At 65.4% G+C, this 57,082-nt stretch carries 52 protein-coding genes, 2 tRNA genes and 2 pseudogenes (1 of these 56 cut by a window edge); 37 read left to right on the top strand and 19 right to left on the bottom strand.

From position 1 onward, the window contains the following. From carB to LK996_RS09415, 9 genes are all read left to right on the top strand, one after another. A protein-coding gene (gene carB, locus LK996_RS09455; protein ID WP_230526939.1) for a carbamoyl-phosphate synthase large subunit crosses the window boundary here: on the top strand, positions 1 to 450 show its final stretch. It extends 2,796 nt beyond the left edge of the window; the window shows 450 of its 3,246 coding nt (coding positions 2,797-3,246); its start codon lies off the left edge, out of view; the stop codon is at positions 448 to 450. A gap of 14 nt (positions 451 to 464) precedes the next feature. Then, positions 465 to 929 (top strand): transcription elongation factor GreA, encoded by a 465-nt coding sequence (greA, locus tag LK996_RS09450; RefSeq protein ID WP_230527511.1) that lies wholly within the window; start codon positions 465 to 467, stop codon positions 927 to 929. A gap of 7 nt (positions 930 to 936) precedes the next feature. Further along, entirely contained in the window at positions 937 to 1,878 is a 942-nt protein-coding gene (locus LK996_RS09445) for a phosphoglycerate mutase (RefSeq protein WP_230526938.1), read from the top strand. Continuing rightward, positions 1,875 to 3,593: a single-stranded-DNA-specific exonuclease RecJ gene (gene recJ / locus LK996_RS09440; protein ID WP_230526937.1), complete on the top strand. Its 1,719-nt coding sequence runs from the start codon at positions 1,875 to 1,877 to the stop codon at positions 3,591 to 3,593. Before LK996_RS09445 ends, recJ begins: the two co-directional genes overlap by 4 nt. 88 nt (positions 3,594 to 3,681) lie before the next feature. Beyond that, a protein-coding gene (gene prfB, locus LK996_RS09435) for a peptide chain release factor 2 (RefSeq protein WP_230526936.1) occupies positions 3,682 to 4,810 on the top strand; the annotation gives its coding sequence in 2 pieces (ribosomal slippage) (positions 3,682 to 3,756 and positions 3,758 to 4,810; 1,128 coding nt in all). Between the two features lie 48 nt (positions 4,811 to 4,858). Next, positions 4,859 to 6,379, top strand: a complete 1,521-nt coding sequence (gene lysS / locus LK996_RS09430) for a lysine--tRNA ligase (RefSeq protein WP_230526935.1) — start codon at positions 4,859 to 4,861, stop codon at positions 6,377 to 6,379. A 50-nt stretch (positions 6,380 to 6,429) separates the two neighbouring features. Beyond that, on the top strand, positions 6,430 to 6,801 hold the full coding sequence (locus LK996_RS09425; RefSeq protein ID WP_230526934.1) for a PilZ domain-containing protein: 372 nt from the start codon (positions 6,430 to 6,432) through the stop codon (positions 6,799 to 6,801). A gap of 114 nt (positions 6,802 to 6,915) precedes the next feature. Then, positions 6,916 to 7,992, top strand: a complete 1,077-nt coding sequence (gene rpfG, locus LK996_RS09420; protein ID WP_230526933.1) for a cyclic di-GMP phosphodiesterase response regulator RpfG — start codon at positions 6,916 to 6,918, stop codon at positions 7,990 to 7,992. Continuing rightward, entirely contained in the window at positions 7,989 to 10,172 is a 2,184-nt protein-coding gene (locus tag LK996_RS09415) for an ATP-binding protein (protein WP_230527509.1), read from the top strand. The genes rpfG and LK996_RS09415 overlap by 4 nt, the downstream gene beginning before the upstream one ends. A gap of 36 nt (positions 10,173 to 10,208) precedes the next feature. Here LK996_RS09415 and LK996_RS09410 read toward each other — a convergent pair whose 3' ends face one another. Further along, entirely contained in the window at positions 10,209 to 11,081 is an 873-nt protein-coding gene (locus LK996_RS09410) for a crotonase/enoyl-CoA hydratase family protein (RefSeq protein WP_230526932.1), read from the bottom strand. A gap of 217 nt (positions 11,082 to 11,298) precedes the next feature. After that, complete coding sequence (locus LK996_RS09405) at positions 11,299 to 12,981, bottom strand: long-chain fatty acid--CoA ligase (RefSeq protein ID WP_230526931.1); 1,683 nt, start codon at positions 12,979 to 12,981, stop codon at positions 11,299 to 11,301. Between the two features lie 134 nt (positions 12,982 to 13,115). Between LK996_RS09405 and LK996_RS09400 the strand changes: the two genes are divergently transcribed. Then, the gene (locus LK996_RS09400; RefSeq protein ID WP_230526930.1) at positions 13,116 to 13,541 is read left to right on the top strand and encodes a nuclear transport factor 2 family protein; all 426 of its coding nucleotides are present in this window, start codon (positions 13,116 to 13,118) and stop codon (positions 13,539 to 13,541) included. A gap of 172 nt (positions 13,542 to 13,713) precedes the next feature. Here LK996_RS09400 and acnA read toward each other — a convergent pair whose 3' ends face one another. The 5 genes from acnA to LK996_RS09375 form a co-directional block, all read right to left on the bottom strand. After that, entirely contained in the window at positions 13,714 to 16,464 is a 2,751-nt protein-coding gene (gene acnA, locus LK996_RS09395; RefSeq protein WP_230526929.1) for an aconitate hydratase AcnA, read from the bottom strand. A gap of 135 nt (positions 16,465 to 16,599) precedes the next feature. Continuing rightward, entirely contained in the window at positions 16,600 to 17,241 is a 642-nt protein-coding gene (gene hflD / locus LK996_RS09390) for a high frequency lysogenization protein HflD (protein ID WP_230526928.1), read from the bottom strand. Further along, positions 17,238 to 18,374, bottom strand: a complete 1,137-nt coding sequence (mnmA, locus tag LK996_RS09385) for a tRNA 2-thiouridine(34) synthase MnmA (protein WP_230526927.1) — start codon at positions 18,372 to 18,374, stop codon at positions 17,238 to 17,240. Before mnmA ends, hflD begins: the two co-directional genes overlap by 4 nt. A gap of 8 nt (positions 18,375 to 18,382) precedes the next feature. Further along, positions 18,383 to 18,844 (bottom strand): NUDIX hydrolase, encoded by a 462-nt coding sequence (locus LK996_RS09380; protein ID WP_230526926.1) that lies wholly within the window; start codon positions 18,842 to 18,844, stop codon positions 18,383 to 18,385. 1 nt (position 18,845) lies between these two features. Next, entirely contained in the window at positions 18,846 to 19,319 is a 474-nt protein-coding gene (locus LK996_RS09375) for a hypothetical protein (RefSeq protein WP_230526925.1), read from the bottom strand. A gap of 106 nt (positions 19,320 to 19,425) precedes the next feature. On the opposite strand from LK996_RS09375, the gene clpS reads away from it, so the two are divergent. Together clpS and clpA are read left to right on the top strand one after the other, a co-directional pair. Next, positions 19,426 to 19,746, top strand: coding sequence for an ATP-dependent Clp protease adapter ClpS (gene clpS, locus LK996_RS09370; protein ID WP_036168938.1), 321 nt, complete (start codon positions 19,426 to 19,428; stop codon positions 19,744 to 19,746). A 116-nt stretch (positions 19,747 to 19,862) separates the two neighbouring features. Continuing rightward, complete coding sequence (gene clpA / locus LK996_RS09365; RefSeq protein WP_230526924.1) at positions 19,863 to 22,133, top strand: ATP-dependent Clp protease ATP-binding subunit ClpA; 2,271 nt, start codon at positions 19,863 to 19,865, stop codon at positions 22,131 to 22,133. Positions 22,134 to 22,215: 82 nt separating this feature from the next. Here the strand turns inward: clpA and infA are convergent, their stop codons facing one another. The 4 genes from infA to trxB all read right to left on the bottom strand — a co-directional run bounded on the left by infA (position 22,216) and on the right by trxB (position 25,384). Beyond that, complete coding sequence (gene infA, locus LK996_RS09360; protein ID WP_036168934.1) at positions 22,216 to 22,434, bottom strand: translation initiation factor IF-1; 219 nt, start codon at positions 22,432 to 22,434, stop codon at positions 22,216 to 22,218. 104 nt (positions 22,435 to 22,538) lie between these two features. Continuing rightward, a complete protein-coding gene (gene aat / locus LK996_RS09355; protein ID WP_230526923.1) occupies positions 22,539 to 23,270 on the bottom strand; it encodes a leucyl/phenylalanyl-tRNA--protein transferase in 732 nt (243 codons plus the stop codon). Beyond that, positions 23,267 to 24,424, bottom strand: coding sequence for a GNAT family N-acetyltransferase (locus LK996_RS09350; protein WP_230526922.1), 1,158 nt, complete (start codon positions 24,422 to 24,424; stop codon positions 23,267 to 23,269). Before LK996_RS09350 ends, aat begins: the two co-directional genes overlap by 4 nt. A gap of 6 nt (positions 24,425 to 24,430) precedes the next feature. After that, positions 24,431 to 25,384 carry a thioredoxin-disulfide reductase gene (gene trxB, locus LK996_RS09345; RefSeq protein ID WP_230526921.1) on the bottom strand — a complete coding sequence of 318 codons (954 nt, stop codon included), beginning with the start codon at positions 25,382 to 25,384 and terminating at the stop codon, positions 24,431 to 24,433. A gap of 131 nt (positions 25,385 to 25,515) precedes the next feature. On the opposite strand from trxB, the gene LK996_RS09340 reads away from it, so the two are divergent. From LK996_RS09340 to LK996_RS09280, 13 genes are all read left to right on the top strand, one after another. Then, positions 25,516 to 26,583, top strand: coding sequence for an alanine dehydrogenase (locus LK996_RS09340; RefSeq protein WP_230526920.1), 1,068 nt, complete (start codon positions 25,516 to 25,518; stop codon positions 26,581 to 26,583). Between the two features lie 64 nt (positions 26,584 to 26,647). Then, positions 26,648 to 28,987, top strand: coding sequence for a DNA translocase FtsK (locus tag LK996_RS09335; RefSeq protein WP_425493757.1), 2,340 nt, complete (start codon positions 26,648 to 26,650; stop codon positions 28,985 to 28,987). 101 nt (positions 28,988 to 29,088) lie between these two features. Then, positions 29,089 to 29,709: an outer membrane lipoprotein periplasmic chaperone LolA gene (gene lolA / locus LK996_RS09330; protein WP_230526918.1), complete on the top strand. Its 621-nt coding sequence runs from the start codon at positions 29,089 to 29,091 to the stop codon at positions 29,707 to 29,709. Positions 29,710 to 29,816: 107 nt separating this feature from the next. Then, entirely contained in the window at positions 29,817 to 31,097 is a 1,281-nt protein-coding gene (locus tag LK996_RS09325) for a replication-associated recombination protein A (protein WP_230527494.1), read from the top strand. Continuing rightward, positions 31,097 to 32,278 (top strand): MFS transporter, encoded by a 1,182-nt coding sequence (locus LK996_RS09320; RefSeq protein WP_230526917.1) that lies wholly within the window; start codon positions 31,097 to 31,099, stop codon positions 32,276 to 32,278. Before LK996_RS09325 ends, LK996_RS09320 begins: the two co-directional genes overlap by 1 nt. Further along, the gene (gene crcB / locus LK996_RS09315) at positions 32,275 to 32,673 is read left to right on the top strand and encodes a fluoride efflux transporter CrcB (RefSeq protein WP_343225869.1); all 399 of its coding nucleotides are present in this window, start codon (positions 32,275 to 32,277) and stop codon (positions 32,671 to 32,673) included. Before LK996_RS09320 ends, crcB begins: the two co-directional genes overlap by 4 nt. A gap of 76 nt (positions 32,674 to 32,749) precedes the next feature. Then, entirely contained in the window at positions 32,750 to 33,313 is a 564-nt protein-coding gene (locus tag LK996_RS09310) for a type 1 periplasmic-binding domain-containing protein (RefSeq protein WP_230526916.1), read from the top strand. 93 nt (positions 33,314 to 33,406) lie between these two features. After that, positions 33,407 to 33,482 (top strand) — tRNA-Ala (locus tag LK996_RS09305). Between the two features lie 27 nt (positions 33,483 to 33,509). Further along, positions 33,510 to 33,585 (top strand) — tRNA-Glu (locus LK996_RS09300). 138 nt (positions 33,586 to 33,723) lie between these two features. Next, positions 33,724 to 34,275 carry a hypothetical protein gene (locus LK996_RS09295; RefSeq protein WP_230526915.1) on the top strand — a complete coding sequence of 184 codons (552 nt, stop codon included), beginning with the start codon at positions 33,724 to 33,726 and terminating at the stop codon, positions 34,273 to 34,275. A gap of 119 nt (positions 34,276 to 34,394) precedes the next feature. Then, the gene (locus tag LK996_RS09290; RefSeq protein ID WP_230526914.1) at positions 34,395 to 34,664 is read left to right on the top strand and encodes a MerR family transcriptional regulator; all 270 of its coding nucleotides are present in this window, start codon (positions 34,395 to 34,397) and stop codon (positions 34,662 to 34,664) included. 2 nt (positions 34,665 to 34,666) lie between these two features. Continuing rightward, positions 34,667 to 35,338, top strand: a complete 672-nt coding sequence (locus LK996_RS09285) for a hypothetical protein (RefSeq protein ID WP_230526913.1) — start codon at positions 34,667 to 34,669, stop codon at positions 35,336 to 35,338. Between the two features lie 467 nt (positions 35,339 to 35,805). Beyond that, entirely contained in the window at positions 35,806 to 36,189 is a 384-nt protein-coding gene (locus tag LK996_RS09280) for a hypothetical protein (RefSeq protein ID WP_230526912.1), read from the top strand. Between the two features lie 699 nt (positions 36,190 to 36,888). Here the strand turns inward: LK996_RS09280 and LK996_RS09275 are convergent. Together LK996_RS09275 and LK996_RS09270 are read right to left on the bottom strand one after the other, a co-directional pair. Further along, positions 36,889 to 37,890, bottom strand: a complete 1,002-nt coding sequence (locus LK996_RS09275) for a nucleotidyltransferase family protein (protein ID WP_230526911.1) — start codon at positions 37,888 to 37,890, stop codon at positions 36,889 to 36,891. Next, positions 37,887 to 38,921, bottom strand: a complete 1,035-nt coding sequence (locus tag LK996_RS09270) for a DUF262 domain-containing protein (RefSeq protein ID WP_230526910.1) — start codon at positions 38,919 to 38,921, stop codon at positions 37,887 to 37,889. The genes LK996_RS09275 and LK996_RS09270 overlap by 4 nt, the downstream gene beginning before the upstream one ends. A 729-nt stretch (positions 38,922 to 39,650) precedes the next feature. Between LK996_RS09270 and LK996_RS09265 the strand changes: the two genes are divergently transcribed. Continuing rightward, on the top strand, positions 39,651 to 41,486 hold the full coding sequence (locus LK996_RS09265; RefSeq protein WP_230526909.1) for a hypothetical protein: 1,836 nt from the start codon (positions 39,651 to 39,653) through the stop codon (positions 41,484 to 41,486). 28 nt (positions 41,487 to 41,514) lie between these two features. Here the strand turns inward: LK996_RS09265 and LK996_RS09260 are convergent, their stop codons facing one another. Beyond that, positions 41,515 to 42,849, bottom strand: a complete 1,335-nt coding sequence (locus tag LK996_RS09260; protein WP_230526908.1) for a tyrosine-type recombinase/integrase — start codon at positions 42,847 to 42,849, stop codon at positions 41,515 to 41,517. A 354-nt stretch (positions 42,850 to 43,203) separates the two neighbouring features. On the opposite strand from LK996_RS09260, the gene LK996_RS09255 reads away from it, so the two are divergent. Continuing rightward, positions 43,204 to 43,845, top strand: a complete 642-nt coding sequence (locus tag LK996_RS09255) for a glutathione S-transferase family protein (RefSeq protein WP_230526907.1) — start codon at positions 43,204 to 43,206, stop codon at positions 43,843 to 43,845. A gap of 4 nt (positions 43,846 to 43,849) precedes the next feature. Here the strand turns inward: LK996_RS09255 and LK996_RS16685 are convergent, their stop codons facing one another. The 3 genes and pseudogenes from LK996_RS16685 to LK996_RS09245 form a co-directional block, all read right to left on the bottom strand. Beyond that, on the bottom strand, positions 43,850 to 44,698 hold the full coding sequence (locus LK996_RS16685) for an SLC13 family permease (RefSeq protein ID WP_343225880.1): 849 nt from the start codon (positions 44,696 to 44,698) through the stop codon (positions 43,850 to 43,852). 411 nt (positions 44,699 to 45,109) lie between these two features. Next, positions 45,110 to 45,679: pseudogene (locus tag LK996_RS16680) on the bottom strand (SLC13 family permease); the annotation flags it as partial. Positions 45,680 to 45,818: 139 nt separating this feature from the next. Next, entirely contained in the window at positions 45,819 to 46,187 is a 369-nt protein-coding gene (locus tag LK996_RS09245) for a DUF1129 domain-containing protein (RefSeq protein WP_230526905.1), read from the bottom strand. Positions 46,188 to 46,362: 175 nt separating this feature from the next. Between LK996_RS09245 and LK996_RS09240 the strand changes: the two genes are divergently transcribed. Then, positions 46,363 to 47,736 carry a metal-dependent hydrolase family protein gene (locus tag LK996_RS09240; RefSeq protein WP_230526904.1) on the top strand — a complete coding sequence of 458 codons (1,374 nt, stop codon included), beginning with the start codon at positions 46,363 to 46,365 and terminating at the stop codon, positions 47,734 to 47,736. Positions 47,737 to 47,754: 18 nt separating this feature from the next. Here the strand turns inward: LK996_RS09240 and LK996_RS16760 are convergent, their stop codons facing one another. Both LK996_RS16760 and LK996_RS09235 read right to left on the bottom strand, forming a co-directional pair. Then, positions 47,755 to 47,889, bottom strand: coding sequence for a CDGSH iron-sulfur domain-containing protein (locus LK996_RS16760; RefSeq protein WP_425493756.1), 135 nt, complete (start codon positions 47,887 to 47,889; stop codon positions 47,755 to 47,757). A 128-nt stretch (positions 47,890 to 48,017) separates the two neighbouring features. Then, positions 48,018 to 49,808 (bottom strand): annotated as a pseudogene (locus LK996_RS09235) (ferritin-like domain-containing protein); the annotation flags it as partial. Between the two features lie 100 nt (positions 49,809 to 49,908). Between LK996_RS09235 and LK996_RS09230 the strand changes: the two are divergent. The 9 genes from LK996_RS09230 to LK996_RS09190 all read left to right on the top strand — a co-directional run bounded on the left by LK996_RS09230 (position 49,909) and on the right by LK996_RS09190 (position 56,964). Further along, positions 49,909 to 50,772: a VOC family protein gene (locus LK996_RS09230; RefSeq protein ID WP_230526902.1), complete on the top strand. Its 864-nt coding sequence runs from the start codon at positions 49,909 to 49,911 to the stop codon at positions 50,770 to 50,772. A gap of 606 nt (positions 50,773 to 51,378) precedes the next feature. Further along, entirely contained in the window at positions 51,379 to 51,666 is a 288-nt protein-coding gene (locus LK996_RS09225) for a hypothetical protein (RefSeq protein WP_230526901.1), read from the top strand. Positions 51,667 to 51,876: 210 nt separating this feature from the next. Then, positions 51,877 to 53,016: a replication initiation factor domain-containing protein gene (locus tag LK996_RS09220; protein ID WP_230526900.1), complete on the top strand. Its 1,140-nt coding sequence runs from the start codon at positions 51,877 to 51,879 to the stop codon at positions 53,014 to 53,016. Next, complete coding sequence (locus tag LK996_RS09215) at positions 52,985 to 53,320, top strand: single-stranded DNA-binding protein (protein WP_230526899.1); 336 nt, start codon at positions 52,985 to 52,987, stop codon at positions 53,318 to 53,320. The genes LK996_RS09220 and LK996_RS09215 overlap by 32 nt, the downstream gene beginning before the upstream one ends. Positions 53,321 to 53,323: 3 nt before the next feature. Then, positions 53,324 to 53,542, top strand: a complete 219-nt coding sequence (locus tag LK996_RS09210; RefSeq protein ID WP_230526898.1) for a hypothetical protein — start codon at positions 53,324 to 53,326, stop codon at positions 53,540 to 53,542. Positions 53,543 to 53,588: 46 nt separating this feature from the next. Beyond that, entirely contained in the window at positions 53,589 to 53,840 is a 252-nt protein-coding gene (locus LK996_RS09205) for a major capsid protein (protein ID WP_230526897.1), read from the top strand. 132 nt (positions 53,841 to 53,972) lie between these two features. Further along, positions 53,973 to 55,478 carry a hypothetical protein gene (locus LK996_RS09200; RefSeq protein WP_230526896.1) on the top strand — a complete coding sequence of 502 codons (1,506 nt, stop codon included), beginning with the start codon at positions 53,973 to 53,975 and terminating at the stop codon, positions 55,476 to 55,478. Then, a complete protein-coding gene (locus LK996_RS09195) occupies positions 55,478 to 55,804 on the top strand; it encodes a DUF2523 family protein (protein WP_230526895.1) in 327 nt (108 codons plus the stop codon). Before LK996_RS09200 ends, LK996_RS09195 begins: the two co-directional genes overlap by 1 nt. After that, positions 55,804 to 56,964, top strand: coding sequence for a zonular occludens toxin domain-containing protein (locus LK996_RS09190; protein WP_230526894.1), 1,161 nt, complete (start codon positions 55,804 to 55,806; stop codon positions 56,962 to 56,964). Before LK996_RS09195 ends, LK996_RS09190 begins: the two co-directional genes overlap by 1 nt. Positions 56,965 to 57,082 lie beyond the last annotated feature (118 nt).

The raw sequence follows: 57,082 nt of genomic DNA, 5'->3' as shown, positions 1-57,082 counted from the left end.
GCGTTCGCGCGTGCGCAGGAAGCCGGTGGCGTGAAGGCGCCGCCGGTCGGCAAGGCCTTCGTGTCGGTGCGCGATCCGGACAAGAAGCGCGTGCTGCCGGTGGCGCAGGATCTCGTGCGTCGCGGTTATTCGCTCGTCGCCACCGGCGGCACGGCGGATTTCCTGCGCGAGAACGGACTTGCGTGCGATCGCATCAACAAGGTGATCGAAGGCCGGCCGCACATCGTCGACCTGATCAAGAACGGCGAGATCGTGTATATCGTCAACACGACCGAGGGCAAGCAGGCGATCTCCGACTCGTTCTCGATCCGGCGCGAAGCCTTGCAGCAGCGCGTCACGTACTCGACCACCATCGCGGGCGCCCGCGCACTGCTCAACTCGCTCGACCATCGCGGCAAGGGCGAAGTGAACGCGCTGCAGGCGCTCCACCAGGAATTGACGAAGGCATGAGCAACAGGGCACCGATGACGGCGAAGGGCGCGCAGCGCCTGCGTGCCGAACTCGAAGAACTCAAGTCGGTGAAGCGGCCGGCGGTGATCCACGCGATCGCCGAGGCCCGCGCGCACGGCGACCTAAAGGAAAACGCGGAGTACCACGCCGCGCGCGAACAGCAGGGCTTCATCGAAGGCCGCATCAAGCAGCTCGAAGGCGAGCTGTCGCACGCGCAGGTGATCGACGTCGCTTCGCTCAACGCCGGTCCGCGCATCGTGTTCGGCGCGACGGTGGAGCTGGCCGACGCCGACAGCGGCGAAGAAAAGCAGTACCAGATCGTCGGCGACCTCGAAGCCGACATCAAGCTGGGGATGATCGCGATCTCCTCGCCGGTGGCGCGCGCGCTGATCGGCAAGCACGAGGGCGACGTCATCACCATCGAGGCGCCCGCCGGACAGCGCGAGTACGAAATCGTCGCGGTCCGTTACGAGGGCTGACGGCGGCATGGACGCACCCGCGGCGTCGGCGACCTTCCTGTTGCCGGCGCGCTCGCGGTTCGGCGCGCAGGCGTTGCCGCCGCTGTTCGCGAAGGCGCTCGGGCGTGCGGATCGCACCGAAGGCGACGCGGGCGAACGCGCGCAGTTGCTGCGCCACTTCGACCTGTTGCCGCGTGGCTGGCCCGTCGCTGCGATCACGCGCGCGTTCGATGCGAACGACGCCCCGTTGAGCGCGTGGTTGCGCGCCGATCCCGCGTTCGTGCGGCCCGACATCAACGGTGCGCGATTGCTCGCGTGCGGCGATGCGTTGCGGCTCGACCAGGCGGAAGCCGACGCGTTCGTTTCGGTGTTGCGTCCGTTGTTCGGCGACTCCGGCATGCCGATCGACGCGCCGCGTCCTGCGCGTTGGTACCTGCGATTGCCGCGCGAAGCGAAGCTGCCGTCGATGGCTTCGCCGGAAGAGGCGCTGGGCGCGGATCTGTTCGACCACTTGCCCGAAGGTCCCGAAGGGCGTCGCTGGCGCGCATTGCTGAGCGAAGCGCAGGTCGCGCTGCACCAGCATCCGTTGAATGCACAGCGCGCTGCCGCGGGCAAGCCGCCGGTGAACTCGTTGTGGTTCTGGGGCGGCGGCGTGTTGCCGGATCACGTGACGACGCCGCATGCGAGCGTGCGTTCGAACGAAATCACGTTGCGTGCGCTGGCTTCGATCGCCGACGCTGGCGGCGTCGATCTGCCTGCGCGTTTCGACGGCGCCGGATTGTTCGACCTGCGGTCGTTGCGCGATCTGCGTGCGCTCGATGCGGAGTGGGTGGAGCCGGCGCTCTCTTCGTTGAAGTCGGGCACGTTGTCCTCCCTCGCGATTGATTGCGAAGACGGCGCGCAGTTCACCTTCCTGCGCAGCCAGCGCTGGCGTTTCTGGCGCAAGCCGACGAAGGCCTTCGACGCATGACGATCATCCGCCGCATCGTGCGTCGCCCTGCGGTCGTGCCCGCGGGCGAGTGGCCGGACCAGGTGCCGATGCTGCTGCGTCGTTTGTACGCGACGCGCGGCGCTTCCGATTTCGAGAGCGCACGACCGAAGCTCGCGCGCCTGCATGCCCCCGATTCGCTCGGCGGCATGGACGCGGCCACCGCCTTGCTGCGCGATGCGATCGCGCAGGACAGGCACATCGTCGTCGTCGGCGATTTCGATTGCGATGGTGCGACGGCGTGCGCCGTCGGCGTGCGCGGCTTGCGGTTGCTGGGCGCGAAGCGCGTGTCGCACGCGGTGCCCAATCGCGCGGTGCACGGCTACGGTTTGTCGCCCGGCCTCGTCGACGATCTCGCCACGTTGCAACCCGACCTGCTGGTCACGGTCGACCACGGCATCGCATGCCACGCCGGCGTCGCCGCCGCGCGTGCGCGCGGTTGGCAGGTGCTCGTCACCGATCATCATCTTCCCGGCGAAACGCTGCCGGATGCGCACGCGATCGTCGATCCGAACCTGCGCGGCGACGGTTTCCCGAGCAAAGCGCTCGCGGGCGTCGGCGTGATGTTCTACGTGCTGCTCGCGTTGCGCGCACGACTGCGCGCGGAAGGCGCGGCGGCCGATGCGGACCTCTCGACGCTGCTCGACCTCGTGGCCGTCGGCACGATCGCCGACCTGGTGCCGCTCGATGCGAACAACCGCGCACTCGCCGGCGCGGGCCTGCGTCGCCTGCGCGCGGGGCAGGGGTGCGCGGGACTGCAGGCATTGATCGAAGCCAGCGGCCGCGATGTGCGCACGCTGACCGCGGCCGACATCGGCTACGCGCTCGCACCCCGCATCAACGCCGCCGGCCGCCTCGAAGACATGGCGGTCGGCATCGAATGCCTGCTCACCGACGACGCATCGCACGCGCGTCATCTCGCGACCGTGCTCGGCGAGATCAACGCCGAGCGCAAGGGCGTGCAGCAGCAGATGACCGACGAAGCGGAAGCGGCGCTGGCGCGTGTCGCGCTCGACGGCGCGTTGCCACCGGTGCTGTGCCTGTTCGATCCGGATTGGCATCCGGGCGTGGTGGGGCTCGTCGCCTCGCGCATGAAGGATCGCGTGCATCGACCGGTCGTCGCATTCGCGCCCGCCGAACCGGGCAGCGATGCGTTGCGCGGCTCCGCGCGTTCGATTCCCGGCCTGCACATCCGCGATGCGCTGGCCGCGGTCGACACCGCGTTGCCCGGGATGATCCCGCGATTCGGCGGCCACGCGATGGCCGCAGGCCTGAGTCTTCCGCACGGCGCGCTCGCAGGGTTCGCCGAAGCGCTGCGCACGCACGTCGAGCGCGTGCTCGACCCCGCGTTGCTGCACGCCGAACTGGTGAGCGACGGCATGCTCGAAGCACACGAGTTCGATCGCGCGAATGCCGAGTGCCTGCGCGACGGCGGTCCGTGGGGCCAGGCGTTCCCCGAGCCCGTGTTCGACGGCCTGTTCGACGTGATCGGGCATCGCGTGATCGGCGAACGTCACCTCAAACTATCGCTACGCATCGAAGGCCGCCCGCGGCCGGTCGACGCGATCCACTTCAACGGTTGGACCGGCAGGGCGCCGCCGTCGCGCGTGCACCTCGCGTATCGCCTGGCCGTCGACGATTACCGCGGCGGCGACGCGATCCAGCTCGTGGTCGAGCACCTCGACGGAGCGGCCTGATGGCCGGCGGACGGGCTCGGCTGAACCCGGAAGCGACCACGCCCCGGCTGCTATCATTCGCGACCAATCTGTTGCAGCCTCGCCCCACATGATCGAACTCAATCCCATCCGCCAGCGCATCGCCGACCTCACGGGCCGGCTGGATTCGCTTCGGGGGTATCTTTGACTACGACGCCAAGAAAGAGCGTCTGGAAGAAGTCAACCGCGAACTCGAAAGCCCGGACGTCTGGAACGACTCCGCGCGTGCGCAGGCCCTGGGCCGCGAACGCTCGCTGCTCGACAAGACCGTCAACGGCATCCGTGACCTGACCGAAGGCCTCGACGGCGCGAACGAGCTGCTCGAGCTCGTCGAGATGGAAAACGACGAGGACACGGCGAACGCGATCGTCGCCGACGTCGACCGTTACGCGCGCGGCGTCGAACAGCTGGAGTTCCAGCGCATGTTCGGCGGCAAGATGGATTCGCATTCGGCGTTCGTCGACATCCAGGCCGGCGCCGGCGGCACCGAGGCGCAGGACTGGGCCGAGATCCTGCTGCGCATGTACCTGCGCTGGGCCGAGTCGCGCGGCTGGAAGACCGAACTGCTCGAAGTCTCCGGCGGCGAAGTCGCGGGCATCAAGTCCGCCACGTTCCGCGTCGAAGGCGACTACGCCTACGGCTGGCTGAAGACCGAGATCGGCGTGCATCGCCTCGTGCGCAAGTCGCCGTTCGATTCGGACAACCGTCGCCATACCTCGTTCACGTCGGTGTTCGTCTCGCCCGAAGTCGACGACGAAATCGACATCGAGATCAACCCGGCCGACCTGAAGACGGACGTGTATCGCTCGTCCGGCGCGGGCGGCCAGCACGTCAACAAGACCGAGTCGGCGGTGCGCATCACGCACGTGCCGACGAATACCGTCGTCGCCTGCCAGACCGAGCGCAGCCAGCACGCCAACCGCGACCGCGCGATGAAGATGCTGGCGGCGAAGCTGTACGAGCTCGAGATCCAGAAGCGCAACGCCGAAAAGGATGCACTCGAAGCGAGCAAGTCCGACATCGGCTGGGGCAGCCAGATCCGCAACTACGTGCTCGACCAGAGCCGCATCAAGGATCTGCGCACCGGCGTCGAACGCAGCGACACGCAGAAGGTGCTGGACGGCGACCTGGACGAGTTCGTCGAGGCGAGCCTCAAATCGGGGCTGGAGGCCGGATCGAAACGCAGCGACGCTGCCTGACGATCCCTTCGAACCCGACACTCGCCACATTCCGACGACGACATTCCGATGACCGACGACACCACCGTCCAGCACGACGAAAACCACCTGATCGCCGAACGCCGCGCCAAGCTCGCCGCGTTGCGCACGCAGGGCATCGCGTTCCCGAACGACTTCCGCCGCGCCGACCACGCCGGCGACCTGCAGGCCGAATTCGCCGACGCCGGACAGTGGACGGGCGAAGCGCTCGAAGCGCTGCCGCGCCGCATCCGGATCGCCGGCCGCCTGCTCGCCAAGCGCGTGATGGGCAAGGCCGCGTTCGCGCAGATCCAGGACGTCACCGGCCGCATCCAGTTGTTCCTGCAGTCGACGGTGCTGGGCGAGACGTACGACGCGTTCAAGGGTTGGGACGTGGGCGACATCGTCGCGGCCGAAGGGTCGCTGATGCGCACGAAGACCGGCGAGTTGTCGGTGAAGGCCGACACGTTGCGCCTGCTCACCAAGTCGCTGCGCCCGTTGCCCGACAAGTGGCACGGCCTGGCGGACGTCGAGCAGCGCTATCGCCAGCGTTACGTCGACTTGATCGTGACGCCGGAAGCACGCGAAGTCTTCGTCAAGCGTTCGCAGGTGATCGCGTCGATCCGTCGCTGGCTCGATGCGCGCCGCTTCCTCGAAGTCGAGACGCCGATGATGCATTACATCGTCGGCGGCGCGACCGCGAAGCCGTTCGTGACCCACCACAACGCGCTCGGCCTGGACCTGTTCCTGCGCGTGGCGCCGGAGCTGTACCTCAAGCGCCTGGTCGTCGGTGGTTTCGAGCGCGTGTACGAGATCAACCGCAACTTCCGCAACGAAGGCGTGAGCACGCGGCACAACCCGGAGTTCACGATGCTCGAGTTGTACGAGGCCTACGCCACGTACGACGAGATCATGGATCTCACGGAAGACATGATCCGCCACGCCGCGCTCGATGCGATCGGCACGACCGCGATGACGTGGGAAGGCAACGCGATCGAACTCGGCCCGCGTTTCCGTCGCTGGCGCCTGGAAGAAGCGGTGCGCGAACTCAACCCGGACATCACCGTCGCCGATTGCCGCGACCGCGACGCGCTCGCGAAGCACTGCGAACGCCTTCGCATCCCGGTGAAGAAGGGCGAGGGCTGGGGCAAGCTGTTGCTGTCGATCTTCGAACACACGGTGGAAGCGGGACTCACGCAGCCGACGTTCATCACGCACTATCCGGTCGAGGTCTCGCCGCTCGCGCGCGAATCCGACACGGAAGCCGGCATCACCGATCGCTTCGAGTTGTTCATCGGCGGCAAGGAACTCGCCAACGGCTTCTCCGAGCTCAACGATCCGGAAGACCAGGCCGCGCGTTTCCGTGCGCAGGTCGAGGCGAAGGAAAGCGGCGACGACGAAGCGATGCACTTCGACGCGGACTACATCCGCGCGCTCGAAGTCGGCCTGCCGCCGACCGGCGGCCTCGGTGTCGGCATCGATCGCCTGGTGATGCTGCTGACCGGCTCGGACTCGATCCGCGACGTGCTGCTGTTCCCGTACATGCGCCCCGAGGCGCACGGGCACGGCTGATCTGTCCGCTATCGGTCTCCCCCCGCGTTCAATGGCGAGGGGAGGGCTGCATGGTGCAGATGGCACAAACCGATGTCCGTCGTTCGCGCGTCCGCATGGACGGCGAGGCGATCATCCGTGGGCCCGAGGGCGACTGGCGCGCGCCCCTGCACGACCTGTCGATCACCGGCCTGCACATGCGCCGCCCGCCCGGCTTCGCGCTCCCCGTGGGACAGGCGCTGGAAGTCGAAGTGCGTTGCGGACCACCGGAGGCGGAGATCGATTTCCTGCTGATGGCCCGGGTCGCGCGCATCGATGCATCGACGGTCGGCCTGCGCTTCGCGCCGATGCCCGGCCGCATGGTGCGCACCCTGGAGCGGGTGCTCTCTCACTACGGCACGCTACGGACCGGAAGCCCCGACGACCCGGTGGTGCGCCCTTGAGGCCCCTGCCTGCGGACGGCGTCGCGGATTCCGCTGCCGTTCCGTATTTCCCGCCGCACGGCGGAGTATCCTCCCGGTCAACGCCGGGGGAAGGATTCCGGGGGGCGCCAACGCATGCGGGTCAATGAAGTGAACGTGGTCATCGTCGACGACCAGACCTCGGCGCGCACCATGCTGCGCCACATCCTCGAGGACATCGGTCCCGAGTTGGCCGTGCATGATTTCGGCGACCCGACCGCGGCGCTGGCCTGGTGCGAGAGCAACCGGCCGGACCTGCTGCTTCTGGATTACCGCATGCCCGGCATGGATGGCCTGGAGTTCGCGCGCCGCTTCCGTCGTCCGCCGGTGCATCGCGATGTGCCGATCGTGCTGGTGACCGTCGTGGGCGACGAGCCCGTCCGCCAGGCCGCGCTCGAAGCCGGCGTCATCGATTTCCTCGTCAAGCCGGTGCGCCCGCGCGAACTGCGCGCGCGTTGCCGCAACCTGCTGCACCTGCGCCAGCAGGCCGAGACGGTGAAGCAGCGTGCGCTCTCGCTCGAGCAGCGCCTGCTGTCGTCGATGAACGAGGTCGAGGAGCGCGAACGCGAAACGCTGTCGCGCCTGGCGCGCGCGATCGAATACCGCGACATCGGCACGAGCGCCTACCTCGAACGCATGGCGCACGTCGCCGGCCTGATCGCCGAAGGCCTCGGCCTCACCGAGGACGAAGCGCGCCTGATCGAACTCGCGGCGCCCTTGCACGACATGGGCAAGATCGCGATCCCCGACGCCATCCTGCTCAAGCCCGGCCCGCTCACCGAACAGGAGGTGACGATCATGCGTCGCCATCCGCGCATCGGGCACGAGTTGCTGAGCGGCAGCCAGAGCCGCTTCATCCAGACCGGCGCGACGGTCGCGCTGCGCCACCACGAGCGTTACGACGGCAGCGGCTATCCCGACGGCCTCGTCGGCGAAGCGATTCCGCTGGAAGCGCGCATCGTCGCGGTGGCCGACGTGTTCGACGCGCTGATCTCCCCGCGCCCGTACAAGGAAGCGTGGTCGATCGACGCCGCGCTCGCGTATCTCTACGCGCAGCGCGGGCGCCTGTTCGATCCGCGTTGCGTCGAAGTGCTGATCCGCATGCGCGATCGCCTCGACGACATCTGCCAGCGCTTCTCCACCGTCAGCGCGCGGCCCGCACTGGAAGCCTGACCGTGGGACTGGCCGAACTCCGGCAGCGCCTGTCCAACCGCCCCGACAGCGAGCACGGGCAGGCGTTGGTGCGCCTGGCGGTGTTGTCGGTGGTGCTGGCCTACCTGCTGGTGCGCGGCCCCGGCGGCGAGCCGCTCTCCGAATATCGCGACGTGCTGCTGATGGTGTTCACCGGCTTCGCGGTCGGCCTGGGCATCGTGGTGTCGATCGTCTCGCGCCCGGGCGTCTCGCATCCGCGCCGCATCCTCGGCATGGTCTCGGACTACGGCCTCATGGGCCTGGCCATGATCCGCATGGGCGAACCGCTCGCGTGGGTCTACGTGATCCTGATGTGGGTGACGGTCGGCAACGGCCTGCGCTTCGGCAATCGCTACCTGTACATGGCGGTGTTCGGCGCGGTCACGAGTTTCGGCAGCACGTTGCTCTTCAGCGACTACTGGCACGGGAACCAGAGCCTCGGCGTTGGCCTGCTGGTCGGTCTCATCGCGGTGCCGCTGTACCTGTCGGGCCTGTTGCGTGCGTTGACGCGCGCGACCGAGGAAGCGCGCCGCGCGAACGAAGCGAAGAGCCGCTTCCTCGCCAACATGTCGCACGAGTTCCGCACGCCGCTCAACGGCCTGGCAGGCATGTCCGAACTGCTCGCGACCACGCGCCTGGACGCCGAACAACGCGAGTGCCTCAACACCATCCAGGCGTCCACGCGCACGCTGCTGTCGCTGGTCGAGGACGTGCTCGACATCTCGGCGATCGAGGCGGGCAAGCTCAAGCTGCACACCGTCGAGTTCTCGCTGCGCGAATTGCTCGAGGGCATCGGCGCGATCCTGCAGCCGAGCGCGCGCAACAAGCGCATCGAGTACGTGCTGAAGCTCGGGTCCGACGTGCCGGATCGCCTGCTCGGCGATGCGAGCCACGTGCGCCAGGTGCTGATCAACCTCGCCGGCAATGCGATCAAGTTCACCGACGAGGGCTCCGTGCGGCTCGAAGTCGCGCTCGCGCACGTGGAAGGCAAGAGCGTGCGCCTGCGCTTCACCGTCATCGACACCGGCATCGGCATTCCGGCCGCGGCGCGTGCGCGCCTGTTCGAGGCCTTCGAGCAGGCCGACGCCAGCCTGTCGCGTCGCTATGGCGGCACGGGCCTCGGCACGACGATCGCCAAGGGCCTGACCGAGGCGATGGGCGGCAGCATCGGCTTCGAGAGTTCGGAACAACGCGGCAGTCGTTTCTGGGTCGAGTTGCCGTTCGACCAGGTCGAGGCGGCGCCGTCGGAAGCGCCCGCGACCGAAGCCAAGCCTGCGCCTGCGCCGACCGCGCCGGTTGCGTTCGGCGAAACCGCGGCGAACGTCATCGCGTTCGGCGATCCGTTCCTGCGACATCGCGCGCGCGTGCGTTCGCTCGACCTGCTGATCGCCGACGACCATGCCGCCAACCGCATGGTGTTACAGCGCCTGCTGCAGAAGGCGGGGCATCGCGTCACCAGCGTCGGCGACGGCGAAGAAGTCCTCGATGCGTTGGCGGCGAACAGCTTCGACGCCGCGATCGTCGACCTCCACATGCCCGGCGTCAGCGGCCTGGACCTGCTGCGCGAGTTGCGCGTCATGGAAGCCGGCGGCGGTCGCCGCACGCCGGTGATCGTGCTCACCGCGGACGTCACGCCCGAGGCGATCCAGCAATGCGCGCAGGCGGGTGCGCGCGCGTTCCTGCCGAAGCCCGTCGTCGCCGCGCGCCTGCTCGACACCCTGGCTGAAGTCGCGATCAGCGGGCAGGCGAACACGGCGGCGCAGGCCAGCGTGCGCGTCGACCTGCCGGTGACCAACGACGACTTCGATCCGAGTGTGCTCGAGGAGCTCGCGTCGCTCGGCATGGGCGAAACCTTCGTGCGCGAATTCATCGCGCAGTGCCTGCGCGACGCGGAGACGTGCCTGATGTCGCTGGAGAAGTCCGGCGAAGCCGGCGACTGGGCGGCGGTGCGCGATCACGCGCACGCACTCAAGGGTGTTTCCAGCAACCTGGGATTGGTGAAGCTCGCCGCGGGCAGCAGCGAGTGGATGCGATTGCCCGAGTGGCAACTGACGCGCGAATGGCGGCCAAGGCTGGCCGCGCTGCGCGAACGCATGACGCAAGGACGCGCCGCGCTGGACGCGCGCGGACAACAGGCCGCGCGCGACAACGAAAACGGCTGATCAGGCGTTACGTCTGGTCGAACTGGCGAAGTTCACTCACGCAGCGGCTTCGGCTCCCGAACGGCGTTCCTGCGCGCGAACGATGCGGTCCATGGTCTTGAGCGAACGATCGCCCAGCGCCAGCGCCGTATCGACCCACACTTCGGTGATGCCCATCAGTTCGTCGTAACCGACCGGCTGCGCGATCTGGCGCACCTGGTTCAGCGCGAGATGCGAATGCGGGGCGCGCTGCTGGCGGGTGATCAGGTCTTGCACGGCGGCTTCGCCTTCGCCCTTCGGCACCAGGATGTCGACGACGCCGAGCTTGTGCAGTTCGTCGATCGTGTACACCTGGCCGCTGAGGATCATCTTCTCGGCCATCTGCGGCGACACGCGCTTGCACAGGAACGAGTAGGCGCCCATGCCCGGGAACAGGCCGAACAACACTTCCGGCAGGCCCATGCCGCAACCTTCTTCCGCCACGATCGTGTGGCACGACAGCGCGAGTTCCATGCCGCCGCCAAGCGCGTCGCCCTGGACCAGCGCGATGGTGCGCACGTCGCCGCCGAGACCGCTGTGGATCGAATGCACGCCGTCGACGCAACGACGCGCGTAGGCGAGCAGCTGTTCGCGATTGTTTTCACGGATGAGCTTGGCGAACAGTTCCAGGTCACCACCGAGGTTGAACGCGGGGGCGTCGGACGCGATGACCACATGGCGCAGGTTGCCGGGACGACGCTGGGTCTTCGGCAACGTGATGCCGTTGAGGTAGCGCCACATCTCATCCATCAGCTCCGTGCGGAAGCACGGACGGATGCCGGTCTTCGCGTCCGCATGCATGTAAAGCCAGTGAGCGGCGCCGGAGGGCTCGGCTTCGACGCGCAGGGTCGGGTAGCGGAGGCTGCGCTGCAGCTTCTCGATGTTGCTCATGATTTGTGTCCCCTTGGGATCCCGACCGCTAGACAGGGGTGGGCAGCGGGCGGGCAATGGCCCACGTGGGGGATGCTACACCCGGCCAATTGTCGTGGCCGGGTGAAAATGCAAGCGTTCTCAGTAGCGTGGCGACGAGCGGTAGCGGATTGCGCGCATTGCGCCCATTCGAGGCGCAGCGGACCCGTTCATCGGGGACGCGTGGTCCCCGGCCGATTCACGCCTTGCTGGTCGGGTCGCGCAGTTCGCGGCGCAGGATCTTGCCGACGTTCGTCTTCGGCAGCTCGGTACGGAACTCCACGTACTTCGGCTGCTTGTAGCCGGTGAGGTTCTCGCGCGCGTGCGCCTTGACGTCTTCGGCGGTGAGCGCGGGATCCTTGCGCACGATGACGACCTTCACCGCTTCGCCCGACTTGTCGTCCGGCACGCCGACCGCGCCGACTTCGAGCACGCCCGGCAGCATCGCGATGACGTCTTCGACTTCGTTCGGATACACGTTGAAGCCGGACACCAGGATCATGTCCTTCTTGCGATCGACGATGGTGAAGAAGCCTTTCCCGTCCATCTTCGCCATGTCGCCGGTGTGCAGCCAGCCGTCGGCGTCGATGACGTTCGCGGTTTCGTCGGGGCGGTTCCAGTAGCCCTTCATCACCTGCGGACCCTTGATGCACAACTCGCCGACTTCGCCCAGGCCCAGGACGTTGCCGTCTTCGTCCTTCAGGCATGCGTCGGTCGACGGCACGGGCAGGCCGATCGAACCGTTGTATTCGGCGAGGTCCATCGGATTGATGCACGCGGCGGGCGAGGTCTCGGTCAAGCCATAGGCTTCGACGAGCGTGCAACCGGTGGTCTGCTTCCAGCGTTCCGCGACGGCGCGCTGCACGGCCATGCCGCCGCCGAGCGTGAGATGCAGGCGCGAGAAGTCGATGTCCTTGAAGCCCGGCGTGTTGAGCAGGCCGTTGAACAACGTGTTGACGCCGGTGATGGCGGTGAAGGGAACCTTCTTCAGTTCCTTCACGAACCCGTGCATGTCGCGCGGATTGGTGATCAGGTAATTCAGGCCGCCGAACTTCATGAAGACCAGGCCGTTCGCCGTCAACGCGAAGATGTGGTACAGCGGCAACGCGGTGACGATGATCTCTTCGCCCATCTTCACGTTGACGCCGACCCACGCCGCGGCCTGCTGCATGTTCGCCACGAGGTTGCGATGGGTGAGCATCGCGCCCTTGGCGACGCCCGTCGTGCCGCCGGTGTATTGCAGGAACGCGAGATCCTGCGGATCGATCGAGATGTCGGGCAGTTTGTGCATCTGGCCGAGCGTGAGCGCGTCGCGGAAACGGATCGCGCCGGGGATGTCGTAATCCGGCACCATCTTCTTCACGTGGCGCAGCACGAAGTTGACGATCCCGCCCTTCGGGAAGCCGAGCATGTCGCCCAGGCCCGTGGTGATCACCTGCTGGATCTGCGTGTCTTCGAGCACTTCCTGCACGACGGCGCCGAAGTTGTCGAGCACGAGCAGCACCGACGCGCCGGAGTCGACGAGCTGGTGCTTCAACTCGCGCGCGGTGTACATCGGATTGGTGTTGACGACGGTCAGCCCCGCGCGCAACACGCCGAACGTGGCGATGGGGTACTGCAGGCAGTTGGGCATCATGATCGCGACGCGATCGCCCTTCTTCAGCTTGAGTTCGCCGAGCAGGTACGCGGCGAACTGCTGGCTCAGGCGATCGACTTCCGCGTACGTGAGCACCTTGCCGAGGCTGGAGAAGGCGGGGCGGTCGCGATACTTTTCCAGCGACGTCTGCAGCACGGAGACGATCGACGGGAACTCGTCGACATCGATCTCCGCGGGCACGCCCTGCGGATAACTGGCCAGCCATGGACGCGCGTGTTGCTGCATGCATTCCCCCGGATCATTGGGACCGCCGGCGCCGATGCGGGGCCGTACGGAAACTCGACCGATTGGAGCATAGGCACTACAGGCTGGCAAGGCGCTGCTTTAGGCTTGGCGCGGTGTTCCGGGGAGTGGTGCGAATGCGGCGATTCTGGATGGCGTTGGTGCTTGGTTTCATGCTGGCCGGCTGCTCGCGCACGCCGCCGGAGGAGTCGCTGCGGCGCACCATCGGACAGATGCAGGCGGCGATCGAGAAGCGAGACGCGGTGACGCTCGCAGACGGGCTCGCGCAGGATTTCATCGGCCCGAACGGCATGGACCGCAAGGGTGCGCAGCGGATCGCGCAGTTGGTGTTCTTCCGCAACCAGAATGTCGGCGTGACGCTCGGCCCGCTCGACATCGCGATGGTCGAGGGCGGCGCAACAGTGAAATGCACCGCGGCGATGACCGGCGGCAACACCGCGCTGCTACCGACGTCGGGTCAGATGTACGACGTGACGATGCAGTGGCGCCAGGACGGCGACTCGTGGGAGCTCGTCAACGCCGAGTGGACTGAAAAGCTGTAGAAGCGCGCGGCGTCGGATGGGCGGAAGCGCGGACGAGCAATAAGCGCCGACGAAGCGCGTGCGCTTGCTTTGCTTTGCGTCGCTTTTGGACGTTGAAGATGTGGGGGCAACGAATTGTTTGTGCGGAGGGGTGTGCATGCGCATATCCCTCCGCCCGACCGAAGCGACGCCTCTACTTCTTAGCGGCGAGCTGGCGCAGCACGTAATGCAGGATGCCGCCGTTGCGGAAGTATTCGACTTCCTTCGGCGTCAGCAGCAGCACGCGCACGTCGAAGCGCTTCTCGCCTTCGGGGCCGCGCGCGATGACCGTCGCGGTACGCGACCTGCCGTCATCGAGACCGACGATGTCGAAGGTTTCCGAACCGGTGAGGCCGATCGACTTCGCGTTCTGGCCTTCGAGGAACTGCAGCGGCAGCACGCCCATGCCGACCAGGTTCGAGCGGTGGATGCGCTCGAAGCTCTCCGCCACGACCGCCTTCACGCCGAGCAGGTTGGTGCCCTTCGCCGCCCAGTCGCGCGACGAACCGGTGCCGTATTCCTTGCCCGCGAACACGACCAGCGGCACCTTGTCGGCCTTGTACTTCATCGCCGCGTCGTAGATCGCCAGCTTCTCGCCCGGGTTGCCGGCCTTGTCGAAGTACAGCGTGTTGCCGCCTTCTTCGCCGCCGAACATCAGGTTCTTGATGCGGATGTTGGCGAACGTGCCGCGCACCATGACGTCGTCGTTGCCGCGGCGCGAACCGTAGCTGTTGAAGTCGGCCGGCTGCACGCCGCGCGCCTGCAGGAAGCGGCCCGCAGGCGAATCCTTCTTGATGTTGCCGGCCGGCGAGATGTGGTCGGTGGTGATCGAATCGCCGAACAGGCCAAGCACGCGCGCGCCGTGGATGTCGGGGATGTTGCCGACCTGCATCGTCATGCCGTCGAAGTACGGCGGGTTCTTGATGTAGGTCGAGGCTTCGTCCCACTGGTATGCGTCGCCGTCGGGCGATGCGATCTGGTTCCAGCGCGAGTCGCCCTTGAACACGTCGGCGTAGTTCTGCGCGAACAGTTCCGGGCCGACCGTCGCGGAGATGACGTCGCCGATTTCCTTGTTGCTCGGCCAGATGTCGCGCAGGAACACGTCCTTTCCATTCGCGTCGTGGCCGACCGGCTCGGTCGACAGGTCGATGTCGACCGTGCCCGCGAGCGCGTAGGCGACCACCAGCGGCGGCGAAGCGAGATAGTTCATCTTCACTTCGGGATGCACGCGGCCTTCGAAGTTGCGGTTGCCCGAGAGCACCGACGCGACGACGAGTTCGTTTTCGGCGATGCCCTTCGACACTTCGTCCGGCAGCGGGCCGGAGTTGCCGATGCACGTCGTGCAGCCGTAACCGACGACGAAGAAGCCGAGCTTCTCCAGGTCGTCGAGCACGTTCGCCTTCTTGAGGTAATCGGTGACGACGAGCGAGCCCGGGCCGAGCGAGGTCTTCACCCACGGCTTGACCTTCAGGCCGAGCTTGACCGCGTTGCGCGCAAGGAGGCCGGCGCCGAGCATCACGGCGGGGTTGGACGTGTTGGTGCACGAGGTGATCGCGGCGATCACCACCGAGCCGTCGGTGAGTTCGCAATCCTGGTCGGCGATGCGGATCTTCGACTTCGGCTTCGCGGCGAGATGTTCGGCCTGCGGCTGGTCGCCGCCTTCGGCATCCATGCGCACGACTTCGGTCTTCTTCGCCGTGCGGTTGGCGGTGAGGCCTTCGAGGTTGGCGTGGAAGTTGTCCTTGACCTTCTCGAGCAGCACGCGGTCCTGCGGGCGCTTCGGGCCGGCGAGCGACGGCTTGACGTCGCCGAGGTCGAGTTCGAGCGTGGCCGAGTACGTGGCGTGCGGCGAGTTGGCGTCGTGCCACATGCCCTGCGCCTTCGCGTACGCCTCGACGAGCGCGATCTGTTCGTCGCTGCGGCCCGACAGGCGCATGTAGTTCAGCGCTTCGGCGTCGATCGGGAAGATGCCGCAGGTCGCGCCGTATTCCGGCGCCATGTTGGCGATCGTCGCGCGGTCGGCGAGCGGCAGGTGCTGCAGGCCGTCGCCGTAGAACTCGACGAACTTGCCGACCACGCCGAGCGCGCGGAGCATCTGCGTCACGGTGAGCACGAGGTCGGTCGCGGTCGTGCCTTCCGGCAGCTTGCCGGTGAGCTTGAAGCCCACGACCTGCGGGATCAGCATCGACGACGGCTGGCCGAGCATCGCGGCTTCGGCTTCGATGCCGCCGACGCCCCAGCCGAGCACGCCGATGCCGTTGATCATCGTGGTGTGCGAGTCGGTGCCGAACACGGTGTCCGGGAACGCCTGCAGTTCGCCGTCGACGTCGCGTTCGACGACCACGCGCGCGAGGTTCTCGAGATTGACCTGGTGCACGATGCCGGTGTTCGGCGGCACGACCTTGAAGTTGTTGAAGGCCTTCTGGCCCCAGCGCAGGAAGCTGTAACGCTCCATGTTGCGCTCGAATTCGATCTTGCCGTTGAGGTCCAGCGCATCGGGGCGACCGAACACGTCGACCTGCACCGAGTGGTCGATGACCAGTTCCGACGGGATCAGCGGATTGATGCGGGTCGCATCGCCGCCCAGGCGCGCCACCGCGTCGCGCATCGCGGCGAGGTCGACCACGCACGGCACGCCGGTGAAGTCCTGCAGCACGACGCGCGCGGGCATGAACGCGATTTCGGTTTCCGACTCGGCCTTCGCATCCCACGTGGCGACCGCTTCGATGTGTTCGGGCGTCACCGTCACGCCGTCCTCGTGGCGCAGCAGGTTCTCGAGGAGGATCTTCATCGAGTACGGCAGCTTCGACAGGTCGAAGCGCTGCGAAAGGCGCGGGAGGCTGTAGTAGGCGAGGGACTTGCCGTTGACGTCGAGGTGGGCGCGGGTGGCGAAGGAATCGGCCATCGGTGGGGCTCCGTGCAGATCAAGCGGTGGGGACGAGCGCGCCGTCCTGCCCGAACGTCGGGCAAAGCGCGTCGGTTAGCCTGTCAATTATGCCGGAAAGGGCGTCATCACGCCCACATCGGCCCGCGCCGGGCGTCAGAGGCGCAGGTGCGACTGCACCGCGCCGACCATCGCGCGACGACGCAGCACGAAGTCCCACAAGCTGCCGCCCAACTGTCGCCACAGCACCGCCGAACGCAATGCGGCGAGCAGCACCGCACGAATTTCCGAGACGATCGCGGCCTGGCCGAGGTAATGCGGATTGCCTTGCACCATCACGCGCGGGCGCAGGTGACTGACGGTATCGGCGTAGAGCGTGCCGAGCTGGCCGAGTACGTCCGGATGCGCGCTGCCCAGGCGTTCTGCATTCGGCGCGAGCGCGAGGATGCCTTCCTGCACCTTGTGCGCCGTCGCTTCCTCGCGCACGAAGCGGCGTTCGAGCTGGATGACAGCAAGCGCGAGGCGCGGCAGCAGTTCGTCCTTCGCTTCGCCCGAATTGGTGAAGTAGTCCAGCAGCAGTTGCAGTCCGGGGCGCAACGCGCGTTCGTCGCCGTAGACCTCCACGGGCGTGTCGGCGTCGAGGCGGAACACGCTGTCGACGGCGGTGGCGAGCACGGCGCTGTCGGCCTGTCCGGTCTCGGCGATCTGGCGCACCTGGCGCAGCGCCTGCGCAAGGCCGGCGAGGGCGAACACACGCTCTTCGATCGAATTGGTCGGCGTTGGATTGTCGGGGCTCATGCGTCGTGCAGTTCCTTTGATGACGTCGCGCCGGCATGCGCGTCCGTGCGGGCGATGACGGCGCCGCCGAGGCACTCCTCGCCGTCGTACAACACCAGCGACTGTCCCGGCGTGACGGCGCGCTGCGGGCGTGCGAAGCGCACCTCGACCGTACCGTCGTCGAGCACCTGCACCGTGCAGGCTTCGTCGCGCTGGCGGTAGCGCGTCTGCGCGGTGCATTCGAACGTGGCCGCGGGCGGCGCGCCTGCGATCCAGTGCGCGGTTTCCGACCACAGCATCGACGACAGCAGGTGCGGGCTGTCGCTGCCCTGGTCGACGACGAGCACGTTGTCTTCCACGCGCTTGTCGACGACATACCACGGCGCGGGATCGCGTCCGCGGACACCGCCGATGTGCAGGCCTTCGCGCTGGCCGAGGGTGAAGAAGAACACGCCCGGATGTTCGCCCACCACGCGGCCCTGCGGGTCGCGGATTTCGCCCGGGCGGGCAGGGAGGTAGCGCGCGAGGAACTCGCGGAAATCGCGTTCGCCAATGAAGCAGATGCCGGTCGAGTCCTTCTTCGCATGCGTGGGCAGCGCGGCGTCGCGCGCGATCGCGCGCACCTGGTCCTTCGGCAGGTGGCCGAGCGGAAAGACCGTGGCCGCCAGTTGCGACTGGCCGAGCTGGTGCAGGAAGTAACTCTGGTCCTTGTTGCGATCGAGCGCGCGCAGCAGGCGCACGCGACCGTGCGTTTCGTGGTCGACGCGCGCGTAGTGACCGGTGGCGATGCGTTCGGCGCCGAGCGCGTGCGCGGCGTCGAGGAAGTGCTTGAACTTGATCTCGCGATTGCACAGCACGTCGGGATTGGGCGTGCGGCCCGCGGCGTATTCGGCGAGGAAGTGTTCGAACACGCCACTCCAGTATTCGCCGGAGAAGTCGCGGAAGTGGATCGGGATGCCGAGCCTGCCGCACACCGCGACCGCGTCGCGGCGATCGTCGTCGGCGCGGCAGTCGCCGCTGCCGTCGTCGGCCCAGTTCTGCATGAACAACCCGGCGATCGGTTCGCCCGCATCGCGCAACAACAGCGCGGCGACCGACGAATCGACGCCGCCGGACATGCCGACGATGGTGCGCACCTGGTGCTTCGCGTCCATGGCCGGTTTCAGGCGAGCTGCTGCACCATCGACAACGGATGGCGGCGACCGGAGAGATGGTCTTCGACGACGCGCCACACCAGCGGACTGCGGTGGCGTGCGCGTGCGGCGTCGAGTTCGGCGGGCGTCATCCACACCGCGCGTTCGATGCCGGTGTCGAGGGGGCGCGACGGGTCGTGCGCGACAGGCTCGGCGCAGAACGCGAAGCGCAGGTAATGGCGGCCGGTCTCGGCCTTCCACTGGTACGCGCCGATGAAACCGGTGAGGCGCACGTCCCAACCGGTTTCCTCGCGCGTCTCGCGCAACGCGGCGTCGACGAGGCTTTCATCCGGTTCGAGATGGCCGGCGGGCTGGTTGAGGACGAGCGAACCGTTCACCCGTTCCTCGACCACGAGCAGCCGCCCGTCGCGCACCACCACCGTGGCGACGGTGACGTCGGGTTGCCAGAAGCGGCCCTCGCGGTAACTCACTTCAGAATTCGTCCTTGCCGGGGGTCAGTTCGGATTCCATGTTGTCGGCGGTGATGCCGGCGACTTCGAGCGCGTCGTCCAGCGCATCCTTGCCCGCGTCGGCCGGCAGCTTCACCACGAACACGGCGTAGGCGTCGGCCTTGGTCCACGCGCCCAGCTTGAGGTCGCTGCTGGATTCGAGCAGGCGGTTGGCGACGTCCGGCGGCAGCGCGCCCTCCGCGCTCTTGTAGGCGGGCGCCCAGACTTCGCGCACGTGGTGTTCACCGTACGTTTCGACCGCCGAACCGATGAACACCAGCTGCGTGCGCTCGTCCTCGTACTTGAAGACCACCTTGTAGTCTCCCTGTTCGGTGAGCTCGTATTGGTACTCCAGCGCGTCGAGATGCGCCTTCACGATGGGGTCCGGCGTCCCGGCGAATGTGACGGCGGGAACGACCAGGACGGCAACGGCGATCAGCGATGACAGGACGCGCATGTCGGGGAAGACCCTGTAGGAGGGCGCCATTGTGCGGGCGGCGGCGGCCGGGCGTCCAACGACGCCGGTGGCGGGGGGTCTTGCGTGCCTCCGTATAATCCCGCCCATGGCACGAAAGCACGAACACGAACGCGACCACGGCGCGATGGTCGAAACGAGCAAGCCGGAAACGGCGCGCCCGCCGCTCTACTCGGTCCTGCTCCTCAACGACGATTACACGCCGATGGACTTCGTCGTGGACGTCTTGATGAGGTTTTTTGCGATGAACCTCGAGAAGGCGACCCAGGTGATGTTGCACGTGCACACGCGCGGCCGTGGCGTGTGCGGCGTGTTCACGCGCGACGTCGCAGAGTCGAAGGTGGCGCAAGTGAATGAATATGCAAGGGTGAACCAGCACCCCTTGCTGTGCACGATGGAAAAGGCGTAAACACGGGCGCAAAGGCCGTCGTCGGAATGCCCTGGCGCAGGCCACTGGAAATGGTATTTGCCGTTCCCATATAGGACGACAGATACCTACAGGGCCAGCCGTCGGAGGCCACGCAAATGTTCAGCAAGGATCTCGAGCAGACCATCGGCCAGTGCTACAAGCGGGCACGCGAGGCCCGCCATGAGTTCATGACCGTGGAGCACCTGCTCCTCGCGCTCCTCGACAACCCCAGCGCCGAAGCCGTGCTCAAGGCGATCGGCGCCGATTTCCCGCGCCTGCGCCACGAACTCGAAAAGGCGATCGAAACCTCGGTCGCGCGCCTGGCGGACGACGACGGGCGCGACACGCAGCCCACGCTCGGCTTCCAGCGCGTGCTGCAGCGCGCCGTCTACCACGTGCAGTCCTCGGGCAAGAAGGAAGTGACCGGCGCGAACGTGCTCGTCGCGATCTACGGCGAGAAGGATTCGCACGCCGTCTATTTCCTGAACCAGCAGGACGTCACGCGCCTGGACGTCGTCAACTACCTGTCGCACGGCATCACGCGCACGGGCGAGGGCGAGGAATCGCAATCGCAGGACGAGGCGCGCGGCGGCGAGGAAGGCGAACACAAGGGCGACGCGCTCGCGGAGTTCGCGTCCAACCTCAACGACCTCGCGCTCGCCGGCAAGATCGATCCGCTGGTCGGCCGCGCCGACGAAATCGAACGCACCATCCAGGTGCTGTGCCGCCGTCGCAAGAACAACCCGCTCTACGTCGGCGAAGCCGGCGTGGGCAAGACCGCGCTCGCCGAAGGCCTCGCCAAGCGCATCGTCGAAGGCAACGTGCCGGAAGTGCTGGCCGACGCGGTCATCTACGCGCTCGACCTCGGCGCGCTGGTCGCGGGTACCAAGTACCGCGGCGACTTCGAGAAGCGCCTCAAGGCGGTCCTCGCGCAGTTGAAGAAGCACCCGGGCGCGATCCTCTTCATCGACGAGATCCACACCATCATCGGCGCGGGCTCCGCGTCGGGCGGCACGATGGACGCCTCGAACCTGATCAAGCCCGTGCTCGCCTCCGGCGAACTGCGCTGCATCGGTTCGACCACGTTCCAGGAATACCGCGGCATCTTCGAGAAGGACCGCGCGCTCGCGCGGCGCTTCCAGAAGATCGACATCGTCGAGCCGACGGTGGGCGAGACCTTCGAGATCCTGCAGGGCCTGAAGCCGCGCTACGAATCGCACCATGGCGTGACTTACGCCGACGAGGCGCTGCAGGCCGCGGTCGACCTGTCGGTGAAGCACATCGGCGATCGGTTGCTGCCCGACAAGGCCATCGACGTCATCGATGAAGCGGGTGCCCGTCAAAGGCTGCTGCCCGCCGCCGTGCGCAAGTCGCTGATCGACGTCGAGGAGATCGAGCACATCGTCGCGAAGATGGCGCGCATCCCGACCAAGCAGGTCAGTGCGTCGGACAAGGACGTGCTCAAGAACCTGGATCGCAACCTGAAGATGGTGATCTTCGGCCAGGATCCGGCGATCGACACGCTGGTCTCGGCGATCAAGCTCGCACGCTCGGGCCTGGGCAATCCGGACAAGCCGATCGGCAACTTCCTGTTCTCGGGCCCGACGGGCGTCGGCAAGACCGAGGTCACGCGCCAGCTCGCGCTGCAGCTGGGCATCGAGCTCGTGCGCTTCGACATGTCCGAGTACATGGAGCCGCATTCGGTGAGCCGCCTGATCGGTGCGCCCCCGGGTTACGTCGGCTTCGACCAGGGCGGCCTGCTGACCGAGAAGATCGTCAAGACGCCGCACTGCGTGCTGCTGCTCGACGAGGTCGAGAAGGCGCACCCGGACATCTTCAACATCCTGTTGCAGGTGATGGACCGCGGCGTGCTGACCGACACCAACGGGCGAGAGGCGAACTTCAAGAACGTGATCCTGGTGATGACGACCAACGCGGGTGCGGCGCAGGCCGCGCGGCGCTCGATCGGTTTCACCAAGCAGGACAACAGCACCGATGCGATGGAAGTGATCCGCCGCAGCTTCAGCCCCGAATTCCGCAACCGCCTCGACGCGGTGGTGCAGTTCCAGGCGCTGGGCTTCGAGCACATCCTGCGCGTGGTGGACAAGTTCCTGATCGAGCTCGAGGTGCAGCTGCACGAGAAGAACGTGTCGCTCACCGCGACCCCGGCGGCGCGCGACTGGCTCGCCCAGCACGGCTTCGACCCGCTGATGGGCGCACGCCCGATGGCGCGCGTGATCCAGGACCGCATCAAGCGGCCGCTGGCGGACGAGCTGTTGTTCGGCAAGCTGGTGGGCGGCGGCAAGGTCACCATCGACGTGGTCGACGGCGACTTGCGCGTCGAGTCCTCGCCGGAGCCGGAGAAGCTGCTGCCGGTCACCGTGTAAGCCAGGCCGTGCCAGGGCACGGAAACGAAAAAGGCGACCCAAGGGTCGCCTTTTTCTTTATTGCCTCAACAGCTTGCGGCGATCACTTCATTCGATAAGTGATGCGGCCCTTGGTCAGGTCGTACGGGGTCATTTCGACCTTGACCTTGTCGCCGGTGAGGATGCGGATGTAGTTCTTCCGCATGCGGCCGGAAATGTGGGCAATGATTTCGTGGCCGTTCTCGAGCTTCACCCGGAACATGGTGTTCGGGAGGGTTTCGGTGACCGTACCCTCGAACTCGATGACGTCGTCTTTGGCCATTTGTTACCTGGTAGCGTGAGCGCGAGGCGGCGATCGGCCGCCCGCAAAGTCGCGCATTCTGGCATGCGCCGGCCGTTCGGGCCAAGCGCCCGTGGCAAACGGGTTCAGCCGGCCAGTTCGCGCGCCCTGAAATCGCCGAACCGCGCGGTCCACGGGCCGGGGGCTTCGTCGAGGTCGACCTGCGCGGCCACGCGTGCCAGGAATGCGCTGCGCGGAATCGCATCGGCGCCCATGCGCACGAGGTGGTCGTTCTCCACCTGCGCGTCGATCAGTGGCCAGCCCCACGCGTGCAGGTGATGGGCGAGGGCGGCGAGCGCCACTTTCGATCCGCCCGGCTCGGCGCTGTACATGCTCTCGGCGAAGAACATCGCGCCGATCGCCACGCCGTACAGACCGCCGACCAGGCGATCGCCGTCGAACACTTCGATACTGTGCGCGTGCCCGCGCTGGCGCAGCTCGCCGTAGGCGCGGCGCATCGCGGGCAGGATCCACGTGCCGCGTTGTCCGTCGCGCTCGATCGTGGCGCATGCATCGATGACATCGGCGAAGCGCGTGTCGGCGCGCACGATCCAATCCGACGATCGCAGCGTGCGGCGGAAGCGCGTCGACAGGTGCACGCCGTCGGTGCGGAACACCATGCGCGGGTCGGGTGACCACCACAGGATCGGCTGGCCCGCGGAGAACCACGGGAAGATCCCGTGGCGATAGGCCGCGAGCAGGCGGGGCACCGAGAGGTCGCCGCCGATCGCGAGCAAGCCATCCGGATCGCGCAAGGCGTCCTCGACCGGCGGAAATACCGGATCGGGTCCGAGGAGCGCAGGCATGCGCCGGGTCACGCGTGTTCCTCGCGTGCGTGCTCGTCCCGGAACGGCGTGTGCGATGCGAGCGCCGCCATGTAACGCCGCACCGAATGACTTTCCTCTGCGCACCACTGGCGAATCGCGTCGGCGAATTCCGGTTCGCCGATCCAGTGCCTGCTGTGCACGCACGTCGGCAGGAACCCGCGCGCGAGTTTGTGTTCGCCCTGCGCGCCGGGCTCGAACCGTTGCAGGCCTTCGCGCAGGCAGTAGTCGATGCCCTGGTAGTAGCAGGTCTCGAAATGCAATCCGGGCACGAGGCGCGTCGCGCCCCAGTAGCGGCCGTACAGCGTGTCGGCGCCGCGCAGGCACAGCGCACCGGCGATGGTTGCTCCATCGAGGTCGGCGAGCACCAGCACCAGCGCGCGCGGCATCGCATCGGCCAGGTGTCGCAGGAACCCGCGCGTGATCGCCGGCGTATTGCCGTACTCGGCGAAGGTTTGCAGGTAGAAGCCGTGCATCGCGTCGAGGTCGGCGTCGCTTGCTTCATCGCCGTGCACGACGCGGAAGCGCACGCCGTGCCGCGCGAGCTTCGCGCGTTCCTGGCGGATGTTCTTGCGGTGCTTGTGGTCCATCGCCGCGAGGAACGCGTCGAAGTCGCGCCACGCGCCGCGGTTCTCCCAGTGGTATTGCACGTCGATGCGCGGGATCCAGTCCGCATCGAACGCATCGGCCTCGTCTTCGCGATGGAAGTCGACGTGCGCCGACGACCACCCCGACTCGCGCACGAACGCCACGATCGCGGCGACCAGCGCGCGCCGCGACGCCGCATCGCGCGCCAGCAATCGCGGCCCGGTCACGGGCGAGTAGGGCACCGCGCCCAGCCACTTCGGGTAGTACGAAAGACCGTGCTGGGCATACGCATGCGCCCACGCGTGGTCGAACACGAACTCGCCGTGCGAATTGCGCTTGCGATAGCCGGGCGCGGCGGCGACGAGCGTGCCTGCATCGGCCCCGTCGCCGTCGAACAACCCGAGATGGCACGGCATCCACCCCAGCGAAGCGCGCACGCAGCCGTGCGCTTCCATGCCCGCGAGAAAGGCGTGCGCGACGAAGGGATTGCGCCCGTCGTGCAGCGCATCCCACGCGTCGGCGGGAATGTCGGTCAGCGCGCCGAGGATGCGCGCGCGCATCGGGCCTCAGCCTTCCTTGTCGAGGAACTTCTCGGCATCCAGCGCCGCCATGCAGCCGAAGCCGGCCGACGTCACGGCCTGGCGATAGACCTGGTCGGCGACGTCGCCGGCGGCGAACACGCCAGCCACCGACGTCTGCGTCGCATTGCCGGACAGGCCGGAACGGATCTCGAGATAGCCGTTGTGCATCGCGAGCTGGCCTTCGAACAGCGACGTGTTCGGCGTGTGGCCGATGGCGACGAACAAACCGTGGATGTCGATCTGGCGCGTCGCTTCGTCCTGCGTCGACTTCAGGCGCAACCCCGTGACGCCCGCGTCGTTGCCGAGCACTTCCTCGACGGTGTGGTGCCAGATCGGTTCGATCTTGCCGGACTGGATCTTCGCGAACAGCTTGTCCTGCATGATCTTTTCGGCGCGCAGCGTGTCGCGGCGATGCACGATGTACACCTTGCGCGCGATGTTCGACAGGTACAGCGCTTCTTCGACCGCGGTGTTGCCGCCGCCGATGACCGCCACGTCCATGTCCTTGAAGAAGAAGCCGTCGCACGTCGCGCACGCCGACACGCCGCGGCCCATGAACTTCTGCTCGGATTCCAGGCCGAGGTACTTCGCCGTCGCGCCGGTCGCGATGATCAGCGCATCGGCGGTGTACTCGCCGCTGTCGCCCTTCAGGCGGAACGGACGCTGCGACAGGTCGGCGGTGTGGATGTGGTCGAAGATCACTTCGGTATCGAAGCGCTCGGCATGCGCCTGCATGCGTTCCATCAACGCCGGGCCCATCAGGCCGTGCGCGTCGCCGGGCCAGTTGTCGACTTCGGTCGTCGTCATCAGCTGGCCGCCCTGCTGCAGGCCGGTGATCACCACGGGCTTGAGGTTGGCGCGCGCGGCGTAGACGGCGGCAGTCCAACCAGCCGGGCCGGAACCGAGGATCAACAGGGAGCAATGCTTCGCGGAGGTCATCAAGGGGCGTCCGATAGGGAGTTCGCGTAAGATGCGCGACTGGTTTCACCCGGCCGCTGCAATCGCGAAATAGTGGCGGCGACCCCCCGACAACACAAGGCGTTCGCGCCTCCCACGAAGAGAACACTGCAATGCGGATCGGCGTCCCCAAGGAAACCAAGACCCTCGAAGGCCGCGTCGCGCTCGTGCCGGCAGCGGCAGGCGACCTCGTCAAGCGCGGCCACGAAGTGTGGCTGGAACAGGGTGCGGGCCTGAAGAGCGGCTTCAAGGACGAGCAGTACACGCAGCTCGGCGTGAAGATCGCGCCTGACGCCGCTTCGCTGTACGAAAAGGGCGAGCTCATCGTGAAGGTGAAGGAGCCGATCGAAGGCGACCTCAAGCACCTGCGCAAGGATCACCTGCTGTTCTGCTACCTGCACCTGGCGGCGGAACCGGAACTCACCAAGCGCCTGCTCGACATCGGTCTCACGGGCGTCGCGTTCGAAACCGTCGAGCTGCCCAACGGCGACCTGCCGCTGCTGGCGCCGATGTCGGTGATCGCCGGCAAGATCGCGGTGCAGGTCGGCACGCACCTGCTGCACCAGCCCGAAGGCGGCAAGGGCAAGCTGCTCGGCGGCCTGCCGTCGACCGAGCGCGGCAAGGTCGTGGTGTTCGGCGCGGGCAAGGCCGGTAGCGCGTCGGCGGCACTGGCCGCGGCCGGTGGTTCGAACGTCGTCGTGTTCGAAATGCGCCAGGACCGCATGGACGAAATGATGGCCCTGGGCAACAACGTCACCACGCTGTACCCGTACGCGGACGTCGTGGCGCGCGAAGTCGCCTCGGCCGACCTCGTCGTCGGTGCGGTGCTCGTGACCGGCGCGCGCGCGCCGCACGTGCTGACGCGCGAGATGCTCAAGGGCATGCAGGACGGTTCGGTCGTCGTCGACATCTCGATCGACCAGGGCGGCTGCTTCGAGACCTCGCGTCCCACAACCTGGAAGGAACCGACCTACGTCGAAGAGGGCGTCACCCACTTCTGCGTGACCAACATGCCGGGCGCCGTGCCGCAGACCTCGTCGCAGGCCATCTGCGCCGCGATCCTGCCGTGGGTCAACAAGCTGGCCTCGGGCAACTGGCGCGCCAACGAGGCCCTCGTGCGCGGCATCAACGTCGAAGGCGGGAAGATCGTGCATCCCGCGCTGCAGGACATGAAACTTTGACGTAGGATCAAGGCCCTAGGGGAAACTCCTGAAGGCAGGTCGCAGGGTGTCGGCAAGGCCGGTGGTGGAAGGCGTGAAACGCAAGCGCAGCAACGTGGCGGCTCCGGCCGCCGCGGGCGGTTCGCGTCGCTCGCGTTTGTGGCGCGACCTGGCCCTGATGGGCATCGCGCCGCTGCTGGTCTACCTGCTGGCGAGCCTGGTCACCTTCTCCCCGGAAGACCCGGGCTGGTCGCATTCGGGCAGCGTCACCGCGCCCTTGCACAACTTCGGCGGCATCGTCGGTGCGTGGATCGCCGACGTGCTGCTGTACCTGTGCGGCTATGTCGCGTTCCTGTTGCCGATCATGCTCGGCCTCATCGCGTGGATCGCGTTGTTCGGCATGGACAGCGACGGTGATGGCGATGCGGACCTCGGGCCCGCGTTGCGCCTGGTCGGCATCGTCGGCTTCCTCGTGTCGGCGACGGGCTTCCTGCAGTTGCGCGTCGGCGCCGCGCCGGACTTCTCGGCGGGCAGTGGCGGCATCCTCGGCCAGCTCGTCGGCCGTTCGTTGTTCCATGCGTTCGGGCCGGTGGGCGCGAACCTGTTTCTCGTCACGCTGCTGCTGATCTCCACCACGCTCGCCACCGGCATTTCATGGCTGACGGTGATGGACAAGCTCGGCGAGTGGATGCTGAAGATCCCGCCGCTGTTCCGTCGCGGCACGCAGCAGGCGGCCGAATGGCAGCAGGCGCGCGCGTTCCGCGAAGAGCGCGAAGAAACGCGCAAGGTCGACACGGAACTGCGTGCGAAACGCGCACCGGTGAAGATCGAACCGCCGCCGGCGCCCGTCGTCGAGAAGAGCGATCGCGCCAAGCGCGAAACGCAGATCCCGCTGTTCCATACCGGCGATGGCACCGGCATTCCGCCGCTGGCATTGCTCGACGATCCGAAGCCGCAGCCGAAGGGCTACAGCGAGGAAACGCTCGAGACGCTGTCGCGCCAGATCGAATTCAAGCTCAAGGACTTCCGCATCGACGCGCAGGTCGTCGGCGCGTATCCGGGCCCGGTGATCACGCGCTTCGAACTCGAGCCCGCGCCGGGCGTCAAGGTCAGCCAGATCTCGTCGCTCGACAAGGACATCGCGCGCGGCCTGTCGGTGAAGTCGGTGCGCGTGGTCGACGTCATTCCCGGCAAGTCGGTGGTCGGCCTGGAAACGCCGAACACCTCGCGCGAGATGATCTTCCTCAGCGAGTTGCTGCGCTCGAAGGAATACGACAAGAGCGGCAGCCCGCTCACGCTCGCGCTCGGCAAGGACATCGCGGGCCGCCCGACCGTCGCCGATCTCGCGCGCATGCCGCACCTGCTCGTCGCCGGTACGACGGGCTCGGGTAAATCCGTCGCGGTCAACGCGATGGTGTTGTCGCTGCTATACAAGGCGTCCGCGAAGGACGTGCGCATGCTGATGATCGACCCGAAGATGCTGGAGCTCTCGGTCTACCAGGGCATCCCGCACCTGCTCGCGCCGGTCGTCACCGACATGAAGGAAGCGGCGAACGGCCTGCGCTGGTGCGTGGCCGAGATGGAGCGCCGCTACAAGCTCATGTCCGCGGTCGGCGTGCGCAACCTCGCCGGCTTCAACAAGAAGGTGACCGACGCGATCGGCGCCGGCCAGCCGATGATGGATCCGCTGTTCAAGCCGAACCCGGAACTCGGCGAAGCGCCGCGTCCGCTGGAGACGCTGCCGTACATCGTCGTCTTCATCGACGAATTCGCCGACATGATGATGATCGTCGGCAAGAAGGTCGAAGAACTCATCGCGCGCCTCGCGCAGAAAGCGCGTGCGGCGGGCATCCACCTGATCCTCGCGACGCAGCGTCCGTCGGTCGACGTCATCACCGGCCTGATCAAGGCGAACATCCCCACGCGCATCGCGTTCCAGGTGTCGAGCAAGATCGACTCGCGCACGATCCTCGACCAGTCGGGCGCGGAAACGCTGCTCGGCCACGGCGACATGCTGTATCTCCCGCCGGGCACCGCGATGCCCGAGCGCGTGCACGGTGCGTTCGTGTCGGACGAAGAAGTGCATCGCGTCGTCGAACACCTCAAGCAGATCAGCGGCGCGCCGGACTACATCGAAGGCGTGCTCGACGAAGTGCAGACGCTCGGCGAAGGCGTGGTGGTCGGCGCGACCGGCCTGCCCGAATCCGGCGGCGGGGGCGGGGACGAGTCCGACCCGCTGTACGACGAAGCGGTGCGCATCGTCACCGAGACGCGCCGCGCATCGATCTCCGGCGTGCAACGCCGCCTGAAGATCGGCTACAACCGCGCCGCGCGCCTGATCGAAGCAATGGAAGCCGCGGGCGTCGTGACGCCGCCCGAACACAACGGCGATCGCAGCGTGCTGGCGCCGCCACCGCCCAAGTAAACGCCGTCCTTCCGGCGAATGCGGATCCGCGTTCGCGTGATCCCGCATTCATCCATTCCCGGGCAGACTTCGCCCATCGCATTTCCATGGACCCCACGCCCATGCGCCTGCTGACTCTCGGCCTGACTTCGCTGCTCGTCGTCGCATCGACCGCCCACGCCGGCGGCCGCGACGAACTCACCACGTTCACCAAGGGCCTCAAGGGCCTGGATGGCACGTTCACGCAGCAGGTCTTCGACGCCAACGGCAAGAAGAAGGAAGCCTCGTCGGGTCGCGTCGCGATGTCCGCGCCGCGTCATTTCCGATGGGAATACGCGAAGCCGTTCGAACAGTTGATCGTCGCCGACGGCAAGTCGGTGTGGGTGTACGACAAAGACCTGATGCAGGTCACCAAGCGCGCGCAGGGCGTGGAGGAGCAGAGCTCGCCGCTTGCCGCGCTGATCGACCCCACGCGCCTGGACCGTGAGTTCATCGTCAAGGAACTCGGCGCGAACGAAGGCCTGGAATGGATCGAACTGCGACCGCGCGATCCGGACAGCGCGAGCTTCGAATCGGCGCGCCTGGGCTTCAACGACGCGGGCCTGGCGCGCATGCGCATCGTCGATCCGCTCGGCCAGCGCACGGAGCTGCGCTTCGCGTCGTGGAAGCGCAACCCGTCCTTCGCCAAGGGCACGTTCTCGTTCGCGCCGCCGAAGGGCGTGGATATCGTCGCGGGCGGTTGATCGCGGTCCGCTAGAATCGCCGCGTGGCCAAATCCCGCGCGCCCGTCCTCCCCGAAGACGACCTGCTGAGCGTCGATCGCGACGCGCTGCGTCCGCTCGCCGAGCGAATGCGGCCGCAGACGCTCGACGAGATGGTCGGGCAACGCCGCCTGCTTGCGCCGAAGAGCGCGTTGCGTCGCGCGATCGAATCCGGTCGCGTGCATTCGATGATCCTGTGGGGACCGCCCGGCTGCGGCAAGACCACGCTCGCGCAACTGCTGGCGAAATACGCCGACGCCGAATTCCGCGCCGTCTCGGCCGTGCTCGTCGGCCTGCCCGAAGTGCGCCAGGTGCTCGCCGAAGCGGGCCTGCGTTTCTCCGAAGGCCGCCGCACCGTGTTGTTCGTCGACGAGGTGCATCGCTTCAGCAAGGCACAGCAGGATGCGTTCCTGCCGCACATCGAACGCGGGACGATCCTGTTCGTCGGCGCGACCACCGAGAACCCGTCGTTCGAACTCAACTCCGCGTTGCTCTCGCGCTGCCGCGTGCACGTGATGGAAGCGGTGTCGCCGGAAGACATCGCGATCGCGCTGCAACGTGCGCTTGACGACGCGGAGCGCGGGCTCGGCGATCGCGAGCTGCACGTCGCACCCGAACAGCTGCTGCTGATCGCGCGCGCGGCCGACGGCGACGTGCGGCGCGCGCTGACGTTCCTCGAAATCGCGGCGGACCTGGCGGGCGAGGGCGGCACCATCACGGAGGCGACGCTCGAACAGGTGCTCGCCGATCGCACGCGCCGCTTCGACAAGGGCGGCGAACAGTTCTACGACCAGATCTCGGCGCTGCACAAATCGGTGCGCAGCTCCAATCCCGACGCGGCGCTGTACTGGCTCGCGCGTATGCTCGACGGCGGCGTCGATCCGGGCTATCTCGCGCGGCGCCTCACGCGCATGGCGGTGGAAGACATCGGCCTGGCCGATCCGCGTGCGCTGCAGATGGCGGTCGACGCGTGGGACACCTACGACCGGCTCGGCAGTCCGGAGGGCGATCTCGCGCTCGCGCAGGTCGCGCTGTATCTCGCCACGACGTCGAAATCGAACGCCGCCTACATGGCGTTCAACGAAGCGCGCAGCGACGTGCGCGAGTACGGCACGCTCGAAGTGCCGATGCACATCCGCAACGCGCCGACGAAGTTGATGAAGCAGCTCGGCTACGGCAAAGGTTACCAGTACGACCACGATGCCGAAGGCGGCGTCGCGCTCGACCAGACCGGGTTCCCCGATGCGCTCGGCGAGCGCGTGTATTTCCGGCCGACCGATCGCGGCCTCGAAGGTCGCATGCGCGAGAAGCTCGATGCGTTGCGCGCCGCGCGTGCGCGAGCGCGCGGAGAAGACGAGGCCGGCGCCTGATGCGCGCCGCGCTCGCAAGCCTGCCACGGACGGTATGGCTGCTGGGCGCGATCAGCCTTCTCAACGACGCGGCGAGCGACATGATCTATCCGCTCGTGCCGCTGTACGTGGCGAGCGTGTTGATGGCCGGGCCGAAGGCGCTCGGCTGGATCGAAGGCGTCGCCGAAGCGGCGAGCAGCCTGCTGAAACTCGTCTCGGGCGCGCTCGCCGATCGCCTGCGGCGCATCAAGCCGTTCGTCGTGATCGGGTACGGACTCGCGGGCGTCGCGCGTCCGCTGATCGGCATCGCGACGAGTTGGGTCGGCGTGCTCGCTTTTCGTTTCGTGGATCGCGTCGGCAAGGGACTGCGTTCGGCGCCGCGCGACGCGATGCTCGCCGGCAGCGTGTCGCCGCAGCAACGCGGGCTCGCGTACGGGCTGCATCGCGGCATGGACAACGCGGGTGCGGTGGTCGGGCCGCTTGTCGCAGCGGCGCTGCTCGCGGCGGGCTTTTCGTTGCGGCACGTGTTCCTGCTCGCGATCGTGCCGGGCATCATCGTGCTGATCATGGCGCTGCGCCTGCGCGAACCCGCGCAGGCGCAGGTGAAGTCGATGGGACCCATCGACTGGCGCTTCTCCGCGCTGTCGCCCGCGTACCGGCGTTACCTGTCGGCGCTCGGGCTGTTCACGCTCGGCAATGCGTCGAACATGTTCCTGCTGCTGCGCGCGCAGGACCTCGGCCTCGGTGCGAGCCGCATCACCTTGTTGTGGGCGTCGTTCTCCGCGGTCGCAGCGCTCGCGTCGACGCCGTTGTCGGCGCTCTCCGATCGAGTCGGGCGCAAGCGCCTGATCCTCGCGGGCTGGGCGGGCTATGCGCTGCTCTACGTGTTGCTCGGCGTGGTGCCGATCGATGCGGCGTGGTTGTGGGTGTTGTTCCCCGCATACGGCCTGGTCACCGCGATGATCGAAGGCAGCGAGCGCGCGCTCGTCGCCGATCTCGTGCCCGCGACATCGGCGGGCACCGCGTTCGGCTGGTACTACCTCGTCACCGGCCTGTTGTTGCTGCCGGCGTCCGCGGTGTTCGGCGCGTTGTGGGAGAACGGCGCGCCGATGATCGCGTTCGGCGTGAGCGCGGTGTTCGCGATCGCGGCATCATTGGTGCTGATGCCACTGAAAGCACCAACAGGGGAGGGCGATCAGTGAATTCCTGGTGGTCGCAATTGCTGCTCGTGATGTGCGGCGGCGCGCTCGGTGCCGCGGGACGCTTCTGGGTGGGCGGCGTGATGTTGCGGCGCGTCGGCGACAGCCTGCCTTGGGGCACGCTCACTGCGAACCTGGTCGGCGCGTTCCTCGCGGGCTTCATCGCGGTGATGCTGGAAGGGCGCGGGCCGGTGGCGCTGTACTGGCGCGCGTTCCTGATCGTCGGCGTGCTCGGCGGCCTGACGACGTATTCGGCGCTGGTGCTCGAATGCCTGTTGTTCGCGCGATCGCAGCGCAGCGAACAGGCGTTGGTGTACCTCGGCATCACGCTGGTCGCGGGCCTGTTCCTGGTCTGGCTGGGTGCGCGCACGGCGGCATGGTGGCGGCCCCCGTTCTGAGTTGCCGTCGCAACGGTCGCGGGTGCATCCTCGCGCCGCGGCATCCGTCGCAAGCAAGCCCGGGGAGGGCGAAGCCATGCGGATCTTCATCGCCGGTTTGATCGGCGGCATCGTGTTGTTCCTGTGGGGCGTCGTGGCGCACGTCGCGCTGCCCATCGGCGAAATGGGCATGAAGGTGGCAGGCAACCAGGACGCGGCGATCGCGGCGTTGCAGGCCAGCGGCGACAAGGGCGCCGGCGTCTACATGATTCCCGGCATGTCGCCGGAAACATGGAACGACGAAGCTGCGATGAAGGCGTTCACCGACAAGTACAAGGACGCGCCGTCGGCCTTCGTCGTGTACGACCCGACGCCGAACCCGACGCTGTCGAACATGGTGCCGGCGCTGGTGAAGCAGTTGATCTCCGACCTGCTCGTCGGCCTCGTTGCCGCATGGATCCTCGCTCAGGCCGCGGGCTTCGGCACGCGCGTGCTGATGGGCGCGGCGCTCGGCCTCGTGTCGTGGTTGTCGGTCAGCCTGCCGTACTGGAATTGGTATCGCTTCCCGATGGATTTCACCATCGGCGCGTGGCTCGACTCCGGCCTCGGCATCCTGATCGCGAGCATCCCGATCGCGTGGTGGCTCGGACGCACGCGTTGAACAATGCGCGGATCGCGAAAAGCTGAGAGGAAGCTCAACAAAGGTGTTGACGCATCCCGGAGCCGGCCCTAAACTTTCGCGCTTTCCAGCAGTGGGGCCATAGCTCAGCTGGGAGAGCGCCTGCATGGCATGCAGGAGGTCGCCGGTTCGATCCCGGCTGGCTCCACCAATAAAACTCGAGTTGGAAACCGCTACTGTCCCCATCGTCTAGAGGCCTAGGACATTACCCTTTCACGGTAGCGACCGGGGTTCGAATCCCCGTGGGGACGCCAATTTGATCAAGCACTTAGGGCTGCCGCGAGGCGGCCCTAATTGTTTGCGGTTAATTGCCGGGTAATTTCATCACCGTGCGTCACGGTGTGCGCGTGTTCTTTTTGCGTCGTCGAAATCCTCATCCCCGAGGGTGCGTCGTGGGCACGAAGAATCCGAATTCCGCGGGGCGGTTTCGCCCTCTCCCGCACGCCGCAGAAATTCTCAAAGAGTGCGCGGCGATAAAAACTGGAGTTCCATCCGCTGCGGGGCACTGGAAGATCGGCCCGGAGCTCGACGCGCAGGAAGACGAACTCAGTCTCAACGAGTTGCGTCGATTAGCCCGTGCTCGCCGCCAGTGGGTGGTCCTGCTGGACGTTCGTTACGAAGCAGCGGCCAGACGAGTCACCGCGCGCGCGATCGCGGCGGAAACAGAACTACAAAAGTTGACGGACGCACGGGGCCGCGGTGGGCACATCCGCTGGTCCAGAGACGAGCAGCGAAAAAAGGCGCTCAAGATCATCGACCGGCACGTCAGCGACGGGACTTGGAAAGAACGCACCCACCAGGAAATCTCCGACGAAATCCGAGCAGAACTCGGCATCAAGGAGGAGCGCGGCTCGATGTTCGGCGCCGATTGGGTCGGCGACCGCTTACGGGAGCGCGAGTGCAGGAAACGTCCCGCGGGCGCGGGCGGCCATAAGTCCACATAGCCCACCCCGACACTTCGCGCACCAATCGAGAAGGAGGTGCTAGCACCTCCGTCGACGATTGAAACCAAGCGGCGCATCTTCGAACACAGGCAAACAGCCTGCGTCGTTCGAGGACATCAATGGCCGCGTCCACCGACAGCATCGTCTTCACCATCGACGATTTCCGCGAGCGCCACGGAGTCTCCCGGTCTTACGTCTATGGCCTGATCAACTCTGGCGAACTGGAGGTCATTCACTACGGCCGCCGGCCCCGAATTACCGCCGCAGCCGAGAAGCAGTTCATGCGGCGCATGGCTGTCGCTGAAGCACAGCGCAGCCACCGCGACCGCAAGCCGACGCCGGCTCAGTCGACCCAGAAACGCACCGCGCCGACGGGCGCAAGGTCCTAACCATGGACAGCCCTTCGCGTCCCTCACCGCATCCGGCCCCGAGCGGTGCAGCACCAGGCGCCGTCGGCGCGGTTCGCGTTTCCAACTGGATCAAGATCGGCACCGGTCTTGCCTCTAAGCCAGAGGTGCGGCACATCGCGCGCGCATTGAACGTCTCGCGAAACAGTGTCGTCGGCGCCTTGGTGTGTATCTGGGCGTGGTTCGACTGTAATAGCACGGACGGCTCGTGCCGAATGGTCACGACCGAGGATGTTGACGACATCGCCGAGCTTCCGGGGTTCGCGCGCGCCATGCAGGTGGTGGGTTGGCTCGCCTACGACGACACCACCATGACTGCCTCGCTGCCCCATTTCGAGCGCCATTCGTTCGGGACGGAGAAGCGACGCCTGCAAAAAGCGGAGCGCTCGCGACGATACCGAGAACGGCAAAAAGCGAAACACGCAGAAGCGGCGTCACGTGATGCGTCCCGCAACGCGTCCCGCGACGTCCAAGGGGCGCCCTCACCATCACATAGAGAAGAGAACAACTCTTCTCTAGAAGCCGCACGCCAGATCACGCCAGGCGTTGCGGAAAAAGAAATGGGGAACATTCGCCAACTCTTGAGGCCTGCCCGCCAAGCGAGCGTAGGAGCGTCTCCAGAGAGCGACCAGTCCACCACAGCGGAGGCCGTATGAACACGATCAGCTCCAGCGACGATGGTTTGCTTCGCGAGACGGAGGTTGTCCTGCTAGCAGACCGTATCGATCACATTACCAGCGAGGAAGCGCTCCAAGCGTTGTGCCCAATGCTCACGCGCGTTGCCGCCGGTCTTTTCAATCCGATTGCGGCCCGCTACGCCAGTCGGGCAGCGGAGCTAGCGGAGTGCGCAAGGGTCGTCGAGGGGTGCGACTCGTTGGATAGATTCTCGGAGGTTTGACTTTATGAACGAGAAGGAGCGTCGCGCGCTCGCCGGCGGAATTCGCATGGCAATGGATGCGCGTTTGGAACCCGTGCGCGAGATTCTCAGAAGCTTGCTCGCGCGCGTTGATGCGTTGGAGCAGAAGCGCGACCGCGGCCGCTCCGGCTCTTCCCGCGCTGGGCCGAACCCAATTCCGAAACACGAGGTTCCTCCTCGCTTAGGAAGCCATCCACGGAGATGGAAATGAAAAAGTCAGAATGGCTTGGTGGCGAAGATCGTTCGCCCGCAGTTTGGATTGGACCGGATGGCAAGGGCCACATCAGTGACTTGGCGTACTCGATGACCGACGACGCCGGTCGGAAGGTGCTTCTTCAACAGGCCTCGGCGTTGGAGGCCGAACACGCGGAGCTCGCGAAGAACGCTCCCCCCGCTGTCATCCTTTCGGAGGGGTTGGCGCTGAGCGTGTCTCCGACGCCTGGCGAAGCGCTCGTGGCTTCTGCCGACCGGCTCGTCTCCTCGCTCATGGAATTCGTCCAAATCGTTCGAACCATCCGGGACGACGGCACATCAGAACGAGACGCCGATGTCCGCTATCGCTCGCTCCTGTACAAATCAGAAGAGGAATAGTCCGATGATGCGAAGGAAGCCAACCCGCGACACGCTGGCCCTGTTAGAGGCCGTGTGCGAGTGCCTTCAACACGACATTGGGTTTATGCCGTCCGCTACCGACGCGCTTAGGCGGCGCTTCTATGCGAGCGTGGATGGAGGCCAAGATGCCGGGGGGGAGGATCAAAAAACCTCCACGGCGGATGACCACCGGCCGCCCCCTACTTCTTGAATAAGTGTCCGCGAATTGAAAATCAGGCAAGCATGGCCCGCCGTCCCGCCCGCATCACCCCACCGGCCGCGATCGAGGCGCCAGGCGACCTCTCGCAAGACCAACTGATCACGTGGGTTCGCGAATTCGGTGCCGCACCGCGGGGGCACTTTGTGGCTTCAGACATTCCCGCCATGATTGATCACGTCGACTTGTTGTTGGAGGAGCACGCAGCACATAAATGGATGCTTGCTTCCGGCCGAAGCCGCGACGCCAGCGCTCACTGGCGTGGTGTTCGCGCCGCCGTCATGGCAAGCAGGCGTGCTTTGCGCCTGCTGCCACACGCGAGGCTATCCCCGCAAAGAACAGGCGTCTTAGCTTTTGGAAGCATCAATGCGACAGAGGAGGCCTACGATCCATCTCGCCGCGACTGGCGAGAATTGTTCCCGGCCGGACGGGATTAGCTCCGATAAGGGGCTTCTACGAGAGTGTGTGTAAGCGGGTTGGCTTTAAGCCGTCTCGAATTCGAAGTCGAACACGCTGAATTTCGCCTTCGAAACGTCGGGATAAAGCGAACGGAGTTCATCCGTAACTAGCGCGCAGTACTTCGCCCGCGTTTCCGTGGCGAGTCCAGCCTTGAACATAACGCCGATGCAAAACTGCAGGAGTGAGATGCTGCGCGGGAACTTATTTCCACTGAAATCTTCAAGTTCCTTTGCGATCGCAGCAAGCAGGTGCTCGACATTTTTTACGTGGCCGTGTTCTCGGTCGGACTTCATGGTTGCTGAAATCAACGAGTAGAGATTCTCGCCGAACCGGACCCAGCTTTCCGGCGCAATTTCCTGCGGAATTGATCCGTCAGCGACCCATGACTCGAATCCCTCAACAAGCGCGCGTTGATCATCCACGTAATGCCAGCGCTGCTCTTGTATCAGGCCGGTCCACTCCTGAAAGCCCAGAACGACCTGATCCAACTGTTCGATAGACGCGCGGAGTTGAGCGGCAAGCCTCTTGTGCCGCCAGCCTACGTTCCCACCCTTGTATGCCAGCGCGTGTGTTGATACAGACCATGCGTGTTCGAACGCGCTCCTGATCTGTACTTCAAATTGAACCGATGTGAGCGGTCCCGAGATGCCAACATCATCCCGCAAAGAACCCACAAACCTTGTGGAGTCAAAGCGAAAAACATCAGGATCCTTCTTGGATGTCGCTCTTGCTCTTGTCGCCTGCTCGGTAAAGCGATCTCGCAGAAATGCGAGAACCGATGGTTCGTCACTTAGTGTGGGAATGATCACGGCGCAAGCGTACAAGTCGTCGACATCACTCCATTGCTTGTATCTCCCGCCTTCTAACTTCTCCGCGAGAGATGCAACACCTTTGACTCGCCCCAAAAAAGCATAGCCGCTGTCCTCACAGAAATTGGAAACAATGTCCCTTACCCGCGCCCCCACTTGTTCGACATAGGCCTGAACAAACGCATGCTTTCGCTCGACGGCAGGCGGAATGATCATGCCGACAACAACTGCCGCAGGTACTGAATTCTCCTCTCTCTCGGCCCTCGGTCGTTCGAGGCCGAGCGCGCAGCATCGTAGTAACCCATAAGTTCGGGGTCCTTCAGCCGTTCCGCCTCGCTGTCTACTCGATTCAGAAATTGCACCAGGCGACGAGAAGCTTCATCAGGCTGAACTAATGCGCCTTCCTCCAGCAGGCCATGGACGGCCCCGATAAGGGAATAGAAGTCGGCTTGGTTACGCAGCCGACTAGCAAAAAGCTCCTTGGGGTCTACGGATGACCTTATGATCTGCTCCAGCGCCGCGATAGCGCGTTGGAACGATCCGATCGTCTGGTGTTTCAGCTCCCACTCGCTATCCCGAGAGCTGAACGCCTCGTCCAAGAGCTCTTGGGAATAGCCTTTCGGACCCTCTTCAATGAGCAGCAGCAGAAGCGCGACAAATTCCACGTCTTTCATCTGCTTTTTTGACTGGGATAAGAAGCGCGGCATATTCGGCGGCAACACCTCCTCCATCCACTGCGCTTGGTCTTCCGCTGCAGAGATAAATTCCCCATCGAGGCGGGCGTGACGCAACTCTTGTTGCGTCAGTTTGGCAACATTTCGATTGATTCGATCGAAAATGCCATTGATGATTTCTTCGTCATCGGTCGGAACGTATTCGACTAGGAACTGGTACGACCAAACCTGCTTCTTGAGCGCATCGTCCAGATTCTTGAAGTACTTGCCCTTGGCAGCCGCGACATTACTTTTATCTCGCACGGGGAAGTCGCCCCGGATGAACTCGAGAAGCGTAGTTAGGCGCTGCTTCCCATCGACCACGTGATAGACCGAGCGCCCATCTGAACTGATGTCCTCAAATAGGAAAATGGCCGGCGCTGGATAGTTCAGCAGAACCGTGTCGACGAAATAATCTTTGAATTCTTGATTCCAGACGCTGCGTCGTTGGTAGGGTGGGTTCAAGTCGAGCAGATCGCGCTGCGCGATGTCATAGAACCAGCTAACCGTTTGAAAATTGTGGCGCCTGGACATGTTGGAAGGCCTTCCTTGTAGTCCCGACAATCATCCCTAGACACTTGTCCCTAGGTCAACCGTGCGCCCACTGGGGTGCCGCGACCCGGGAAATCTCGGGTTGCATCGCGCATGTACCCCCGGGCCCGCGTTCGGCCCCAAGCAGAAGATGGCCCCGCGCAGGTAAGCTAAAGCGAATCTCCACCGTCAGCGGCCGAAATGCAGTCCCTAAGCGCGAGGCGTCAAAGCTCTACGGATCAGCGGGATCGCCTCAGAGCCCAGCAACCAGAGGAAATTGGGTTTATCGAAGAGCATCGATCGGAAGGGTTCGGCTTCGCGAAAAGCCTTTCGGTACCTCGTTCCGAGTCCGTTTTCCTCAATCCAAAACGGATGGAATCCTTGACCCTGCCACGGGACAGGATGGAGGGAGCCGTCGTCCGGATGGTCGTTGTAAAGAAGCCGGACGGGAGGTTCGCAGCAACATCGGCGTCGATTGTAGATGTCAGCTCCCGCGAAGCCGCCGACTTGTTGTGGGCGGCCGTCGATAGTTCGAAGTATCAGGCAGAGAAGCTCGGACCACTGAGGTCACTTCAAGCCGCGCAACCTGGGGCAATCCCCCTATTAGTTTTGGCAGCAGCACAAAGCCCTACGCTCGACAGGTGTGTCCGCGACCGAAAGCTCGAAATTCCGGCTGCGGCGTGGGGTGACCCTGTTCTCCTGCGCGTACTCCACCTAGCGCCTGAGGACGTCATGGCGCACCACGTCATGGCGCTCATCCTCGAGCAGCCACGCGCCGCACTGTCTGTCATTAAACGTCTTGCCAATAAATCTGCGATCAAGGTGACGTGGCTTGAATCCCTCTGGGATTCGGTGCCAGATTCCCGCCCAGATTTGATTGATCTGGCTACAAGCTTGGGCCAGGCGAATCTCGAGGCAGTCAGCGCTTTGGACTGGATAATCCGGTGGTTGGCGCTTGAACTAGGTGCCACCGATGAAGACATTCGTTTACCAGATCCAGCGCATCTCTGGGACATTTTTGGGGAGCAGTTAAAACGTACGCCATCGGCGCTTGAAGCCATTCCTCCCGACTGGCCGGGCTTTTCCAAGGCGCCAAAGCACTTTCTCGAACGTGTGTACCGCTGCAAGTTCCCCGCACTGGACAACGGATTAGTAGCGATCTGCGACGTAAGTATGCTCGACCGCCGTCTTCCTAGCTACAGCGCGTACGAACAGTTCGCCGCGCTGGACCGCAAAGACCGTGAACTTGCAGATCTCTGGTGCCCATCGACTGATAGCGAGAAAATTCGGAATGCCATCGCTGCTCAGATGCTGACTGCACGGGCAGCCGAGCGCTGCGCCGCGCGCTACTTCCGCGCGCTTGGCCTCCAAGTCGAAGACGTGGCGCGACTACAGTTGGATACAACCGCTGCAGACTGGCGCGTGATGGACCTGAAAGTCGATAGTCGTTACGGCGTCGACGTGAAGAACCTGCGACGCACTCGTCACGGCGGCGCGCACTCAAGTCGCTGGAAGGTAAAGGCCTTCAAAACTGATGCTCGTGGGTCCGAGGTGCTGCTCTGCGGGGTAAGCAGCCCTTACACGACGCTAGACGGGCACGGCGGCCTAAAGTGTGAAACCGGCACGCGGATGATCGTTCTCGGCGTCACTACTGCGAGCGAAACACGAAACCTACTTCGGAGCTTCGGGCATATCTATCGACTCCACGTAAACGCTGCCACTAAGCTTGTTGAGCTTCCCGCTTGGTCTTGGGACTATCCAAACGCTCACTATCGGGGCAGAAATACTGCCCTGCGAGAACTAGTCGGATGGCTGGCAAGTTCCGAGCCAGGCTGGATTTTCAGGGGCGCTGCCGAGGGGATCCCGCCAGTGCTCTTGGCACTCTGCGATACATCATGTTCGTTGGAAACGGATGCGCACACTGCCGGGCAACGCGCGTTCCTTACAATGTTGCGCGCACATGTCCAGCGTGTGCGACGAAACGACGACGCAGTGCGTGGACTGCCGAGACTGCCGGAGCTCTATTTGTTCGTGCTCCACTTTTGGCTTCACTGGCGTAGTCAAAACGACGACGTGAACACTGCCGAGCTTGCCAGTTTGTTTAAGTGGGGTTTTTCAGTATCCAGTGAAAGCCCGCGCGCCACGGCGTTTGGGTCGCCTAGAACGTGGCAACCCGTGTCGCTGGCGTCATCGGTTGGAGTCGTGGATCCCACCGACACAATCGGTGCATTGCTTAAAGCTCTGGCGACACTAGAGAAGAACCTGTCTCGGTCAACATTTCTGGAATTGTCCGACCTAACTATTTTCGAGAATGGGGTGCTTGTCGGCACGCTTCCGGATGGAAGGCGTCGGACGTTGTTGGCGCACTGCGGAGGTAAGGACGTTTTGAACAATCAAGCCGACTGCGGATTCCGTCCTTTGGTGTTTGGACACGAGGAAACCTGCGCGTGCGGTCGCCTGATTTGCCCGCAATGCAAATGCTGTGCCGACCCCCGCTTCAGCGTCTGCGCCCAACAAAACAAGCGTCTCGAGAACTTGATGACTGCAAGATTCGCAGAGGCCGAATAGCGCCGATCCACTCGGGTACAGACCAAGATCAGCCGGCGTTGCGGATGGAACGCACGGTGATGTCTTTTTCTATCCCGAACGCCGGCATCTGCGCGACGCCGCTCGCGAGCTCATCGGGCAGATACTGAGCGTAATGCTTGCGGGTGACGCGGGTGTCACTGTGTCCCAGCGCCTTGGCTACTAGCTCGATGTCTTTGGTTGCGAGCAACAACAGCTTGCCGTAGGTAGCACGCAACGTCTTAAACGTGACACCTTGCAAGTTCGCCCGGTCAACCGCCGCTTGGAACGCGCGACGATACGCACCACGTTCCCACCGCGCGCCGCCATCGCGGCGCAGCAACGGTTCGCTGGGCCGGCGCCCGACAGTCAACGCTTCGAAGAAGGCCACGCCTTCCTCCGTGAGCGGCTGTGTCAGGGTCTTACCGGTCTTGCCTTGGAAGATGCGCAGGCGTCCGGTCTCGGGTGAGTAGTGCTGCACGTTGAGCAGACGCAATTCGCCGGCGCGCGCGCCAGTCATTAGCGCCGCGGTGACCAGCTCGCGCAATTCGCCGCCACGGCCCGTGGCGTTGAGGAGTCGTTGCACCTCAGCCTCGTCCAGCATGCGCGGCGGCGTGTCATCGCTAGTCTGGAATTTCTGCACGGCGTTCCACCAATCGCGGAGAATCGAGTGCGGCAGGCGCTCCTGCTCCCACGCGAGGTTGAGTGCCGCCTTGACGATCGTGAGCACGCGGTTGGCGGTTTCCTGCCGGGCGCGCACTTGTTCCGGGTCTGCCGGATCGAACGGCAGTGCCTTGCCACGGTTGACCGGCGGGCTGGACGCGATGCCGGCATGCCACCGGCGCACGTCTGCCGGGGTCAGCGCTTCCACTGGGATCAGCCCGATCGACTGACCCGCATGCAAGCGCCACGACGATTCGGAAGTCTTGCGCGCGCTTTCGCCCATCGGGCGCCCGCTACGACCGCCTGGCGTCGTTGCGCGGTGCTGGTGGTAATCGGCCACGATGTCATTAACGCTCGCGCCTCCGCCCGCATGGCGCGGATACCGAACCGCCGCGTTGGTGTCGGGGCGCGCGACCACGGCGTGGGTATGGGCGCGGTCCACCGCCTCCTTGAAGCTCAGGATGTGGATGCCGTCGCCCTTGGCAACGTCGTCAGCCGTAGCAAGCCGCGCCTTGTGGTACTTGCCCCCCACCAGCACCCGGACCCGCCAGCTCGAGGACGTGCGGCGCTGCGCGCGTTGGTAGCCCAAAAACCTGCCGGGCGAGAGTTGCAACCAATAGGGTTCCGCCTGCGCCGGCAAGGACTCGCGGGCGGTCGGGGAGCGGAGGTGCGCGGCGGTGATGAGCTTTTTCGGGGCGGGCATGCGGGTGGGCGGTGTCGAACTCGCGCGCAGTGTAGTCCCTTTGCCGGGTAATCGACGGGTAAATCCACCCCCGAAAGTGGGAGTACACTGGAATACACGTAGAGACACAAAACATTGCACATCAAGGACATAGGAGGACACGCCGGGACAGCGCTGGACTCGAACCGTACCCTTTCACGGTAGCGACCGGGGTTCGAATCCCCGTGGGGACGCCAAACAAAACGAAGAGGGCCGCCGAAAGGTGGCCCTCTTCGTTTTTGCGTGCGCGAAGAACGTGAACACGCGATCCGGGCGGAACGGTATCGTGGGAAACGCAAGGCGTTGCCGTCGATTCGCCGGGAGAGCGACCTCACGATGACCATCACGATCACCGCGTTCGACCGATCGCCGGATGGCGGCAAGGGACTCGCGCGCGACACGCGCATCCGCTGGGCGCTCGAAGAAACCGGGCAGCCGTACGACGTGCGCCTGGTGCCGCGCGACGAGATGAAGGAGCCCGCGCACCTGCGCAGGAATCCGTTCGGCCAGATTCCGACGTACGAGGAAGGCGAGCTCGTCCTGTTCGAATCCGGCGCGATCGTCCTGCACATCGCTTCGCACCACGCGGGCCTGTTGCCCGACGATGCGAATGCGCGTGCGCGTGCGATCACGTGGATGTTCGCCGCGCTCAATTCGGTGGAGCCGTCGATCCTGGAAATCTTCATCGCCAGGATCCTGGAACGCGACCAACCGTGGGCCACGGACCGCCTGCCGGTCGTGCTCGATCGTGTCCGTGAGCGATTGGGATTGCTCTCCGATCGCCTGGGCGATGCGGATTGGCTCGATGGCGCGTTCAGCGCGGGCGATCTGATGATGGTGTCGGTGTTACTCAGGGCGCGGCCGTCGGGTGTGCTCGACGAGTTTCCGAACCTCGCTGCGTATGTTGCGCGTGGTGAAGCGCGGCCGGCGTATCAGCGGGCGTTCGCTGCGCAATTGGCGGTCAACACGCGGCCCTGACGCTTCAAACCGGATACACCAGCGGCACCAGCACCACCGTCACGACCAACGCCATCACCGCGAGCGGCGTGCCGATCCGCACGAAGTCGCCGAAGCGATAACCGCCCGGTCCGACGACGAGTGCGTTCACGGGCGACGACACCGGCGTCATGAATGCCGTCGACGCGCCGAGTGCCACCGTCATCGCGAATGCGTGCGGCGATGCGTGGAGTTCTTCCGCGAGCGCAAGCGCGACCGGCGCCATCAGCACGGCGACCGCGGTGTTCGAGATGAACATGCCGAGGATCGCGGTGACGGCGAACAACGCCGCGAGGATGAGCCGCGGGTTCGCGTCGCCGGCGACGGCGGCCAGGATGTCCGCCGCCAGGTCGACGCCGCCGGTGCGCTGCAGCGCGAGCGAGAACGGCAGCATGCCCACGATCAGCACGAGGCTCGGCCAGTGGATCGAGCGATACGCGCTGCGCAGGTCGATGCAACCGGTCGCGCCCAGCAGCAAACTGCCGATGAGTGCGGCGTGCACGTTCGACACGACGCCGCTCACCATCATCGCGATCGTCAGCAGGAGCGTGGCGATGGCGAACGGCGCACGCGACGCGGTGGGTGCGACGTCGTCGAATTCGGCGGGCAGGTCGAGGAGGATCAGTCGACCGGGGTCGGAACCGAGCGCGCGAATCGCACTCCATGGACCCGCGACGAGCAACGTGTCGCCGACCTGGAACTTCACTTCCTCCACGCGTTTGACTTCCGCGGTCTTGCCGCGCTTCACGCCGAGCACCGCGAGCTTGTGGCTCGCGCGCAAGCGCGCATGGCGCGCGGACGCACCGACCAGCCGCGAGTTCATCGGCACGATCATCTCCGCCATGCCGATGTCGTTGGCGTAGTCGGAGAACCACGCGCCTTGCAGCGGCAGCGCATCGAGTCCCTGCGCCTCCAGCATCGCTTCGCAGTCGAGCGATGGTGCGTGCGCGTCGAGCAGCAACACATCGCCGGCATGGATGCGTGCGCCTTCGGGCGAGACCAGGCGCGTGCGACCGAAACGCGCGAGGCGTTCGAATGCGAGCACGTGCGTGCCCAGCAGCGCGTGGTCTTCCACGTCCGCCGCGAGTTGCCCGATCAGCGGCGAGTTGGGCCGCACGCGCACGCGATACTCGCGCCCGGCCAGCCCGTAGCTTTCGATCCAGTCGGCGAAGCCGGGGCGCTTCGCCGCGCCTTCGGCCTGCGCATCGCCCGGAAGCCAGCGCCGTGCGATCAGCATCCACGCGATCGCGACGACGAGGATCGGGATCCCGAACGGCGTGAAGCTGAAGAACTGGAAGCCGTCGTGTCCCTCGCGCAACACTTCGCCGTTGACGACGAGGTTCGGCGCGGTCGCCACCAGCGTCATCATCCCGCTGCACAGCGCGGCGACGCTCAGCGGCATCATCAGGCGGCCCGGCGAGATGCCGGTGCTGCGCGCGATGCGCAACACGATTGGAATGAAGATCGCGACGACGCCGGTCGAACTCATGATCGAACCGACGAGGGCCACCACCAGCATCAGGCCGACGAGCAACCGCGTTTCGTCGCCGCCCGAGTGGTGCACGATGGATTCGCCCATCTTCCGCGCGACGCCGGTGCGCACCAGGCCTTCGCCGATCACGAACAGCAGCGCGATCAGCACGATGTTCGAATCGGCGAAGCCCGCAATCGCTTCGCCGACGTCGATCGCGCCGGTGAACGGCAGCGCGGCCATCATCAGCAGCGCGACGACGTCGGTGCGCGGGCGCCCGATCGCGAACAGGACGATCGCGACAACGAGCAGGGCGAGGACAAGCTGGAGTTGGAGGGTCATCGTCGTCGGCGTCGGCGATCGGGCTCGGGATCTCGGGCTTGTTCAGTGCATACGCCCCCATCGTAGAACGTCGGCCAGCCAATGGCAGGCAGGCCGGGGCAGGGCAGGCCAGGGAAGGGCGTGACGTGCGGCTGCGCGCGGCTTACGCGCTGGCAAACGCGGCGAACAGCAACACGAGGAACCCGAGCACGGCGGCGGTCGCATGCACGACCACGAGCCAGGCCGGCAGCAAGCGGTTCTTCCACTTGTACGCCAGGCTCATGACCGCGCCGCCGGCCGCGGCGACGAGGAACAACACGAGGGCGACGGTCGCAGTGTCGTGTGCGCTTCCGAGCGGCTGCGTGCACAACGCATAGGCGAGCAACGTGAGACCCGACGCCGCCAGCAAGCCATGCAACATGGCGACCCACGCCGGCGGATTGACCTTGCGTGCGAATCGAATGCCCGCCATCAGCACGCCGCCGAGCGCGGCGATGGCGAACAGGATTGCGGCGGTCTGGAGCATCTGCATGACGGGCCTCCATGGCGGTCGGTATTCATGCGGACCTTAGGCCCGCCTCGCAGACCGCGATGTGAGTGCACGCCGCGTGAGCGAACTCGACAGTAAGTGCAACTTTGTCTCACCAGCATCACGAAGAACTTACGTGTCGTTCATAGACTGAGGCATTCCGCCAGGAGGCAAGCTCATGGGTATGCGCGCAGCCTGGACGGTCATCGCGTGGATCCTCCTTGCCTCGACGACTGCGGCACTCGCTGCAGCGCAGGACACCTCGACGCCGCAAGCGGAGACTGCACAGCCGACGGGCAACGCAGTCCTGTTCCGCAACGTGCGCGTCTTCGACGGCGTGTCGTCGCAACTCTCCGCGCCGACCAACGTGCTCGTGCGCGGCAACGTCATCGCTTCGATCTCGGCCGATGCCGCAGCGGCGACGGATGCGCGCGTGATCGACGGAGGCGGGCGCATTTTGATGCCCGGCCTGATCGATGTGCACTGGCACAACCTCCTGGTCGGATTGCCGGTGATCGCGGCGCTGCAGGCGGACGAGGCTACGCTCAACATCGTCGGGGTCGTCGAGGCCCAGCGCACGCTGATGCGTGGCTTCACCACGGTGCGCGACGTCGGCGGCCCATCCTTCTCGTTGAAACGTGCGATCGACCAGGGACGTGTTCCCGGGCCGCGCATCTGGCCAGCAGGCGCGATGATCAGTGTCACGAGCGGACACGGCGACTTCCGCACCCCGCGCGACCTGCCGCGCACGCTCGGCGCGCCCGCGTCGTTCATGGACGAGATCGGCGGCACCGCCATCGCCGATTCTCCGGACGAAGTGCGCATCCGCGTGCGCGAGCAACTCAAGCAGGGCGCGGCCCTGATCAAGTTGACCGCGGGTGGCGGCGTGTCGTCGCCGAGCAGTCCGCTGGATGTCGTCACGTTCAGCGAGGAAGAGTTGCGCGCCGCGGTGGGCGCCGCGAACGACTGGGGCACTTACGTGACCGTGCACGCGTATACGCCGGAAGCGATCCAGCGCGCCATCCGCGCCGGCGTGCAATGCATCGAACACGCGAGCCTCATGGACGACGAGTCCGCGCGCATGATCGCGCGCACCGGCACGTGGTTGAGCGCGCAGCCGCTGCCGAGGGAATTGGCCGACGCGTTCCCGGTGGGCTCCACCGAATGGCTGAAAGCGCAGGAAGTGTTCGACGGCACCGATCAAACTTACAAGCTGGCGAAGAAGTACAAGCTCAAGACCGCTTGGGGCACGGACGTCCTGTTTTCCAGCGCACTCGCGGGACGCCAGGGTGCGATCCTCGCGAGCATGTCGCAGTGGTTCTCGCCGCCGGAAATCCTGATCATGGCGACCAGCACCAATGCGGAGTTGCTGAAGCTCTCCGGCAAGCGCACGCCTTACAAGAACGACGTCGGCGTAATCAAGGAAGGTGCATTCGCCGACCTGTTGCTGGTCGAGGGCAACCCGCTGGAGGACATCAACCTGGTCGCCGATCCGGAGCGCAACTTCAAGGTGATCATGAAGGATGGCGTGATTTACAAGGACACGCTCTGAGATCGGTCGCGCGTCAAATCACGTGTCGCTGTTGAACCCGTTGCGCCGGTGCGTGCCGTCGCAGAATGGCTTGTTGGAGGAGCCGCCGCAGCGGCAAAGACGCGCGTCCGTGACGCGATCGATCGTGCGGCCCGTGCCGCAACAGATTTCCACGTTGCCACGCACGACGAGCGGGCCGTTGTGTTCCGGATCGATGTGCAGCGGCCCGTTGCGCACCGGCAATGGCGCTCGATCGTGTCGCGCTCGCCGCCCGCGCGGAACGCGATCTCGTTGTGCGTCCCGTCGCAGAAGGGTTTGTGCTTCGATGCACCGCAGCGACACAACACCGCGCGCGTGCCGATGCGCACGCCGTCGAGCACGATGTCGGCGCGAATGCCGAGCGGGCCGTTCTCGCGCAACTGCACCAGGTTCACCGGTGGCGGCGCTTCCTCCGCGCCGCCGTCGTGACGGCGATAACCGATCGCGCCGGACGGGCACATGTGCGCGACGGTGACGAGTTCCTCGGTCGTTGCTGCGTCGGGTGCGATCCACGGGCCTTCGACGTTCGCGATGAATACGCCGGGTAGCCCCAGCACGCAATGTCGAGCGTGGATGCAGCGTTTGCCGTTGTAGATCAGGTCGATGTGCGCGCCGGGGATGCGTTCGACGCCGTCTTCCAGCGGAATCGGTTGCGGCGGTGCGTCTGACAACGTGGTTGTCGTTGTCGTTGTCGTTGTCGCAGCGACGGTGGGCTGTGCCGCCGTTGATGGTGCCGCGGTCGAACGCGCGGCCATCGAATGCGCCGAGACAGACGGCGCACTCGCCGTTTGCTCCCGCGATTCCGCCGCCAGGCCGCGGAGCCGGTTCGCGAGACGCTGCGTGCCGTCGCGCGTGGAGGCGAGCAGGGACGCGAGATCCGGATGCGGCTGCATGAGTCCGTCGCAACGTCGCGCGATCTGCTCCAGGCGTTCGGCGAGGATTTCGAGGCTGACGACATCGGCGGTGAGCGCCGCCGAGGAACGGATCGTCGCGAAACTCACGCCGGCAGTTGCCTCCGGCATGCACGGGTTCGCGGGCAGGCAGCCGAGCATCGACGCGACCGGTGTCAGCAGGTGCATCAGCTCGATGGTGGCGTCGACAAGCGAGGACTGCGTCGTGCGATCGAAACCGCCGTAGGCGAGCGACAGGCAACGCAGGCAGTGGTTGTACAGGGCGTTCGCGAGATCCAGCAGCGCCGCGGCAGGCTCTTCGCTGACCCACAACTTGCCTTCGGGTGTCGGGGGAGGGCGCATCACTGGGTTGTGCGCACTCATGCGCGCGGGCCTAAACGTCGGGCGTGCGGCGAGCAGCGCGTCGTATTCCTGTTGGATGCGACGGAAGCGCTGGTAATGCGAGTCGCCTCCGCACACCGACGCGCCTTCGCCCTGGAGGACGATGCAGTCGATCGCTTCCATTGCGGTCTTCAGGCAACGCACGGGCTTCAACTTGGGAAGTCGCGTGACGTGCGCATCGAGTTGGTGATCGGGATTGCCGACGAAGAGTTGCCGTTCTCCCAGCGCTTCGCACAACGACATGAGGCCCGCGATCACCGACTGGTACAACTCGCCGACGGTGTCGTAGTCGGTGCACACCGTCATCAGGCGATCCATGTCCAGCGCGCGTGCGTATCTGCGGGCCGGTTCGAAGCCTTCGCCGTCGCGCACGTCGGAGTCGACCGGTCGCTCGAGGAAGACGAAGTGCGCCAGTGTCTGCGGATTGAACGGCGCGAGTTTCACGACCACGCCCGCCGGGTGATAGCCGGCGGGAATCGGGAAGTTCTGGTGGACGAAGTGCGCGGGCGCACCGAGCGCCGAAAGAATGTTGCAGACCGCTGCGAGGTGTCCCATTTCTTCCACGCCGACGGCGATGATCTCGCGTCGCCAGCGCCGGACGGCTTCGAGTTCGGCTTCCGAGAGGTCCTCGTCGACGCGCTCCTTCATGCTGAAGGCCGCATAGAGGTAGCAGCACATCAGGTGGTGTTCGATCTCGGCGGCTTCAGCGAGCAATGCCCAAAGCTGCTCGCGCGACGTCGGTGTTGCGAACCGGATGTCCATTTGCCGGATCGTTACGCGAGTGGGTGCATCGCGCAATAGACTCGCGCGATTCGGCACGCGCCGTTCAAGCTCTGCAATATCGCCAACACGGAGGCGAAACGTGAAAGCACATGGGCAATCGGGCGAAGTCGATGCGGGCCGTCGTGCGGTGCTGTGCAATGCGGGCTCCGCGTTGGTCGCGGGCGTGGCCGCATCGGTGGTGACTGCGTCGCCGGTTGGTGCACAGACGCGCGATACGGCCGTCGCTGCGCCGCTCGCGTCGGGTTCGCTCGGCGCACGACTCCAGGGCGTGCAACATTTCGGCCTCACGGTGCAGGACATGGAACGCGCGTACGCGTTCTACACCGAGGTGCTCGGCGGCACCGAGGTCATGCGCGACGGCGACTTCCAGGGCGAGCGCATCCACAACACGCTGCTGACCGACGAAGACATCCTGGCGCGCGAACGCGGCGTCAATCCGCTCACGCGCGGCATCCCGGATCTGCGAGGCGGCGCGCAGCGACTGGACGTCCGCTTCATCCAGTTCGACAACGTCGTGATCGAGTTGCTGCAGTACCGCGACGCGGGAACGCCAATGGGCGGCAGCCAGAGCTTCGCCGATCCGCGCGACCTCATGAGCCCGGCGTTTCCGAGGTCCATGCACGTCTGTTTCTACCTGCGCGACGACGTCGACTTCAACGTGTTCATCCGCGACCTCGAGACGGAGGCCGCGCGCCGCGGCATGGATCAGGTCAAAGCCAACCGGGTCGTCACGGTGGCGACCGAACAGCAGCGTCGTGCGGCGCCGCTCGACGCGAACTCCAACGGCATCACCGAAGGCAAGTCCGAAGGCTGGCGCCTGATCTACTGCAAAGGCCCGGAGGGTGAGCAGCTCGAGTTCGTGCAGGCGCTGGGCCCGGTGAAGCAGACATTCCGGAACGCGTTCGAGGCAAGGCAACGGATGATCTCGGGGGGAGCCGGATAGTGGGCCACCTGGCGTGAAACGTCGGAGGCAGATGCAGAGGCGTCTGTAGGCACTTCGAGATACTACGTAAGATGCAGTGCAGCGAACGTCTGAGCGTAAGTGGTTGTCGGCGCAGCAATCCCGCTCACGACTACTGCGCATAACGCAAATGCAGCGGCCGTGCCGAGCTTCCGCCAGAAGGCCCGCTCCTGGTCACTGTGGGCTGCCCGCTGCATGAGTTTTGCAGCTTCGCGCTCGGGTGAGGGGTGGCCTTGCAGACGTAAGCAAGAGGCGACGACCCACGGAGGTGGAACGCGCTTGCCGGTTCGGTAGTGAGAAATCGCGCCATCGGTGATCCGCAGCAGGGGTGCGAGCTTCGCGAAGCTCTCGACGCCAGCTGCGGCCCTCGTACGCTCGAAGAATTCAGCCCAGTCCATAAATCCCCCGCTGCCGCTTGTCAGAAACGGCTACGGGCGGAGACTACAGCCGTTGACGCCTACACGTGTAGTCGCTTAGCTTCCGTCCCATTCGTCTACGTGTGTAGACGAAGGGCCGACCCGGCGGGGGCAGGCCCCCGGCCTCCCCCTAGGACCGGCAGAGCCCCCGCCCACTAGGGGAGGGAAGGGGATGCGCTTCATCGACGCTGCTGCGCTCTGGCTCGCTGTCCAGGCGCCCGTTTCGCTGCTACTGCTCGGCGCCCTGATCGGCGCCATCGTTCTCCTGGTCATCGCCGCCCTGATCGAGCGCATCCGCGCAGCGGGCAACGTGCGGTGCGCCCTTGGCTTCCACGACGACGATTACGTCGAGTGCATGGACGCCTGGCATTGCTGGCAGTGCGGCCGCCGCACGCCGGATAGCGTGATCATCGACCGCAGCTACGCGCAGCCGGTGGTTGCGAAGCGGGGCCACTTGTGAGGCCGCTCACCGTTGACCAGGTGCAGAAGTTGCGCACCACGCAAGCGATGTGGCTGTCCATCGCAGAGAACCTTTCCATTCGCCTGGTTGCGCGTGAGAACGCCGCGCGCCAGGTCGCCGTCATTGAAGCGCAGCTAGCGGCATGTCGCGTTCCTGGCGTCGTACACGCAAAGGCGGCCGCGTTCGTGCGCGCCCTTCCGGGGGTGAGTCATGGCGGCTGACGGCGCGGGGGCGATGCTCCCCTCGTCTAACAGGGGAGTCAGTGAGTTCAGGCAGGAGCCGGAAGAGGGCATCGCGGTCGGTTTCGACTGGATTGCGTTCTCCGTCGATCTGTTCGCCGCTGCCAGGGAAACCGGCGCGGAGTTCGATGGCGGCCTGGCGACGGCGACGGATATCACGATCAGCGCCGAGACCGCGTTGCGGTTCGCGCAGTACGTGTTCGGGTTCTACCTGGGCGGCTGCGGCATGGTGTTGTCGGATGACGTGCGCGGCGGTCGCTTCTATGCCTGGCGCATCGCGATCCAGGACGGCATCAGCGGCGACTTCTGCGGCGTTGTTGAGTTGGGTGGCGCGCACACGTTGCGCCGCGATGGCACGGTCACGTGTCGCCTTGAGTTGTCCGGTGATGGTTGTCGGCGCTGCGACGGTGCGGGCGACGGCCATGCGAAGCGGTGGCTGGCGCTTCGAGCGAAGCTCGAAAGCACCGGAGGCCGACTCACACGATTAGATGTGTGCGCGGACGATACGCAAGGCCTGTATCCCGTGCGCCTGGCGCGGCAGTGGTGGGACGAAGGCGAGTTCGACAATCGCGGCCAGCGTCCGAAAGCGCGCCTGTACGACGACCTCGGAAGCGGTGCAGGCAAGACGTTCTACGTCGGTAGTCCGTCGAGCGAACGGCAATTGCGCGTGTACGAAAAGGGCCGCGAAATGGGCGACCCATCGAGCGAGTGGGTGCGATACGAAGCGCAGTTCCGCGCATCGTCGCGCAAAGACCTGCCGCTCGACATGTTGCGCGATCCGAGTGCGTATCTCCTCGGCGCGTATCCGGTGCTGCGGTTCCTCCAGGCGTGCGCATTGCGCATCGACGTGACGAAGGAATCCGCGAAGGCCACATGGAAGTCAGTGCGCCGACACCTGAAACGCCAGTACGGCAACACCTTCAACTTCATCGCGCTCAACGTGCCGGACAACGAGGCACTCGGTCGCGTCATCAGATCGCTCACGGGGAACAAGCTGCCTCCGTGGTCAAGCGAATCCGCAGCGAAATTGTGGCCTGAAATAGTGGCCGCGCAGTACCCAGCCCCGGAGGGCAACTACGATGAATCTGAAGACCTACTCGCACCGTTTTGATCCGTCGCTCCTGGCGGTCGCAATCGTGACTGTCCTGAGCAACCAGGTCGTCACCAAGCCGTGGGAGTTCGTGGACGACCAGGGCAAGACACGCACGGGCGCAACGCGCACGCAGAAGGCGAAGCTGGAAGTTCAGGGTTTCGCGTACCCGTTCGTCATTCGCCTGGAAGAAGAGCAAGCCGCCTGGCCGGTCGGTGAGTACGTCCTCGACGTCGCCGCGATGCTCCAGGTCAACAAGGAAAAAGCGCAGCTGTCGAAGGCGCATTACCTGGTTCCGCTACTGCCTGCGACGGCGAAGGCGTAACCCGTGCCGTCCGTTCTCGTCTACGCGTGCAAGACCGAAGACTTCGACGCGTCGACGCAGACGTGCGCGGCACCGTTTTGGACTTATCCGCCGTCAGCGTTCCCGGAGTTGACGGTGGAAGAAGGCTTCCAGTTGGCGTGCGCCATCGTGGGAGTGTGGACGATCGGCCTGATTGCCAGGCTGACGATTCGCGCGGGGCAACCGGGGCGTTACAGCCACTAACGCGGCAATTCCGCCGCTCACTCCAAGGGAGAAAACAATGCGTTCGATGTTCAAGAAGGTTGGCCAGGCGATCCACCAGGGCGTCCAGAAGATGAAGGGCGCGGCCCTGGCGCTCGTCGGCGTCGTCGGTACGTCGATGGTCGCCACCAAGCAGGCGATGGCGCAGACCGCCACGCTGACCAGCGCCGCCACCGGCAAGCTCACGTCGGCCGAAACCGACATCACGAGCATCCTCGTGATCCTGGTCGGTGTCGTGTTCCTGTTCGTGCTGTATTCGCTGATCAAGAAGGCGAAGTAAGGCGACCAGGTGTCACCGGAAAACGCCCTGGCGTAGTTGTCCAGGGCGTTTTTTTTCAACGAGGGAGAGAGCAATGGGCTACCTGGTGATCATCGGAATTCTCGGCGCGTTCTGGCTGGCGTACGACGCTGTATGAACATCGCGCGCATGTTTGCCAGCGCCATCGTGCGCCGCGTCGCGTTCGTCGTGGTTGCCCTGGCGTTCGCCTGGCTGGGCATCGACGACGCGCGTGCGGTCAACCCTGGGCCGATTACTTACCAGTCGTGCGAGTCGTTCGCGAATTCCTGCACCTTCCCCCAGGCGATGAGTGCATGCCAGCAATGGGTGGCGGTGTTCGTGCCGAACCAGGGATACGCGTGTCGCGTACAGAATCCGCCGAGCCCGAATCACATTGGCGCGTTTAGTCCGAATGGAACGAACGCGGTTTACAAGCTCGTTGGCGATGGGTGCGTTGCGCCGAACGTGTGGGATTGGGCGACGAGTAAATGCGTTGACCCAACGCAGCGGTGTTTGAACAAGAATGACGCGCTACCGTCGAACGGCACGGCGATCTACACCGGCCCGAAATGCCACGATGGTTGCCAGTACGGCATGCGTCCTGGCTTGACCGGTTCCAGCACATCGAGCGGTCAAACGGTGATCTGGGGAACGCCTGGTTATACCGGCGGGACCTGTACCGGTAACGATGCTCCGCCCGACATCAAGCCCGAGAGTTGCAACACGCCGACCGCACAAAATCTCACGATGTGCGTCAAGCCGGATGGCCGGCATTGCTACACCGCGACAACCGGCCGGCAGATTTGCTGGGGACCAGGCGAAACCGGCACGAAGACGGACGGCAACATCGCGCAAAAGCGCGGGCCAGGTGCAGACACGAAGCCGCCTGCACCCACGCCGCCGCCTGGCGAAACGTTCACCGATGCCAACAAGCCGACGACGACCAGCACGACCACGCCTGGCGGCACGGTGATCAACAACACGACCAACAACTGGTCAACCGGGAACGGGACGGACGCGGGGGACAGTAACGACGGCGAGCCGCCAGGGCAGACACCAGGCGATGACGGCGAGGAAGGTGACCAGGGAAGCGCGAGTGGCGGCGAGGGCTGCGACGCGCCGCCGGTGTGCAGCGGCGATAACGTCGGGTGCGCATCACTGCTGATGATCTGGCGCGTGCGTTGCAGTCCCGACAAGAACAAGGTCGAGGGCGGTGGCGAATGCGACGCCAACGGCAATCCTTTGCTGGTCTGCACGGGCGATCAGGTGGCCTGCAAGGCGATGCTTCTCCAAGGCGAGATTGCGTGTCGCGCCAAGAAGACCGATGCCAACGGCGACGGCCAGCCGGATTGGACAGTGCCAGGGGAGGGCGACGGCACCGAGGGGGCAGGGGAGGAGCCAGGCGAAGGGGTCGGCAAGGTGCAAACCGCTTCATTCGGTGCGCCAGTCCTCGATGAAACGGGCCTGTCCTGGTCGCGCTCGTGTCCCGACTTGGGAACGTTGAACCTCGGGCTCTTCGGATCGTTCGATCTGAACAGCGTGCCGTGGATCTGTGACTTCACAACGATGGTGCGCGCGGTGTTCTTCCTGCTGGGAAGCTTCATTGCGCTGCGCATCATCCTCGGCTGGCGAGGCGACTAATGGGCATCGAAGAAATCCTGCAGAAGGCAAGCAACCTGGTCATCACCGGCCTGAAGGTCGCCGCGTCGGCGATCTACGCCAGGGTGATGAGTTTCATGGGCCTGTCCTGGGTGACGTTCAACCAGGCGATGCCCGAGGTGAAGTCTTGGCTTGCCGACCAGGCGTCGTCCTTGCCCACCCAGGCGACCGACTTCCTGGGCGCGTGCGGTATCGACATTTTCATGGTCCTGGTCATCTCCGCCATCGCGTCGCAAATCGGCTGGAAGGTAATGCTGGTGGCGACCGAGAAACTGGCCGAGTTGCAAGGCAACGCGGGAGGCGGCTGATGCTTACCTGGTTCACGGGCCAACCTGGCCACGGCAAGACGCTGCACGCGATCGACAAGGCGTTGGATTACGTCGAGCAAGGCCGCCTGGTGTACGTGTGCAACGTGCGCGGCTTCCTGCATGAAAAGGCGGGCTGTCTGCCGCTCACGCCTGAGCAATTCAAGGACTGGCCGAATTTCTTGCCGGACGGCGCGGTATGCCTGGTCGATGAAGCGTACGAACACGGGATGCTGCCGAAGCGCGGACCAGGTACGAAGGTGCCGTATCACGTTGAGCAGCTCGCCAAGCATCGTCACCGCGGCCTGGACTTCATCTTCGTGTCGCAGTCGCCAGCCAAGCAGGTCGATGACTTCGTGCATGACCTGATCGAACAGCACGTGCACGTGCGTCGGCGCTTCGGCCTGATGTTCGCGCACCTGCGCATCTTCGACAGGTTCGAGCGCAACCCGGAAAAAGCGCACCCGATCCTGTTGAAGCGCGTCGCGTTGCCGAAGCGTCCGCGAGGTCTTTACGAATCCACTGTCCTCGACACCAGCGAGAAAAAAGTTCCCTGGTATTACCCGGCCGCCGCGGCGCTCCTGGTCGCCATCGTCGTTGGCTCGATCGTTGTCGCGGGCAACGTGCGCGAGACGTTCGCCAACGGGATGAAACCGCCAGGACAAGAAGCGACGACGGACGGAGCGCCAGCGACGGCCGGAGGAGCGAAATCCGGAATGCCGGGCTCATCCAGCAAGGGGGAGCCGATCAACACCGATGAGTACCTGGCGAAACTGAAACCTCGCGTGCCTGGCATGCCCTGGTCGGCTGAGATTTTCGACAAGCGCGAGGCAGTCTCCGACCCGGAAGCGTTTTGCGTTTACGCCGCGCCAGGCGTGGACGCCCAGGGCGATCACCAGGACGAAAGCTGCACGTGCCTGACGGAGCAGGGCACGGACTACACAATGCCGTTCCGCACGTGCAAGGACATTGCGACCAGGGGCGGCGCGTATAACCCCTATAAGCCGCGCGAGCGCCAAGAGGCGCAGCGCCAGGACAGGGGCGGCGGGAAGGAGACGGGCCCGACAGGGCCGCTTTCCGTTGGCGTGGTAGGGAGCGCGGTCGAACCTGTGACGGCTTACGGCGGCATGCGCGGGCAGGGCGACGGACCTCCCCACTGGTGACTGGGGCTGTTTCGTCCCAAGTGTCCGCTTTCGACCCAAAGCGGACATCGGTAGCGGCCGTGGTACAGTCGCCCTGCACCGCAAACGAACCGCTCGTTGCTGCCTTGAGCCTCCGTGC

This window comes from Noviluteimonas lactosilytica (assembly GCF_020866925.1).
Classification (GTDB): Bacteria; Pseudomonadota; Gammaproteobacteria; order Xanthomonadales; family Xanthomonadaceae; genus Noviluteimonas; species Noviluteimonas lactosilytica.
Note: the sequence above shows the minus strand (reverse complement) of the source record. Positions and strands in the feature narration are given on the sequence as shown.

Excerpts from the sequence above, each read along its gene's own strand:
- LK996_RS16685 (WP_343225880.1), bottom strand. The coding sequence starts at position 44,698 with ATGATCGTGCCGATGAACTCGCGGCTGGTCGGTGCGTCCGCGCGCCAT.
- LK996_RS09245 (WP_230526905.1), bottom strand. The coding sequence starts at position 46,187 with ATGCAGATGCTCCAGACCGCCGCAATCCTGTTCGCCATCGCCGCGCTC.
- lolA (WP_230526918.1), top strand. The coding sequence starts at position 29,089 with ATGCGCCTGCTGACTCTCGGCCTGACTTCGCTGCTCGTCGTCGCATCG.
- LK996_RS09200 (WP_230526896.1), top strand. The coding sequence starts at position 53,973 with ATGAACATCGCGCGCATGTTTGCCAGCGCCATCGTGCGCCGCGTCGCG.
- LK996_RS09400 (WP_230526930.1), top strand. The coding sequence starts at position 13,116 with ATGCGGCGATTCTGGATGGCGTTGGTGCTTGGTTTCATGCTGGCCGGC.
- LK996_RS09290 (WP_230526914.1), top strand. The coding sequence starts at position 34,395 with ATGGCCGCGTCCACCGACAGCATCGTCTTCACCATCGACGATTTCCGC.
- LK996_RS09270 (WP_230526910.1), bottom strand. The coding sequence starts at position 38,921 with ATGTCCAGGCGCCACAATTTTCAAACGGTTAGCTGGTTCTATGACATC.
- lysS (WP_230526935.1), top strand. The coding sequence starts at position 4,859 with ATGACCGACGACACCACCGTCCAGCACGACGAAAACCACCTGATCGCC.
- LK996_RS09425 (WP_230526934.1), top strand. The coding sequence starts at position 6,430 with ATGGTGCAGATGGCACAAACCGATGTCCGTCGTTCGCGCGTCCGCATG.
- LK996_RS09255 (WP_230526907.1), top strand. The coding sequence starts at position 43,204 with ATGACCATCACGATCACCGCGTTCGACCGATCGCCGGATGGCGGCAAG.
- LK996_RS09280 (WP_230526912.1), top strand. The coding sequence starts at position 35,806 with ATGAAAAAGTCAGAATGGCTTGGTGGCGAAGATCGTTCGCCCGCAGTT.
- LK996_RS09310 (WP_230526916.1), top strand. The coding sequence starts at position 32,750 with ATGCGGATCTTCATCGCCGGTTTGATCGGCGGCATCGTGTTGTTCCTG.
- greA (WP_230527511.1), top strand. The coding sequence starts at position 465 with ATGACGGCGAAGGGCGCGCAGCGCCTGCGTGCCGAACTCGAAGAACTC.
- clpS (WP_036168938.1), top strand. The coding sequence starts at position 19,426 with ATGGCACGAAAGCACGAACACGAACGCGACCACGGCGCGATGGTCGAA.
- LK996_RS09350 (WP_230526922.1), bottom strand. The coding sequence starts at position 24,424 with ATGCGCGCGCGCATCCTCGGCGCGCTGACCGACATTCCCGCCGACGCG.
- LK996_RS09275 (WP_230526911.1), bottom strand. The coding sequence starts at position 37,890 with ATGATCATTCCGCCTGCCGTCGAGCGAAAGCATGCGTTTGTTCAGGCC.
- rpfG (WP_230526933.1), top strand. The coding sequence starts at position 6,916 with ATGCGGGTCAATGAAGTGAACGTGGTCATCGTCGACGACCAGACCTCG.
- LK996_RS09325 (WP_230527494.1), top strand. The coding sequence starts at position 29,817 with ATGCGGCCGCAGACGCTCGACGAGATGGTCGGGCAACGCCGCCTGCTT.
- LK996_RS09260 (WP_230526908.1), bottom strand. The coding sequence starts at position 42,849 with ATGCCCGCCCCGAAAAAGCTCATCACCGCCGCGCACCTCCGCTCCCCG.
- acnA (WP_230526929.1), bottom strand. The coding sequence starts at position 16,464 with ATGGCCGATTCCTTCGCCACCCGCGCCCACCTCGACGTCAACGGCAAG.
- clpA (WP_230526924.1), top strand. The coding sequence starts at position 19,863 with ATGTTCAGCAAGGATCTCGAGCAGACCATCGGCCAGTGCTACAAGCGG.
- infA (WP_036168934.1), bottom strand. The coding sequence starts at position 22,434 with ATGGCCAAAGACGACGTCATCGAGTTCGAGGGTACGGTCACCGAAACC.
- LK996_RS09195 (WP_230526895.1), top strand. The coding sequence starts at position 55,478 with ATGGGCATCGAAGAAATCCTGCAGAAGGCAAGCAACCTGGTCATCACC.
- LK996_RS09220 (WP_230526900.1), top strand. The coding sequence starts at position 51,877 with ATGGCGGCTGACGGCGCGGGGGCGATGCTCCCCTCGTCTAACAGGGGA.
- LK996_RS09190 (WP_230526894.1), top strand. The coding sequence starts at position 55,804 with ATGCTTACCTGGTTCACGGGCCAACCTGGCCACGGCAAGACGCTGCAC.
- LK996_RS09405 (WP_230526931.1), bottom strand. The coding sequence starts at position 12,981 with ATGCAGCAACACGCGCGTCCATGGCTGGCCAGTTATCCGCAGGGCGTG.
- LK996_RS09445 (WP_230526938.1), top strand. The coding sequence starts at position 937 with ATGGACGCACCCGCGGCGTCGGCGACCTTCCTGTTGCCGGCGCGCTCG.
- recJ (WP_230526937.1), top strand. The coding sequence starts at position 1,875 with ATGACGATCATCCGCCGCATCGTGCGTCGCCCTGCGGTCGTGCCCGCG.
- LK996_RS09340 (WP_230526920.1), top strand. The coding sequence starts at position 25,516 with ATGCGGATCGGCGTCCCCAAGGAAACCAAGACCCTCGAAGGCCGCGTC.
- LK996_RS09285 (WP_230526913.1), top strand. The coding sequence starts at position 34,667 with ATGGACAGCCCTTCGCGTCCCTCACCGCATCCGGCCCCGAGCGGTGCA.
- LK996_RS09225 (WP_230526901.1), top strand. The coding sequence starts at position 51,379 with ATGCGCTTCATCGACGCTGCTGCGCTCTGGCTCGCTGTCCAGGCGCCC.
- LK996_RS09410 (WP_230526932.1), bottom strand. The coding sequence starts at position 11,081 with ATGAGCAACATCGAGAAGCTGCAGCGCAGCCTCCGCTACCCGACCCTG.
- LK996_RS09320 (WP_230526917.1), top strand. The coding sequence starts at position 31,097 with ATGCGCGCCGCGCTCGCAAGCCTGCCACGGACGGTATGGCTGCTGGGC.
- LK996_RS09215 (WP_230526899.1), top strand. The coding sequence starts at position 52,985 with ATGAATCTGAAGACCTACTCGCACCGTTTTGATCCGTCGCTCCTGGCG.
- LK996_RS09265 (WP_230526909.1), top strand. The coding sequence starts at position 39,651 with ATGGCGCACCACGTCATGGCGCTCATCCTCGAGCAGCCACGCGCCGCA.
- hflD (WP_230526928.1), bottom strand. The coding sequence starts at position 17,241 with ATGAGCCCCGACAATCCAACGCCGACCAATTCGATCGAAGAGCGTGTG.
- trxB (WP_230526921.1), bottom strand. The coding sequence starts at position 25,384 with ATGACCTCCGCGAAGCATTGCTCCCTGTTGATCCTCGGTTCCGGCCCG.
- mnmA (WP_230526927.1), bottom strand. The coding sequence starts at position 18,374 with ATGGACGCGAAGCACCAGGTGCGCACCATCGTCGGCATGTCCGGCGGC.
- LK996_RS09240 (WP_230526904.1), top strand. The coding sequence starts at position 46,363 with ATGGGTATGCGCGCAGCCTGGACGGTCATCGCGTGGATCCTCCTTGCC.
- LK996_RS09205 (WP_230526897.1), top strand. The coding sequence starts at position 53,589 with ATGTTCAAGAAGGTTGGCCAGGCGATCCACCAGGGCGTCCAGAAGATG.
- LK996_RS09375 (WP_230526925.1), bottom strand. The coding sequence starts at position 19,319 with ATGCGCGTCCTGTCATCGCTGATCGCCGTTGCCGTCCTGGTCGTTCCC.